The sequence below is a fragment of the Zoogloea sp. GDB6 genome, from assembly GCF_056724105.1.
The window spans coordinates 5,072,580-5,130,250 of record NZ_CM161497.1 but is presented as its reverse complement, the minus strand read 5'-3'; the positions used below and the strand labels follow the sequence as shown (position 1 = coordinate 5,130,250).

General features: G+C 67.0%; 45 protein-coding genes, 1 pseudogene and 1 CRISPR repeat array (2 of these 47 cut by a window edge). Of the genes and pseudogenes, 31 read left to right on the top strand and 15 right to left on the bottom strand.

Features of this window, described 5'->3' with window-relative positions:
* On the top strand, positions 1-1,384 hold the 3' portion of the coding sequence (locus AC1PQG_RS23345) for an AsmA family protein (protein ID WP_481120120.1). It extends 545 nt beyond the left edge of the window; 1,384 of the gene's 1,929 nt are visible here — the last part of the coding sequence; its start codon lies beyond the left edge, outside the window; its stop codon occupies positions 1,382-1,384.
* 144 nt (positions 1,385-1,528) lie between these two features.
* Here the strand turns inward: AC1PQG_RS23345 and ahbB (AC1PQG_RS23340) are convergent, their stop codons facing one another.
* Genes ahbB (AC1PQG_RS23340) through AC1PQG_RS23320 form a run of 5 tightly spaced genes read right to left on the bottom strand, consistent with a single transcriptional unit; the run spans position 1,529 to position 5,043 of the window.
* On the bottom strand, positions 1,529-2,026 hold the full coding sequence (gene ahbB, locus AC1PQG_RS23340; protein WP_481120119.1) for a siroheme decarboxylase subunit beta: 498 nt from the start codon (positions 2,024-2,026) through the stop codon (positions 1,529-1,531).
* A complete protein-coding gene (locus AC1PQG_RS23335) occupies positions 2,023-2,514 on the bottom strand; it encodes an Lrp/AsnC family transcriptional regulator (RefSeq protein ID WP_481120118.1) in 492 nt (163 codons plus the stop codon). The genes ahbB (AC1PQG_RS23340) and AC1PQG_RS23335 overlap by 4 nt, the downstream gene beginning before the upstream one ends.
* Positions 2,511-3,500, bottom strand: a complete 990-nt coding sequence (gene ahbB / locus AC1PQG_RS23330; RefSeq protein ID WP_481120117.1) for a siroheme decarboxylase subunit beta — start codon at positions 3,498-3,500, stop codon at positions 2,511-2,513. The genes AC1PQG_RS23335 and ahbB (AC1PQG_RS23330) overlap by 4 nt, the downstream gene beginning before the upstream one ends.
* 14 nt (positions 3,501-3,514) lie before the next feature.
* Entirely contained in the window at positions 3,515-4,693 is a 1,179-nt protein-coding gene (locus AC1PQG_RS23325) for a cytochrome D1 domain-containing protein (protein ID WP_481123055.1), read from the bottom strand.
* A 2-nt stretch (positions 4,694-4,695) separates the two neighbouring features.
* Complete coding sequence (locus AC1PQG_RS23320) at positions 4,696-5,043, bottom strand: c-type cytochrome (RefSeq protein WP_079435143.1); 348 nt, start codon at positions 5,041-5,043, stop codon at positions 4,696-4,698.
* A 145-nt stretch (positions 5,044-5,188) separates the two neighbouring features.
* Here AC1PQG_RS23320 and AC1PQG_RS23315 point away from each other — a divergent pair, with 145 nt between their 5' ends.
* A complete protein-coding gene (locus AC1PQG_RS23315) occupies positions 5,189-5,797 on the top strand; it encodes an IMPACT family protein (RefSeq protein WP_481123054.1) in 609 nt (202 codons plus the stop codon).
* A gap of 59 nt (positions 5,798-5,856) precedes the next feature.
* On the opposite strand, the gene AC1PQG_RS23310 is transcribed toward AC1PQG_RS23315, so the two are convergent.
* Together AC1PQG_RS23310 and AC1PQG_RS23305 are read right to left on the bottom strand one after the other, a co-directional pair.
* Positions 5,857-6,171, bottom strand: coding sequence for a c-type cytochrome (locus tag AC1PQG_RS23310; RefSeq protein ID WP_481120116.1), 315 nt, complete (start codon positions 6,169-6,171; stop codon positions 5,857-5,859).
* A gap of 62 nt (positions 6,172-6,233) precedes the next feature.
* Entirely contained in the window at positions 6,234-7,955 is a 1,722-nt protein-coding gene (locus AC1PQG_RS23305) for a cytochrome D1 domain-containing protein (protein WP_481120115.1), read from the bottom strand.
* 152 nt (positions 7,956-8,107) lie between these two features.
* On the opposite strand from AC1PQG_RS23305, the gene cobA reads away from it, so the two are divergent.
* The 6 genes from cobA (at position 8,108) to AC1PQG_RS23275 (ending at position 21,267) form a co-directional block, all read left to right on the top strand.
* Positions 8,108-9,013, top strand: coding sequence for a uroporphyrinogen-III C-methyltransferase (gene cobA, locus AC1PQG_RS23300; RefSeq protein WP_481120114.1), 906 nt, complete (start codon positions 8,108-8,110; stop codon positions 9,011-9,013).
* A 252-nt stretch (positions 9,014-9,265) separates the two neighbouring features.
* On the top strand, positions 9,266-12,646 hold the full coding sequence (locus tag AC1PQG_RS23295; protein ID WP_481120113.1) for a transglutaminase family protein: 3,381 nt from the start codon (positions 9,266-9,268) through the stop codon (positions 12,644-12,646).
* A gap of 149 nt (positions 12,647-12,795) precedes the next feature.
* Positions 12,796-15,324, top strand: coding sequence for a circularly permuted type 2 ATP-grasp protein (locus tag AC1PQG_RS23290; RefSeq protein WP_481120112.1), 2,529 nt, complete (start codon positions 12,796-12,798; stop codon positions 15,322-15,324).
* Positions 15,325-15,331: 7 nt separating this feature from the next.
* Complete coding sequence (locus AC1PQG_RS23285; protein WP_481120111.1) at positions 15,332-16,249, top strand: transglutaminase family protein; 918 nt, start codon at positions 15,332-15,334, stop codon at positions 16,247-16,249.
* Between the two features lie 86 nt (positions 16,250-16,335).
* Entirely contained in the window at positions 16,336-17,394 is a 1,059-nt protein-coding gene (locus tag AC1PQG_RS23280; protein ID WP_481120110.1) for a diguanylate cyclase domain-containing protein, read from the top strand.
* Positions 17,395-17,463: 69 nt separating this feature from the next.
* The gene (locus AC1PQG_RS23275; RefSeq protein ID WP_481120109.1) at positions 17,464-21,267 is read left to right on the top strand and encodes a PAS-domain containing protein; all 3,804 of its coding nucleotides are present in this window, start codon (positions 17,464-17,466) and stop codon (positions 21,265-21,267) included.
* Between the two features lie 21 nt (positions 21,268-21,288).
* Here the strand turns inward: AC1PQG_RS23275 and AC1PQG_RS23270 are convergent, their stop codons facing one another.
* Entirely contained in the window at positions 21,289-21,552 is a 264-nt protein-coding gene (locus AC1PQG_RS23270; RefSeq protein ID WP_481120108.1) for a hypothetical protein, read from the bottom strand.
* 644 nt (positions 21,553-22,196) lie between these two features.
* On the opposite strand from AC1PQG_RS23270, the gene AC1PQG_RS23265 reads away from it, so the two are divergent.
* The 10 genes from AC1PQG_RS23265 (at position 22,197) to AC1PQG_RS23220 (ending at position 35,223) form a co-directional block, all read left to right on the top strand.
* Positions 22,197-23,324 carry an NYN domain-containing protein gene (locus AC1PQG_RS23265; protein WP_481120107.1) on the top strand — a complete coding sequence of 376 codons (1,128 nt, stop codon included), beginning with the start codon at positions 22,197-22,199 and terminating at the stop codon, positions 23,322-23,324.
* The gene (cas3, locus tag AC1PQG_RS23260; RefSeq protein WP_481120106.1) at positions 23,314-25,956 is read left to right on the top strand and encodes a CRISPR-associated helicase Cas3'; all 2,643 of its coding nucleotides are present in this window, start codon (positions 23,314-23,316) and stop codon (positions 25,954-25,956) included. Before AC1PQG_RS23265 ends, cas3 begins: the two co-directional genes overlap by 11 nt.
* Before the next feature lie 3 nt (positions 25,957-25,959).
* Positions 25,960-27,543 carry a type I-E CRISPR-associated protein Cse1/CasA gene (locus tag AC1PQG_RS23255; protein ID WP_481120105.1) on the top strand — a complete coding sequence of 528 codons (1,584 nt, stop codon included), beginning with the start codon at positions 25,960-25,962 and terminating at the stop codon, positions 27,541-27,543.
* Positions 27,540-28,070 carry a type I-E CRISPR-associated protein Cse2/CasB gene (locus AC1PQG_RS23250; RefSeq protein WP_481120104.1) on the top strand — a complete coding sequence of 177 codons (531 nt, stop codon included), beginning with the start codon at positions 27,540-27,542 and terminating at the stop codon, positions 28,068-28,070. The genes AC1PQG_RS23255 and AC1PQG_RS23250 overlap by 4 nt, the downstream gene beginning before the upstream one ends.
* Before the next feature lie 37 nt (positions 28,071-28,107).
* Positions 28,108-29,298 carry a type I-E CRISPR-associated protein Cas7/Cse4/CasC gene (gene cas7e, locus AC1PQG_RS23245; protein ID WP_481120103.1) on the top strand — a complete coding sequence of 397 codons (1,191 nt, stop codon included), beginning with the start codon at positions 28,108-28,110 and terminating at the stop codon, positions 29,296-29,298.
* A gap of 2 nt (positions 29,299-29,300) precedes the next feature.
* Positions 29,301-30,011 carry a type I-E CRISPR-associated protein Cas5/CasD gene (cas5e, locus tag AC1PQG_RS23240; RefSeq protein WP_481120102.1) on the top strand — a complete coding sequence of 237 codons (711 nt, stop codon included), beginning with the start codon at positions 29,301-29,303 and terminating at the stop codon, positions 30,009-30,011.
* Complete coding sequence (gene cas6e / locus AC1PQG_RS23235) at positions 30,008-30,724, top strand: type I-E CRISPR-associated protein Cas6/Cse3/CasE (protein ID WP_481120101.1); 717 nt, start codon at positions 30,008-30,010, stop codon at positions 30,722-30,724. The genes cas5e and cas6e overlap by 4 nt, the downstream gene beginning before the upstream one ends.
* Entirely contained in the window at positions 30,718-31,611 is an 894-nt protein-coding gene (cas1e, locus tag AC1PQG_RS23230; RefSeq protein ID WP_481120100.1) for a type I-E CRISPR-associated endonuclease Cas1e, read from the top strand. Before cas6e ends, cas1e begins: the two co-directional genes overlap by 7 nt.
* On the top strand, positions 31,583-31,879 hold the full coding sequence (cas2e, locus tag AC1PQG_RS23225; RefSeq protein WP_481120099.1) for a type I-E CRISPR-associated endoribonuclease Cas2e: 297 nt from the start codon (positions 31,583-31,585) through the stop codon (positions 31,877-31,879). Before cas1e ends, cas2e begins: the two co-directional genes overlap by 29 nt.
* 74 nt (positions 31,880-31,953) lie before the next feature.
* Positions 31,954-34,300: direct repeats of the CRISPR family, unit length 29 nt; unit sequence GGCTCCCCCGCGTCCGCGGGGATAGACCC.
* A gap of 119 nt (positions 34,301-34,419) precedes the next feature.
* Positions 34,420-35,223: a hypothetical protein gene (locus AC1PQG_RS23220; RefSeq protein ID WP_481120098.1), complete on the top strand. Its 804-nt coding sequence runs from the start codon at positions 34,420-34,422 to the stop codon at positions 35,221-35,223.
* A gap of 80 nt (positions 35,224-35,303) precedes the next feature.
* Here the strand turns inward: AC1PQG_RS23220 and AC1PQG_RS23215 are convergent, their stop codons facing one another.
* The 4 genes from AC1PQG_RS23215 to AC1PQG_RS23200 all read right to left on the bottom strand — a co-directional run bounded on the left by AC1PQG_RS23215 (position 35,304) and on the right by AC1PQG_RS23200 (position 41,712).
* Entirely contained in the window at positions 35,304-35,834 is a 531-nt protein-coding gene (locus AC1PQG_RS23215; protein ID WP_481120097.1) for a YkgJ family cysteine cluster protein, read from the bottom strand.
* 112 nt (positions 35,835-35,946) lie between these two features.
* Positions 35,947-37,353 (bottom strand): efflux transporter outer membrane subunit, encoded by a 1,407-nt coding sequence (locus AC1PQG_RS23210; RefSeq protein ID WP_481120096.1) that lies wholly within the window; start codon positions 37,351-37,353, stop codon positions 35,947-35,949.
* Positions 37,350-40,481 carry an efflux RND transporter permease subunit gene (locus AC1PQG_RS23205; RefSeq protein WP_481120095.1) on the bottom strand — a complete coding sequence of 1,044 codons (3,132 nt, stop codon included), beginning with the start codon at positions 40,479-40,481 and terminating at the stop codon, positions 37,350-37,352. The genes AC1PQG_RS23210 and AC1PQG_RS23205 overlap by 4 nt, the downstream gene beginning before the upstream one ends.
* A 13-nt stretch (positions 40,482-40,494) precedes the next feature.
* A complete protein-coding gene (locus AC1PQG_RS23200; protein ID WP_481120094.1) occupies positions 40,495-41,712 on the bottom strand; it encodes an efflux RND transporter periplasmic adaptor subunit in 1,218 nt (405 codons plus the stop codon).
* Here AC1PQG_RS23200 and AC1PQG_RS23195 point away from each other — a divergent pair.
* The 4 genes and pseudogenes from AC1PQG_RS23195 to AC1PQG_RS23180 all read left to right on the top strand — a co-directional run.
* Positions 41,691-41,993 (top strand): annotated as a pseudogene (locus AC1PQG_RS23195) (TetR family transcriptional regulator); the annotation flags it as partial. The gene AC1PQG_RS23200 and the pseudogene AC1PQG_RS23195 overlap by 22 nt on opposite strands.
* Before the next feature lie 9 nt (positions 41,994-42,002).
* On the top strand, positions 42,003-42,425 hold the full coding sequence (locus tag AC1PQG_RS23190) for a TetR family transcriptional regulator C-terminal domain-containing protein (RefSeq protein ID WP_481123053.1): 423 nt from the start codon (positions 42,003-42,005) through the stop codon (positions 42,423-42,425).
* Between the two features lie 143 nt (positions 42,426-42,568).
* Entirely contained in the window at positions 42,569-43,663 is a 1,095-nt protein-coding gene (gene trmA, locus AC1PQG_RS23185) for a tRNA (uridine(54)-C5)-methyltransferase TrmA (RefSeq protein ID WP_481120093.1), read from the top strand.
* A 27-nt stretch (positions 43,664-43,690) separates the two neighbouring features.
* A complete protein-coding gene (locus tag AC1PQG_RS23180) occupies positions 43,691-44,023 on the top strand; it encodes a zinc ribbon domain-containing protein YjdM (RefSeq protein WP_481120092.1) in 333 nt (110 codons plus the stop codon).
* A gap of 40 nt (positions 44,024-44,063) precedes the next feature.
* Here AC1PQG_RS23180 and AC1PQG_RS23175 read toward each other — a convergent pair whose 3' ends face one another.
* Complete coding sequence (locus tag AC1PQG_RS23175; protein ID WP_481120091.1) at positions 44,064-44,930, bottom strand: hypothetical protein; 867 nt, start codon at positions 44,928-44,930, stop codon at positions 44,064-44,066.
* Positions 44,931-45,078: 148 nt separating this feature from the next.
* Positions 45,079-46,281, bottom strand: a complete 1,203-nt coding sequence (locus AC1PQG_RS23170) for a response regulator (RefSeq protein ID WP_481120090.1) — start codon at positions 46,279-46,281, stop codon at positions 45,079-45,081.
* Positions 46,282-46,413: 132 nt separating this feature from the next.
* On the opposite strand from AC1PQG_RS23170, the gene AC1PQG_RS23165 reads away from it, so the two are divergent.
* Together AC1PQG_RS23165 and AC1PQG_RS23160 are read left to right on the top strand one after the other, a co-directional pair.
* Entirely contained in the window at positions 46,414-47,874 is a 1,461-nt protein-coding gene (locus AC1PQG_RS23165) for a succinate-semialdehyde dehydrogenase (protein WP_481120089.1), read from the top strand.
* A gap of 110 nt (positions 47,875-47,984) precedes the next feature.
* Positions 47,985-48,431, top strand: a complete 447-nt coding sequence (locus AC1PQG_RS23160) for a bacteriohemerythrin (protein WP_481120088.1) — start codon at positions 47,985-47,987, stop codon at positions 48,429-48,431.
* 144 nt (positions 48,432-48,575) lie between these two features.
* Here the strand turns inward: AC1PQG_RS23160 and AC1PQG_RS23155 are convergent, their stop codons facing one another.
* A complete protein-coding gene (locus tag AC1PQG_RS23155; RefSeq protein ID WP_481120087.1) occupies positions 48,576-48,902 on the bottom strand; it encodes a hypothetical protein in 327 nt (108 codons plus the stop codon).
* Positions 48,903-49,167: 265 nt separating this feature from the next.
* Between AC1PQG_RS23155 and AC1PQG_RS23150 the strand changes: the two genes are divergently transcribed.
* The 7 genes from AC1PQG_RS23150 to AC1PQG_RS23120 all read left to right on the top strand — a co-directional run.
* A complete protein-coding gene (locus tag AC1PQG_RS23150) occupies positions 49,168-52,305 on the top strand; it encodes a PAS domain-containing protein (RefSeq protein WP_481123052.1) in 3,138 nt (1,045 codons plus the stop codon).
* A 75-nt stretch (positions 52,306-52,380) separates the two neighbouring features.
* Positions 52,381-53,778: an aminotransferase-like domain-containing protein gene (locus AC1PQG_RS23145; RefSeq protein WP_481120086.1), complete on the top strand. Its 1,398-nt coding sequence runs from the start codon at positions 52,381-52,383 to the stop codon at positions 53,776-53,778.
* 430 nt (positions 53,779-54,208) lie between these two features.
* Complete coding sequence (locus AC1PQG_RS23140) at positions 54,209-54,691, top strand: MSMEG_0572/Sll0783 family nitrogen starvation response protein (RefSeq protein ID WP_481120085.1); 483 nt, start codon at positions 54,209-54,211, stop codon at positions 54,689-54,691.
* Between the two features lie 22 nt (positions 54,692-54,713).
* Positions 54,714-55,727 (top strand): Nit6803 family nitrilase, encoded by a 1,014-nt coding sequence (locus AC1PQG_RS23135; RefSeq protein WP_481120084.1) that lies wholly within the window; start codon positions 54,714-54,716, stop codon positions 55,725-55,727.
* Complete coding sequence (locus AC1PQG_RS23130) at positions 55,687-56,796, top strand: MSMEG_0568 family radical SAM protein (RefSeq protein WP_481120083.1); 1,110 nt, start codon at positions 55,687-55,689, stop codon at positions 56,794-56,796. Before AC1PQG_RS23135 ends, AC1PQG_RS23130 begins: the two co-directional genes overlap by 41 nt.
* Positions 56,793-57,344, top strand: a complete 552-nt coding sequence (locus AC1PQG_RS23125; RefSeq protein ID WP_481120082.1) for an MSMEG_0567/Sll0786 family nitrogen starvation N-acetyltransferase — start codon at positions 56,793-56,795, stop codon at positions 57,342-57,344. Before AC1PQG_RS23130 ends, AC1PQG_RS23125 begins: the two co-directional genes overlap by 4 nt.
* Positions 57,344-57,671: the start of a sll0787 family AIR synthase-like protein gene (locus tag AC1PQG_RS23120; RefSeq protein WP_481120081.1), read on the top strand. The gene runs 665 nt beyond the window's last position; 328 of the gene's 993 nt are visible here — the first part of the coding sequence; it begins with the start codon at positions 57,344-57,346; its stop codon lies off the right edge, out of view. The genes AC1PQG_RS23125 and AC1PQG_RS23120 overlap by 1 nt, the downstream gene beginning before the upstream one ends.

Here is a 57,671-nt window from a genome sequence, read left to right as displayed (position 1 = left end):
CCGCCGCGTGCGTTTCGGCCTTGCCGGCCACTGGCACGGTCAGGCCGTGCAGGCCGAGGGTCAGGCCGGCAGCCTGCTGGACCTGGAGCGTGCCGACCAGCCCTACCCGGTCGAGGCCAAGGGCTCCCTGGGGGCGACCCGCTTCACGCTCAACGGCCGGGTTGCCAACCTGCTGGCCCTGGCCGGGCTGGACGTGGATTTCAGCCTGTCCGGGCGCAGCCTGGCGGAGCTGTATTCCCCGACCGGGGTGCCGCTGCCGGCCACGCCGCCGTTCCGGCTGGCGGCGCGCCTGTTCCATCAGGACCAGACCTGGACGTTCCGCGACATCGACGGGCGGGTCGGGCGTACCGACATGGCCGGTACGCTGAACATCGACCGCCGCGCGCCACGCCAGCGCATTGCCGGCACGCTGCGTTTCCGTCGCCTGGACCTGGCCGACCTGTCCGGCTTCATCGGCGCCCGCCGCGAATCCGGGCAGGTTGTCGCACCGCGGCCGGGCAAGGTCCTGCCGTCGCGGCCGCTGGGCCTGGAGAAGATCGCTGCGGCGAACGTGGACGTGGAATTCGTCGCCGACGAGATCCGCAGCAGCGGCCTCCCCCTCGATACGGCGGCGGGCCGGCTGCGCATCGACGACCGGCTGGTCAGCCTGTCGCCCCTCAAGCTGGGGCTGGCCCATGGCCGCGTGGAAGGTTCGCTTGAGCTCGACACGCGTCAGGCCGTGCCGGCGGCACGCCTCGACATGCAGGCCTCGCGCCTGCGCCTGCGCGACCTGATGCCCGCCGAGGACACCCGCAAGCTCACCACCGGCCTGCTCGGCGGGCGGGCCAAGTTGGCCATGCGCGGTGTGTCGGTGGCCGAGCTGCTGGGCAGCGCCGATGGGGAGGCGGCTTTCGTGATGAACGGCGGCAGCACCAGTCTGCTGCTGGTCCGCCTGGCCAACCTGGACGTGGCCAACGGGCTGATGGCCTGGCTGGCCGGCGGCCAGCGGGAGGACATCCGCTGCGTGATCGGCGATTTTCGCGCCCAGGCCGGCGTACTGAAGACCCAGAGCCTGCTGATGGACAGCCAGCGCATGCTGATCCGCGGCGAGGGCACAATCAGCCTGCGCGACGAGGCCCTCGACCTGCACCTGCGTGCCGCCGGCAAGGACGGCAGCCTGCTGGCCCTGCGCGGGCCGCTGAAGGTGGAGGGCAGCTTTGCCGCGCCGTCGGTGACGCCGGAGGTGCTGCCGCTGGGCGGCCGCATCGCGGCCAGCGTGGGCCTCGGCCTGGTGCTGCCGCCGCTGGCCCTGCTGCCCCTCGTGCAGATCGGCGACACCGGCAGCGGCGACAACCCCTGCGGGGCGATGCTCGCGCGGGTCGGCGCGAAAGTGCGCCAGCCCTGACGGTGGTCGGGCACGGCCTTGGGGGCGCAAGCGCCGGGGCTGGCTTCAGGAGATACCGGCCCGGCCGCCGGTTTGCGGGAAGGTTTGCCTGGATGGCGGGCCTGCCGGTGCGGGCTTGAAGCTACGCCTGCGCGGCCAGCCGGCTCAGCCGTCGCCGCCGATGCGCAGGCCGGTCTTCTTGAGGATGGCGCTGGAGAACAGCACGTCGCGGGCGCGGCAGGTGGTGCCGAGCAGCGTGGCGATTTCCTCCACGTGGGCCAGCACCGTGTCCCGGTCGCGCCCGTGCACCATCGCGAACAGGTTGTAGGGCCAGTCGGGCAGCGCCCGCGGGCGCTCGTAGCAGTGGGTCACGAAGTCGAGGCGGCCGACCGCTTCGCCGAGTTCGCCGATGCGGGCGTCGTCCACGTCCCACACCGACATGCCGTTGGCGGTGTAGCCGAGGGCGTAGTGGTTGGGTACCGCGCCGATGCGGCGGATGCGTCCGCCCTGCAGCATGGCGGCGAGGCGCGTCCTGACCAGCGCCGCGTCGACGCCGAGCTGTTCGGCCAGCGCGTCGTAGGGGCGGGGCACCAGCGGCAGGCCGGCCTGGGTGGCGATGATCAGGCGGCGCTCGAAATCGTCCGGCGGCAGGGTAGTGCTCATGCCTTCAGCCTCATGTCCACGAAGAACTCCCGCAGCTTGGGAAAGGCGAACACCGGCAGGCCGGTGGCGGCCTCGATGCGCGCCGTGGCGGCGGCGATGCCGTCCGGCGTCTCGGTGGCGAGCACGAACCACATGTTGAGGCGGTGCTCGCGCCGGTAGTTGTGGGCCACCTCGGGCAGCGCATTGACCGCCGCGGCGACCTCGTCGAAGCGTTCTTCCGGCACGGCCAGCGCGGCCAGCACGAAGCGCCCGCCGAGGCGCTCGATCTGGAACATCGGCCCGAAGCGGGTCAGCACGCGGGCGTCGAGCAGGCGCTGCAGGCGGGCGAGGAGGTCGGTCTCGGTGGTGCCGAGTTGTGTGGCGACTTCCCGGTAGGGCTCGTCGCTGATCGGAAAACCGCCCTGCAGCGCGTTGATGATGCGCCGGTCGAGCTCGTCGAGGACGGCCGGTGGCGGGCGGCGGGATGGGGCGCTCGAAGGGGCGTTCATGCGGCGGCGAGCCCTTGCGGCGCTTGGTAGCGGGCGCCGCACTGCTTGTAGCAGTCGGTGGAGAACAGCACCGCGTGCGGGAAGGCGGCCAGGCCGACGGCATCGGCCAGCTCGGCACGGCGCGCTTCGACAGCGGGGCGGGATTGACCGTGGATCATGCAGAACAGGTTGTAGGGCCAGTCGGAGGCGGTGTGCCGACGGTAGCACAGGCTGACCCCGTCCTGGCCGGCGAGGGCCTGGCCGAGGGCGCTGACCTGCGCCTCCGGCACCGCCCACACGCACATCGCGTTGGCTTGCCAGCCCAGTTCCCGGTGCCGCACGACGACGCCGAAGCGGCGCAGCGTACCGTCGGCGAGCCAGCGTTCAAGCGTGGCGAGCACGGCGTCTTCGCCGAGGCCGGCGGCGTGGCCAAGGGCGCGGAACGGCCGGGCGACCCACGGCAGGCCGTCGTGCAGGGCGTCCACCAGGCGCCAGTCGGCATCGCTCAGCGGCTGACGCGGGCCGGTCGATGCGGCATGGCGGGTGCGTCGGCCACTGGCCAGGTCGAAACCCAGGTCGATGTGGAATTCCTCGAGCAGCGGCAGGGCGATTGGCGGGCAGCCGGTGGCGGCGCCCATTTCGGCGAGCAGCGCGGCCAGCGCGGCCTCGTCGTGGGCGCTGGCGACGAACCACAGGTTGTAGCGGTGTTCGCGCCGGTAGTTGTGATTGACGCCGGCGAAGGCGCTGACGATGCGCGCCACGCGGGGCAGTTCGTCGACCGGCACGGCCATTGCGGCGAGGGTGCTGGCGCCGAGGCGGCGCGGCGCGAACACCGCGCCGACCCGGCTGATCTTGCCGGCGTTGCGCAGGCCGGCCAGGCGCGCCATGGCTTCGTCGGCGCAGCAGCCGACCTGCGCGCCGACCCGCGCCCAGGGCTCGGGTGTGAGCGGGAAGCCGCGCTGGAAGTCGTTGAGGAGCTGGAAGTCACGCGGGTCGGCGGTGATCATGGCCAGGCTCCGGGTCAAAAGCCGATGCGCTGGGCGCGGGACGTGAAGAAAATGCCCGACGGCGCGTCGGCCGGCAGTTCCTTGCGCACCGCGAAGCTGGCGGTGTCCACCACCGTGACCCGGTTGCTGTCCCGCGAGGACAGCCACACTTCCTCGCCGCGTGGCGTGAATTCCAGGTGCAGCACGGCCTTGCCGGGGCTGAAGGTGTGGATCACGCGCTTTTCGATGGTGTCGATGACCTGCACCCACTCGTTGTCGGGGAAGGCGAAGTTCACCCACACCTGGCGGCCATCCGGGCGCGCCATCACGAACACCGGCTGGCCCTTGACCGGGATGCGCGCCGTCTCCTGCCAGCTGCGGGCGTCGGCGACCAGCACCTCGTGGTGGCCGACGGCTGGCAGCCAGGCCTGCCCGGCGGCCAGCGACCAGCCGCGCAGGTGCGGCATCTTGAAGACCGGCAGCTTCTCCTCGCCGCGGCCGTAGCCGGACAGGATCTTGCGGCTGCCGGCTTCCGGGTGCCACAGGTCGAGCAGGGAGATGCCGTCCTCGCCGAACAGGCCGGCCAGGAAGTAGCGCCCGTCCGGCGTGACCAGGCCGTCGTAGGGCTGCTTGCCGGCCGGGTAGCGGGCGGTGACCGGCTTGCGCGGGTCGCTGAAGTCGCTGACCCAGATCTCGTTGGCATCGAACAGGGCGTAGGCGAAGCGCTGGCCCGGCACGTCGGCCAACCCGACGACGCGGGAGAACTTGCCCGGCGCGTATTCGGCGGGGACCTCGGCGAGCAGTTCCAGCGTGTCGGCGTCGAAGGCCTTGATGCCGCCCGGCTCGTAGTTCTGGGCGACGATCAGGCGGCCGTCCTGGGACACCGAGCCGCCGATGGAATTGCCGGCCTGGATGATGCGCTTGGCGATGCGGCGGGTCAGCAGGTCCACCTTGGTCAGTCCGCCGTCGCGGCCGAACACGTAGGCGTAGCGGCCGTCGCGGGAGAAGACGACGTGGGCGTGGGACAGGTCGCCGAGGCCGTCCACGCTGCCGAGGCTGCTGTCGTGGCTGTGTTCGACGATCTGTACGCGGCCGGCGGCGCGTTCGATGACCACGCCGAGATCGCCGGTGCCGCGCAGCTCGGTGGGCGCGCTGGCGCAGGCGCTCAGGGCAAGGGCGGCGGCGAGGGTGCTGAGGGAGGTGAGGAGGCGCATGGTCATTGCAGGCTCGGGAAGCCTTCCTTCAGGCGGGCGACGATCCAGCTGGCCTCTGCTTCGTCCATGAAGCGGTTCCAGCCGGGCATCGCGGTACCGGGGCGGCCGTTCAGGATGGTGGCAACGAGGGCTTCGTCGGGCAGTTCGGCGAGGCGTTCCGGCAACAGGGCCGGGCCGAGGCCGCCAGCCAGGCGCATGCCGTGGCAGGAGCCGCAGTCCTGGCGGACCATGTGCACCAGCGTCTGCTGGCGCTCCGGCGTCGGTGCCGGCTCGGCGGCGGGGGCGGCGCTCACCGCCAGGGCGGTCAGGCCGAGCAGCACGGCCACGTGGATCAACAACGAGCGGTCCATCGCAGAACTCCTTTTGACGACGCCCTCACAGTAGGTTGACGCGTCAGCAGGGTCATTGATGGGCATCAAGAAGGCCGGGCCGGTGGGCGCTCGCCGGCGCTTGGCCTTATCCTTGCACCCCGTCCCGCCGCTTGCCCGTCGTCCGATGCCCCAGACCCTCGCCGCTGCTGCTCACAGCGAACTGCTGATCAAGAAGAGCCGCTTCCTCGGCTGCGTGCAGCCGATGGCCGACCGCGCCGAGGCCCAGCGCGTGGTGGTGGCGCTGAAGGCGGCCCATCCGGGCGCCGCCCACGTGTGCTGGGCGTTGCTGGCGGGCGGACAGTCGGCGGCGGTGGACGACGGTGAGCCGAGCGGCACGGCCGGGCGGCCGATGCTCGACGTGCTGCGCCACCAGGACCTGGAAGGCGTGCTGGCGACGGTGGTGCGCTACTACGGTGGCGTCAAGCTCGGGGCTGGCGGCCTGGTGCGGGCCTATACGGACAGCGTGGCGCAGGCGTTGCTGGTGGCGGAGAAGGTGGCCATCGTGCGCAGCACATCGCTGCGTTGTGCGGTGCCCTATGCGCAGGAGGGCCTGGTGCGGCGGGCGCTGGACGGCGCCGGAGCGGTGCTGCTGGGGGTGAACCACGGGGAGCAGGTGGACTTCGCCTTCAGCCTGCCGGTGGATGCGGCGGCCGAACTGGTGGCCCGCCTCGACGAAGCCTGCCATGGGCGCCTGGTATGGTCGAGCGAGGATCAGGGGCAGGAAGGAAAATGATTGAGGGGGCGCATGAATGCGCCCCCTCAAGTCACCCCATCCCCTGGTTACGAGACTGCTCAGCCCTTCAGGACCCAGCCCAGCACGTCCTTCAGTTCGGCGTCGCTGATCTTTTCGGCCGGGTTGGGCGGCATCGGGATCTGGCCCCAGTTGCCGGAACCGCCCTTGCGGACCTTGTCGGTCAGCTTGGCGATGGCGTCGCCCTGGCCCTTGTATTTGGCGGCGACGTCCTTGAAGGCCGGGCCGACCAGTTTCTTGTCCATCGAATGGCAGGCCAGGCAGCCGGCCTTCTGAGCGACGGCGGCCGGGTCGGCGAAGGCGCTGCCGCTGGCGGCGGTGGCCAGCAGGGCGAGCAGCAGGAAGCGTTTGTTCATTTCTTGTCTCCTTGGCGAAGGTGCCGCCACCCGGAAGATCCGGGGGCGGCTGCTCACGATGCTCAGTAGATGTCGTGCTGCGTGTTGTAGAGGTTGAAGTGGCCGGTCGGCGTGATGATGCGCGGATCCTTGATGACGGTCTTCAGTTGCAGGGTCTTGTCATCCACGACGACGATCGCCGATTCCTTGTTCTTGGCGCTCCACACCGAGAACCACACTTCGTCGCCCGCCTTGTTGTACTCGGGCTGAACCACGCGCTTGGCGCCGTCGTCCTTCAGGCCGGCCCATTCGCCGATCGGCAGCGTCTTGTAGCCAGCGGCGAGGTTGTTGACGTCATACACCACGATGGACTGGGAGATCTTCGGATCCGGGTTCAGCGGTGCGTCGGAATACAGGTGCTTGGACTTCGGGTGGCTCTTGATGAACAGCGCGCCTCCGCCCGGGCCCTTCAGCGATTCGACCATCTTCCAGGCGTACTGCGGGTGCTTGGCCGGGTCGGTGCCGATCAGCGCGATGCTGTCGTCGCCCAGGTGGCCGGTGGACCACACCGGGCCGTACTTCGGATGGATGAAGTTGGCGCCGCGGCCCGGGTGCGGGATCTTGCCCACGTCGATGAGGCCGGCCAGCTTGCCGTCCTTCATGTCGATCGCGCCGATCTTGTTGGACTGGTTGGCGGCCACCATGAAGTAGCGCTTGCTGCTGTCCAGACCGCCGTCATGCAGGTACTTGGCGACCGGGATCTCCTTGGTGGAGACGGCGTTGAGGTCGGTGTAGTTGACCAGCAGGGTCTTGCCGGTTTCCTTCACGTTGACCAGGAACTCGGGCTTGAAGTGGGACGCCACGATGGAGGCGACGCGCGGCTCGGGGTGGTATTCCTGATCGCCGACGGTCATGCCGCGGGTGGCCATGATCTTCAGCGGCTCGAGGGTATCGCCGTTCATGATCACGTACTGGGGCGGCCAGTAGGAGCCGGCGATGGCCAGCTTGTCTTCGTAGCCCTTGAACTTGGAGGTCTCGACCGAACGAGCCTCGAGACCGGTGCGGATCTCGGCGACGTTGTCGGGCTTCTCCATCCACAGATCGATCATGTTGATCTTGGCGTCGCGACCGATCACGAACAGGTAGCGGCCGGAGGCGGACACGCGGGAGATATGCACCGCGTAGCCGGTCTTGATGACGTTGATGATCTTCTTGGTGTCACCATCGATGAGCGCAATCTCACCCGCGTCGCGCAGGGTGGTCGAGAAGATGTTCTCGATGTTGTAGTTGTTCATCTTCTTCTTCGGCCGCTGCTCAGGCGGAATGATGACCTTCCAGGTCGCCTTCATTTCCTTCAGGCCGTATTCCGGCGGCTGCGGAGGCGTCTGCTGGACGTAGCGGGCCATCAGGTCGACGGTGTCGTCGTCGAATTCACCGGAGGTGCCCCAGTTGGGCATGCCGGCGGGAGAGCCGTACTTGATGAAGACCTTCAGGTAGTCGGTGCCCGAGGCCAGCGTCTTGTCCGGTGTCAGCGGCTTGCCGGTGGCGCCCTTGCGCAGCACGCCGTGACAGCCGGCGCAGCGTTCGAAGTAGATCTGGCGCGCCTTGTCGAACTCCGCCTTGGTCATCGGCGGCGCTTTCGGGTTGATATCCTGGTACATCTCCACGTTGGCCAGCGGCGATCCAGCCGCCTGGTACTTGGCGGCGGGATCGTTCGTCGATGTCTTCGGCTCTTCCGCGAAGGCGTGCGACAGGGCCAGCGGCAGCAAGGCCACGGCAATCGCTCCGGTTTTCCACATACTCATCGTGCATCTCCCTTTATGAACCCAACGAGCGGCCTATCCCGCTTGCGGCGAAGAGTGCGCTTCCGGGCTATTCCCCTTCCTTGACTCGGGTCAAGTTCGAAAAAGGTGGCCGGCTGATAGATTGCGGCCGTCATGATTCCGGGAGTTCCGCCATGCCTCCGTCCGCCACCGCCAGCTTCGGCCTGCCTGCCGCCGGCACCCTGCGTGCCTTTCTCGATCAGCTCGTCGGTGGCCGCGGCAGCGCCCCGGCCGAGACCTTCAAGCCGCTTGCCAGCGGCATCCGCCCGGCGGGGCGGGTGGCGCTGGTCGGGGCCGGGCCGGGCGACCCCGAACTGCTGACGCTGCGCGCCGCGCGGTTGATCGGCGAGGCCGACGCGCTGGTGGTCGACCACTTGGTCGGCGACGGCGTGCTGGATTTCGCCCGGCCCGATGCGGAGCGCATCTACGTCGGCAAGGAGGCCGGCCATCACACCTTGCCGCAGGAGGACATCAACCGCCTGCTCGTCGAGCTGGCCCGCGACGGCCGCCGGGTGGTCCGCCTGAAGGGCGGCGACCCCTTCATCTTCGGGCGCGGCGGCGAGGAACTGGAAGAACTGCTGGCCGCCGGCATCCCCTTCGAGGTGGTGCCGGGCGTCACCGCCGCCTGCGGCGTGGCGGCCTACGCCGGCATTCCGCTGACCCACCGGGATTACGCCCAGTCGGTGGTGTTCGCCACCGGCCACCGCCGCGCCGGCGAGTCGGCGCTGGACTGGACGGCGTTGGCGCGACCGCATCAGACCGCGGTGATCTACATGGGGGTCGGCATGCTGTTGTCCCACTGCGCGGCGCTGATCGCCCATGGCCGTTCCCCGCAGACACCGGCGGCGCTGGTCGAGAACGGCACCACGCCGCGCCAGCGCATCGTCACGGCTACCCTCGAAACCCTGCCGGACAAGGCCACGTTGGTCGGCATCCGCCCGCCGGCGCTGCTGATCGTCGGCGAGGTGGTTAGCCTGGCCGGCAAGCTGGCCTGGTTCGACGCCGCCATGGCGGAGGCCGGCAGCGCCGTCGTGGCCTAGCGCCGTAAGCTTCCGCTACCTTCTAACCGGGATATGCACATTATTGGTGCATATCCCGGTGTCCATTCTGGTGCGTGCACGGCGGGCTATCGCCGGGTCGGCACGTCCCATCCCCGTTTCGATACTCCAAAAGCCTTGGTTTGATGCAGGATCGCAACATCCACGCAACAAGAGCGGCGTAAACCGCTTGGCGTGAAGCTTGCTAAGTCAGGCAACTAGTCTGCAAACCGCGCCCCAAGAACGGAGTATCCCGTGACCATCCATGTCGCTCTGAATCACCTGACCTCCTACAAGTACGACCGGCCGATCAATCTCGGCCCGCAAGTCGTCCGTCTGCGGCCCGCCCCCCACAGCCGTACGCGCATCCTGTCCTACTCCCTGCGTGTGCTGCCCAAGCCCCATTTCATCAACTGGCAGCAGGATCCGCAGTCCAACTACCTGGCGCGCCTGGTCTTCCCGGAGAAGGTCACCGAGTTCAGCGTGGAGGTGGACCTGGTTGCCGAGATGTCGGTGATCAACCCCTTCGACTTCTTCCTGGAGCCCGAGGCCGAGAACTTCCCGTTCGAATATGCCGGCGCCCTTAGCCACGAGCTGGCCCCGTACCGCCTGAAGGAAGAGCTCACGCCCGAATTCAAGACGTACCTGGACGGCATCTCCCGCGACAAGACCCGGGTGGTGGACTTCCTGGTCAAGCTCAACGCCGACCTGCAGCAACACATCGGCTACGTGATCCGCATGGAGCCGGGCGTGCAGACGCCGCAAGAAACGCTCGCCAAGCGCACCGGCTCGTGCCGCGACTCGGCCTGGCTGCTGGTCCAGCTGTTGCGCCACCTGGGCCTGGCGGCACGCTTCGTGTCGGGCTACCTGATCCAGCTGAAGGCCGACGTCAAATCCCTCGACGGCCCGTCCGGCACCGAGGTGGATTTCACCGACCTGCACGCGTGGACCGAGGTCTACCTGCCGGGCGCCGGCTGGGTCGGCCTCGACCCGACCTCCGGCCTGTTCGCCGGCGAAGGCCACATTCCGCTGGCCGCGTCCCCCGATCCGTCGTCGGCAGCGCCGATCTCCGGCCTCATCGACGAATGCGAGTGCGAGTTCGAGCACCGCATGGAGGTCACCCGCGTGTTCGAGGCGCCGCGGGTCACCAAGCCCTACACCGAGGAGCAATGGGCCGAGATCGAGGCCCTCGGCCACCGCATCGACGCCGACCTCGACGCCAACGACATGCGCCTGACGATGGGCGGCGAGCCGACCTTCGTGTCCATCGACGACCCGGACGGCGCCGAGTGGAACACCGAGGCGATGGGCCCGACCAAGCGTGTCCGCGCCGAAGACCTCTACCATCGCCTGCGCGAGAAATACGGCCCCAACGGCCTGGCCCACTTCGGCCAGGGCAAGTGGTATCCGGGCGAGCAGTTGCCGCGCTGGTCGCTGACCTGCTTCTGGCGCAAGGATGGCGAGCCGATCTGGACCAACCCGGACCTGATCGCCGACGCCTCCGCGCCGGGCGAGGTGGACGCCGCCCAGGCCAACGCCTTCCTGGCCGGCATCGCCGAGCGGCTGGCGCTGGACCCGCTGCGGGTCTTCCCGGCCTTCGAGGACGCCTTCTACTACCTGTGGCGGGAGCGCCGCCTGCCGGGCAACGTCGATCCCTTCGACGCTCGCCTCGACGATCCGCTGGAGCGCGACCGCATCCGCCGCGTCTATGAACATGGCCTGCCCAACCCGGTCGGCTACGTGCTGCCGGTCAGCCTCAACAGCTACACCGGCGACTGGCAGACCGGGCCGTGGTTCCTGCGCGACGAGCGCTGCTACCTGATCCCCGGCGACTCGCCGCTGGGTTACCGCCTGCCGCTGGATTCCCAGCCGTGGGTGGCCAAGGGCGACTACCCCTACGTCAATCCGCCCGACCACCACCAGGTCTTCCCGCCGCTGCCCGAGTACAGCGCGATCCGCCGCCAGCTGCCGGGCGGCCAGACCGCGGTGCTCAACGCGCTGAAGGACGGCGAGGCCGGCTTCGGCTCGTCCGCCGCGGCGCGCGCCGCCGCTGCCCTGAAGGCGGCCCGCGACGCCGAGAAGCTGAGCCCCACCGACCGCCAGCCGGAGCCGTTCAAGTCCGCCGACTGGATCGTCCGCACCGCCATGTGCGCCGAGCCGCGCAACGGCACGATGCACATCTTCATGCCGCCGCTGTCCAGCCTCGAGAAATACCTGGAGCTGGTCGCCGCCATCGAGGCGACCGCCGAGGCCCTCGGCACGCCGGTGGTCATCGAGGGCTACGAGCCGCCGTCCGACCCGCGCCTGACCCACTTCCGCATCACCCCCGATCCCGGCGTCATCGAGGTGAATATCCACCCGTCGCGCAACTGGGAAGAGCTGGTGGACCGCACCACTCACCTCTACGAGGCAGCCCACTATTCGCGCCTGACCACCGAGAAGTTCATGGTGGACGGCCGCCACACCGGCACCGGCGGCGGCAACCACTTCGTGCTCGGCGGCGCCACGCCGTCCGACTCGCCCTTCCTGCGCCGGCCGGACCTGCTGCGCAGCCTGATCTCCTACTGGCACAACCACCCGAGCCTGTCCTACCTGTTCTCCGGCCTGTTCATCGGCCCGACCAGCCAGGCGCCGCGCATCGACGAGGCGCGCAACGACTCGGTGTATGAAATCGAGACCGCCTTCCGCCAGTTCCCGAAGGCCGGCGAGGACGTGCCGCCGTGGCTGATCGACCGCCTGCTGCGCAACCTGCTGATCGACGTGACCGGCAACACCCACCGTTCCGAGTTCTGCATCGACAAGCTCTACTCGCCGGACGGCCCCACCGGCCGCCTCGGCCTGCTCGAACTGCGCGCCTTCGAAATGCCGCCCCATGCGCGCATGTCGCTGGCCCAGCAACTGCTGCTGCGCGGCCTGCTGGCCCGCTTCTGGGACAAGCCCTATGCGCCGGAGCGTCTGGTGCGCTGGGGCACCGAGCTGCATGACCGCTTCCTGCTGCCGCACTTCGTGCAGCAGGATTTCAACGATGTGATGGAAGACATGCAGGGCCATGGCCTGGACTTCAAGCCGGAATGGTTCGCGCCGCACATGGAGTTCCGTTTCCCGAAGATCGGCGATTTCGCGGTGCGCGGCATCCAGGTCGAACTGCACAGTGCCCTCGAGCCCTGGCATGTGATGGGTGAGGAAGGGGCCATCGGCGGCACCGTGCGCTTCGTCGATTCGTCCGTCGAGCGCCTGCAGGTCAAGGCGACCGGCATGTCCGACGACCGCTTCCTGCTGGCGGTCAATGGCCGCACGATCCCGCTGCAGCCCACCGGCACCGTCGGCGAGCACGTCGCCGGCGTGCGCTACCGGGCCTGGCAGCCGCCGTCCTGCCTGCATCCGACCATCCCGTCCCACGCGCCGCTGGTTTTCGACCTGGTGGATACCTGGACCGGCCGTTCCCTCGGCGGCTGCCAGTACCACGTGTCGCACCCGGGCGGGCGCAGCTTCGAGACCTTCCCGATCAACGCCTTCGAGGCGGAGAGCCGCCGCCTGGCGCGCTTCTTCCGCATGGGCCACACGCCGGGCGAGCCGGCGGTGCAGGTCTCGCCGGTCGAGCGGGAGTTCCCCTTCACGCTCGATCTGCGGCGCTGACGGAGGCTTCCCGGTCTCTTGCGGGGGGATTAAAACGTGGGGGCGAATTCGTTCGCCTCCACGCTGGCGCCTGCCCGCTTTACCAAAATCAACAACTTCCGTGCCGTCCGTGGCACGGAGGTCCGGTCGGTGTGTGCTAGTTTCGCGAGATGTCCAGCTCCATCCTTGCCCATTACCCCTATCGACCCGACAGCTACGACGAGCTGTTCGGTGAAGAAGGCGTGCGCCCGCACTGGCAGGAATTCCTCGATCACATCGACGAATCCAGCGCCGACACCCTGAAGCTGCGGGCCGCCCAGCTCTCTCGCGGCATCCAGCAGAACGGTGTCACCTACAACGTCTATGCCGACCCCCGCGGTACCGACCGCCCGTGGTCGGTGGATCTGCTGCCGCTGATCCTGCCCGCCGATGAGTGGCGCGGCATCTCGGCGGCGATCACGCAGCGGGCACGCCTGCTCAACGCGCTGCTCGGCGATCTTTACGGCGCCCAGACCACCCTCTCCGAAGGCCTGCTGCCGCCGGAACTGGTGTACGGCCACAAGGGCTTCCTGTGGCCGTGCTCCGGCCTCAAACCGCCCGGCGGCGCCTACCTGCACCTCTATGCCGCCGATCTGGCCCGTTCGCCGGACGGCCGCTGGTGGGTCATTGCCGACCGTACCCAGAGCCCGTCCGGCGCTGGCTACGCGCTGGAGAACCGCCAACTGGTGTCGCGGGCCTTCCCCGATCTGTTCCGCGACATGCAGGTGCGCAGCCTGTCGGGCTTCTTCCGTGGCCTGCAGCGCAGCCTGGCGAGCCAGGCGCCGACCGACGGCGAGCCGCCGCTGACGGTGCTGTTGACGCCGGGGCCCTTCAACGAAACCTATTTCGAGCACGTCTACCTGGCGCGCAACATGGGCTTCCCGCTGGTCGAGGGGCAGGACCTGACGGTGCGCAACGACACCGTCTTCCTGAAGACGGTGTCCGGCCTCAAGCGTGTGCACGCGATCCTGCGCCGCCTCGACGACGACTTCTGCGATCCGGTGGAATTACGTGCCGACTCGGCCCTCGGCGTGCCCGGTCTGCTCGGAGCGGTGCGCGCCGGCCGCGTGCTGGTGGCCAACGCGCTGGGCAGCGGCCTGCTCGAATCGGCGGCGCTGCCGGGCTTCCTGCCCGGCATCTGCCGCCACCTGCTCGGCGAGGAGCTGGCCATGCCGTCCGTGGCCACCTGGTGGTGCGGAGAGGAGCCGGCCCGCAAGGAGGTGCTGGAGAACCTGCGCAGCCTGGTCATCAAGCCGACCTTTCCGGGCGGCGGCAGCGAGGTCATCTTCGGCGACCAGCTCGCCGAAGACCAGTTCGACGAGGTGGCCCGGCGCATCGAGGCCGAACCGTCGGCCTTCGTCGCCCAGGAATTGGTCAAACTGTCCCGTGCGCCGGCCTGGGGCGGCGGCCAGCGCCGCAAGCTGCTGACGCGCTCGATGGGCCTGCGGGTCTACGCGGCGATCACGCCGGAAGGCTACAACGTGCTGCCCGGCGGGCTGGCGCGCGTCGCCGGGGTGGACAACACGCGCATCCTGACCATGCAGAAGGGGGGCAGCAGCAAGGACACCTGGGTGTTGTCCGACGGCCCGGTGGCCAGCTTCAGCCTGCTCAACAACAACATCCGCGTCGGCGACCTGATCGAGGAAACCGGCACCCTGTCGTCGCGCCTGGCCGAGAACCTGTTCTGGTGCGGCCGCTACGGTGAACGCTGCGATGCCGTCGCACGTCTGGCCCGCCTGGCCTTGTCACGGCTGTCGGAGGGGCGGCGCTCGGAGCGTGCCGGCGCCCTGACGATGATGCTCGAACTGGCGGAGGGAGCCGGTCTGGTCGAATCCCGGGTGGGCAGCCTGCCGATCGCCAAGGCTGAGCTGGATCTGTTCCGCGCAGTGCTCGATCGCCGCTCCGACAGCGGCCTGGCGGCCAATCTGCAACGTCTCATGTGGTGTGCCACGCAGGCTCGCGAGCACCTGTCCCTCGACCACTGGCACGCCCTCAAGCGCCTGTCCGCAGAGTTGGAGGACGCCCGTGCGACGGTCACCGACGTATCGGCGCTGCTCGAATTCCTCGATGGCGCGCTGACCACCTTCGTGTCCCTGTCCGGCTTCGCGATGGACAACATGACCCGCGACACTGGCTGGCGCCTGCACATCGTCGGCCGCCGCGTCGAGCGCCTGGACTACCTGGCCCGTACGCTGGCGCGCTTCCTGCGTGCCTATGGCGACATCAACGGCCCGCTGCAGCGGGAGCTGGCGGTGGAGGCCTTGCTGGAATTGTGCGATTCGATCATCACCTACCGCACCCGCTACCGCGCCCAGCCCGAACTGTTGCCGGCGCTGCACATGCTGACGACGGACGACGGCAACCCCCATGCGCTGGCCTTCCAGGTGCGCATGGCCAGCAATTACCTGGCCCGTTTCGAAGCCGACGAGAAGGTCAACCTCGGCGTGGCCGAGCTGGAGGCCAGCTTCGCGGCGATCCGCGCCTTTCCGTGGGGGCGCCTGGAGGCGGTCTGCCCGGCCCTCGAGCGGGTCGATGCCAGCCAGCAGCTGGCGGGGCTCTTCGACCGCCTCGGCAGTGCCGGCCGCACGCTGTCCGACCGCTTGGCGATGCGCTTCTTCAGCCACGTTGGCCAGACCGGCCAGGCCACCTTTGCAGCCTGAAGGCCCCATGACCCGTTCCGCCGCCTACACCATCCTCCACGAAACCGAGTACCCCCCTTGCGGCGTGCCGGTGTCGCTGGCGCAGCACCTGCTGCACCTGATTCCCCGCGCGCTGCCGTGGCAGAGCCGCGAATCCGGGCGCATCGTCATTGAACCGGACCTGGCCCACCTGACCGAGGGCGAGGATGCCTTTGGTAACCCGGTCGCCTGGCTGTCCCTCGACACGCCCCACGACGGCCTGCTGGTGCGCGCCGAAAGCCATGTCACGGTGATGAGCCGGGAGCTGCCGGAGCCCGAGGATTCACCGCCATGGGAGACCGTGCGCGACAGCCTGCGCTACCACCCGGAGCCGCGCGATGCGGACTCCCTTGCCGCGCTGCGCTACCTGTACGCCTCGCCGCGGGTGCCGTGCAGCGCCGCGCTGGCGGCATTTGCCGGCCAAGCTTTCAAGCCCGGGGTGCCCGTGCTCGCCGGAGCGCAGGCACTGATGGCGCTGATCTTCAAGACCTTTACCTTCGATGCCAAGGCCACCGAGGTGAATACCCCGGTACACGAGGTGCTGCAGCGCAAGCGCGGTGTCTGCCAGGACTTCGCCCACCTGATGATCGCCGCGCTACGCTCCATCGGCCTGCCGGCCCGCTACATGTCTGGCTACCTGCTCACCGATCCGCCGCCGGGCAAGCCGCGCCTGATCGGCGCCGACGCGTCGCATGCCTGGGTGGCGGTGTGGTGCCCGCAGAACGGCTGGGTCGAGTATGACCCGACCAATGGTATCCAGCCCGACTTGCGCCATGTGACCCTCGGCTGGGGGCGCGATTTCCAGGACGTGTCGCCGCTGCGCGGCGTGATCCTCGGCGGCCGCGCCCAGGCACCGGAGGTGCGCGTCACCGTGATGCCGGACGCCGAGCAGGGCGAACCCGCCTAGTGCCGGTGCCAGCCTGCTGCAGCGGACGACACATCGGATATTCCTGACTGTCGGCTGGCCGCGCTTCCGCTACGATATGTCTGACGATGAGCCAGACGAGAACCTTGGTCGTGGATGGACTGAACCCGGAACCCGCCGATCCCGTGCAACGCCTGCTGGTCGTCGATGATGACCCGAGCATGGTCCGCCTGTTGAGCCGCCTGCTGACCGGCATGGCGCGCATCCATTTCGCCACCAGCGGCGAGGATGCGCTGCTGCAGATGCGCCAGAACCCACCGGATCTGGTGCTGCTGGATGCCGAGATGCCCGGTCTGGGCGGCTACGAGACCTGCCGCCAGATCAAGGCAGACCCGGCGCTGGCCCATGTGCCGGTGATCTTCGTCACGGCCCACACAGACACCACGTCGGAGACCCATGCCCTCACGATCGGTGCGGTGGATTTCATCCCCAAGCCGCTCAACCCGCCGGTGGTCCAGGCACGGGTCCGCACCCATCTGGCCCTCAAGCGTCAGAGCGATGAATTGCGTCGCCTGACCGCCACCGACGCGCTGACCGGCATCGCCAACCGGCGCGCCTTCGACGACGGTCTGCAACTGGAATGGCGGCGTGCGCTGCGCAGCCATGCGCCGCTGTCGCTGCTGATGGTGGACGTGGATTACTTCAAGCGCTTCAACGACACCTACGGGCATCCGGCCGGCGACGCCTGCCTGCGGGCGGTGGCGCGCGTGCTGGCGGGCACCGCCCGGCGGGCCGGCGACCTGGTGGCGCGCTACGGCGGTGAGGAGTTTGCGCTGTTCCTGCCGGCCACCAACGCCTCCGATGCCTTTCGCCTTGGCGAGAGCCTCTGCCAGAGTGTCGCGGCGCTGGCGATCCCGCATGCCGCGTCGGCTGTCGCAGCGCACGTCACCGTCAGTGTCGGGGTCGCCACGCTGGTCCTGCCCTGCGACGGTGTGGAGCCGCCCCGCGCGGCCTGTCACGACTGCGATCAGTCTGCCCGCTGCCTGGCTGCGCCGCAGGCGCTGCTGGCCCTGGCCGACGAAGCCCTGTATGCAGCCAAGGCCGCGGGTCGGGCACGGGTCGTCAACCGGGTCGGGACCGTCGGGCAGGGCTACGATGCGGATTCCGTGATCGAATCGGGTGACTGATCCAGACTATGCTGAGATCATGGCGCGGTTGGTTGTCGGCCATGTCTCGCTTTTAATGTTCGGAGCTCCATGCCAGCCTGGCTCTATTCCTTCCGCGTCCGTCTGACGCTGCTGTTCGGTGGCCTGTCGTTGGCCGTCGCGCTGGGGCACAACCTCTATCTGGAGCAGATCACGACCGCGGCGCTGACCCGCGAACGGGGGGCTGCGCTGCGCGATCTGGCCCATGCGATCGCGGTCCAGCTGGATGGCAACATCCAGGAGCGGGCGCGGGAAATCACCCTGCTGGCCCAGTCGCCGGCGATGACCCGCGGCAGCCTGCAGGCGGGCGACCTGCGCGGCGTGCTGGAGCGCATGAAGCACTCCCATCCGCAGTACGCGTGGATCGGCGTCGCCAGCCCCGATGGCGTCGTGCTCAATTCCGCGGATGGGGTGCTGGCCGGTGCGGACGTGCAGCAGCGCCCATGGTTCATCGAGGGCCAGAAGCGGGCCTACATCGGCGACATCCACGAAGCCGTGCTGCTGGCCAAGCACCTGCCGCGGCAGCGCTCCGGCGAGCCCCTGCGCTTCATCGACTTCGCCGCGCCGATCTACGACGAGCGGGGCGAATGGCGCGGCATCCTGGCCAGCCATTCCCACTGGAGCTGGGTCGAGCACATCATTGCCACGGCCCTGCCGGCGGAGGCCGTGGCCGACCAGGTCGAGGTGTACGTCCTCAGCCGCAGCAACGCCGTGCTGTACCCTTACCAGGCGGTCGGCGCCGGCGAGGTGCCGCTGGAGCTGTCCAGGGACGTGGGCTATACCCAGGTGGCGTGGGGCAAGGAGGGGACTTTCTTTACCGCCACAGCCTTGCTGCCGAGCTCCGTGGCGTCATCCCTCGGCTGGAAGGTCGTGGTGCGCGAGCCGGTGGGCCAGGCTCTCGCGCCGGTTGCCGCCTTGCGCCAGACCCAGTGGCTGCTGGCCATCCTGACGACGCTGGGCCTAGGCGGCACCGTCTTCCTGTTCGCCCGCCGCCTGAGCCAGCCCCTGGAGCAGTTGGCCGACTCCGCCCGGCGTGTTCAGCAGGGCGAGGAGGAGTTGCTGCCCGAGGTGCGTTCGCGCACCACCGAGGTTCGCCATCTGGCCGATGCGGTACAGGCGATGACCCGCAGCCTGCTGGTTCGGCGGGAGGCGCTCCGCGAGGCCACGGCAGAGCTGGAGACGCGGGTCTCGGAGCGGACCCGGGAGCTGGAGGACGCGCGTAACCGTTTCCGCAACTTCATCCGGTGCGCTCCGATCGCCATCGGGGTGATCGAGGACCAGCGCATCACCATGCGCAACGAGCAGTTCATGCGCCTGTTCGGCTACACCGAGAGGCAGGTGCGCAACCTCGAGGACTGGTGGCGCCAGGCGGTGCCCGATCCCGATTACCAGGCCTGGGCGCGTGCGAAGTGGGCGGCGGCCGTGCACCAGGGCCTCGCCGAGCAGCGCGCCACCACGCCGCTCGAAATCCGCGTGCGCTGCCTGGATGGCAGCGAGCGCGATGTGGAAGTGTCGGGCGTGTCGTTGGACGGTGTCTTCCTGGCGACCTTCTCAGACGTGACCGACCTGAAGCGCATCCAGCAGGATCTCGAGGCGGCGAATGCCGAACTGCGCGTGCGCAGCCTGGAGAGCGAGGAGGCCAACCGCAGCCTGGAGCGGCAGACCGGCCTGCTGCGGGGCGTGATCGAGAGCCTGCCCTTCGGTCTGGTGGTGTACGACGAACAGCGCAATCTGGTCCTGCAGAACCGCTTGTTCGCGTCGCTGCTGGGCTATCCGCCGGCGCTGTGCGGGCGCACCGGCGTGCGCTTCGATGATTTCGTGCGTTTCAACCTGGCCCGCGGCGACCACGGGGACGCGGATGGGGAGCAGGTGCTGGCGGGCTTCGTGAAGGCCATGAAGGATGCGCGGCCGGTGGTCTTCGAGCGTACCCAGTTCAACGGTGTGTCGCTGAAGATCGAGGGGACACCGCTGCCCGATGGGTGGACGCTGCTGACCTATACCGACATCAGCAAGCACCGGGAAGCCGAGCGGGGCTTGCGGGAGGCGCGCTTGCAGGCCGAGAGCGCCAATCAGGCGAAGAGCGACTTCCTCGCCAACATGAGCCACGAGATCCGTACCCCTCTCAATGCCATCGTCGGCACGGTGCAGGTGTTGGCACGGGGGCGGCTTGACGCCGAGCAGCGCCACCTGGTGAGCACCGTCCAGACCGCCAGCCGTGGCTTGGTGGCCGTGATCAACGACATCCTCGATTTTTCCAAGATCGAGGCGGGCCACTTCGAGCTGGCGCCGGAGCCCTTCGTGTTGGCCAACGTAATGAGCCACCTGGTGGACGTGTTCACTGCCTCGGCCGCCGCCAAGCGTCTGACCCTGCGCCTCGAGCCGCTGCCGGCCGACGTGCACGCGCTGGTCGGCGATGCCCAGCGCCTGTCCCAGATCCTGCACAACCTCGCCGGCAACGCGATCAAGTTCACCGCCGTCGGCGAGGTCGTGCTGGCGGTCGGTGTCATCAGCCGGGACGCCGGACATGTCCGCCTGCGCTTCACCGTGCGCGATACCGGCATCGGCATTTCTGCCGACACGATTGCGCGCCTGTTCGACGCCTTTGTGCAGGCCGATGCGTCCACCAGCCGGCAGTTTGGCGGCACCGGCCTGGGCCTGGCGATCTGCCGGCAGCTGGTCGGGCTGATGGGCGGCGAGATCGGGGTGCACAGCCAGCCGGGGGAGGGCAGCGAGTTCTGGTTCGAGCTCCCTTTCGACATCGCCGAGATGGCCGAGGTGCTGGAAGAGCCCGGCCCGAGCGGCCCGGCGCATGCACGTCTGGGCGGCCTGCGCGTGCTGGTGGTGGACGACAGCGCGGTGAACCAGGACGTAGCGCGCCGTCTGCTGGAGTTCGAGGGGGCCGGTGTGGAGGTGATGGACAACGGCGAGGCCGCCGTTGCCTTGCTGCGTGTCGAGCCGGCCGCCTTCGATCTGGTCCTGATGGACGTGCAGATGCCCGTCATGGATGGGCTGGAAGCAACGCGGCGGATCCGTAGCGACCTCGGCTTGACCGACCTGCCGGTCATCGCGCTGACCGCCGGCGTGCTGCCCAGCCAGCGCGAGCGCGCCTTCGCGGCCGGGATGTCGGGCTTCCTGACCAAGCCCTTCGAGCTGGACGCAATGGTCGCGACGATCCTGCGCCACGTGGCTGACAAGGTCCGCCGGGTCCCACCGGCTGCGGTCCAGTCCCCCGTCGCTGCGCCGCCGGCTGCGCTGGAGCCCGGTGACGCATTCCCGGTCATTCCCGGTATCGACGAAGAGGAGGTCAGAGGCCGTTTCCTCGACGATCGAGCCCTGTTCCTGCAGGCCCTGCGCGGCCTACGCGACGAGTTTTCCGACGTGGGGGCACAACTATGCGCCGATCTGGCACGCAACGATGCGGCCAGCGCCGCGCAGCGCGCGCACAAGTTGAAAGGGCTGGCCGGCAACATCGCGGCCAAGGAGGTATTTGGCCTGGCCGGGCAGCTGGAACACCTCTTCCGCGACGCCTCCGCCTCCGCCACCGATCCGACGCTTCTGCTGGAGGCGCTGCAGCGCGCGATGACCCGCCTGCAGGCTGATCTGGCGCCGCTGCTGGATGGCCCAGCGCAGGCCACGGGCGAGGTGGAGACGTGCCCCGTCGAGCTGGATCGCGATGCGCTGCAGGCCTTGCTCACCGCACTGGCCGAGCAGGACATGGATGCCCTGCGGATCTTCGATGGCCTCCGTGCCGGCCTCGCCGCGCGCCTCGGCGCCGACGAAGTCGATGCGCTTGCACAGCTCATCGACAGCCTGCGCTTTGCCGAGGCCGAGGCGCGGCTACGTACCTACGCCTGACGGGGCGGTGGTGGCCGCGTCTTATCCAGAGTTCCGTACCCGCAGTGCCTCGGACAGCCCCCGCATCTCCTCGGCGATCATGAAGCAGGCCCACAGGTAATTGTCCTGCAGGGTGGGGTTCAGGCGGCGGAAGGCGTCGCCCGAGTCGCCGAAGGTGCGGGCAAGCAATGCCTGGAGCTGCATCTGCCGGGCGGAGAGCTGGTCGATGAGGGCCATGGCGTCGACATCGTCATTGAGCAAATAGAGCGGATCGGTTGTTGCGGGGAAACTCATCGGCGTGCTCATGTCGCACTCCTTCCGGTGGTGGCCGCCTGTTGTACCGGCAGGACAGCAATGGCAGGTTGGCAGGCGCAATGAGACGTGGCTCGGACAACTCGGTCCGGTGTGAAGTGGTGCATGAGGGTGGCTCCTATGTCGGCGGTCTGAATCTCCGCCACCCACTTCTCACGGTGGGCGGCGGAACCGTGCGGGGGTGAGAAACCGGGACATAGGAACCGGCCAGCCTCGCGGCTGCCCCGCACGGACCGCCATTGAATGGGCGTAGCCATGCGCCGAAATGAGAAGACCGCGTACAACGCGGCCTGATCGTATCGGCCTATGTCATTCCGGGTTCTCACACCCGGTCACCATTGTTTGAGTGACGAGCGGAGTATCGGCTCGGGCGGCGGCGGGGGTCAAGGTCTTCGATTGGTCTTTTAGAAGCAAATTAGCAATGTCCGATTCCCGCGCATCAAAAATGTCCGCAGTGACGGAAGGCGAAGATCTAGCAGTGAGAACGGATAAAGACGGACGGGAATGGAATTAGGCGGTCAATAGACCTTCGCCCCGGAATTCTGTCACGCATTTGCTGCGCTTTGTGTCACTGGGCTATGCCCGATGTGGGGTGGCATCATCTGTTATGGATATAACGAATGGTTTTTTAATCTCGGATGAAGCACGAACTTCCTGCCTTTGCGGTACTCATTGATGCCGACAATGTCCGCTTAGACAGTATCTCGCCGATTCTTGAAGAAATTACGCGCCATGGTCGTGTGACTGTACGGCGCATTTATGGTGACTTCACCACGTCAAATCTGGCTGGTTGGCGTAACAAACTTGCAGATCACGCGATTCAGCCCATTCAGCAGTACCGTAATACGGTCGGCAAGAATGCCAGCGATAGTGCGTTGATCATCGATGCTATGGATCTGTTGCACTCCCGGCGCTTCGAGGGCTTTTGTCTTGTCAGCAGTGACAGCGACTTTACCCGGCTGGCGACGCGTATTCGTGAGGATGGTTTAACCGTTTTTGGCTTTGGCGAAAAGAAGGCGCCAAAAGCTTTCGTCAGTGCCTGCGATCGTTATATCTATGTGGAGAACCTGACGGCCTCCCCACCGAATGGCTGTGATGAGGAGGCTGCAACTCCTGTTGTCCTGGAGGTGCGTACGCCGGATCTCGTGGAGAACTCGCCGGCTGACGCGGAAGTACTCCCCATCGAGGCGACTATCTCCGGCGCAGAAAAGGTTCCTTCTGAGCCCGCGATCAACGCAGAGTCTCCAAAAGTCAATTTCAGGCCGGCCTCTCTGGCGATGCATGCCCTGCTGCGAGCCTATACAAATGTGGCGGATGAGCAGGGGTGGGCGATGCTTGGCCAATTATCGTCCTATATCCACGCCAATCATCCGGACTTCGACCCCCGGAGTTATGGCTGTACGAAATTCATCGAGCTGCTCCAGAAGACTGAGGCCTTCGATGTCGAATTGCGTTCGCATAAGAACGGACAAGTTTATTTCTGTCAACCGAAGAATTTTATTCCGCCAAAGATGCAATCAATGGCTGGGAAGCCGGTCAAGGCATCTGCCTACAGTGAGGCGCTGCTCAAGGCTGTTACTGAGGCAACCAGTGCCAATGGTTGGGCTCCGGTCAGTATTATCGGACAAAAGCTGAAAACACTGGGTCGAACAGTCAAGGAGTCGGGGCGCTCGACCCTGACCGATGCCTTGAAGGCGACGGGACTGTTCGAAATGCAGGGAGCGGGCGCCGCCCGATATTTCCGGGTCAAGCGAAATGGCAAATGAGCTGAACGGCACCGTACCGCTGACGCTGGCGGATGCATTCGGCAAGCTCGATCGCCAGGCCCGCGGACACTGGCATTCGCTGGTCGATCACATGGCCGATGTTGCGGCGACCTTCGAAGCGCTCTGTCGCTGTCGGTCGATCAGAAGAGCGCTTGAAGCGGCTGCTGGGCGTGTTCTAACCGATCTGGACATCGCACGATTGACGGTGCTTGCCTTTCTGCATGACTACGGCAAAGCCAACGCCGGGTTTCAAGGGAAGCGCTGGGAGAGAGCAGAACGTCCCCGTCATTGGTTCACCGCTGGCCATGGTGCCGAAGCCATAGCGTTGCTCGATGCGGCATCGACAAGCGACGAAGCATGGGAGTTGCTCAAGCTCCTGCCCATCGAGATCATGGCCACGACCTGGGGGGACGAAGCGGTTGAGGCGCTGCTGCACGCCAGTGTCGCCCATCACGGCCGCCCGCTTGCACGTGTCCCGGATTGGTCGAGTGTTCGCATCCACTGGCGTGCGCACGATGGCTATGACCCCGGCGTGCAGTTGAAACGCATCGGGGCTGCCGTGCAGGCTTTTGTACCCGATGCGTTTCATGCCAGTGCTGTGCCTCTGCCCGATTCGGCGCGTTTTGCACATTACTTTGCCGGTCTGGTGCAATTGGCCGATTGGTTGGGGTCAGACACGCGCTATTTCCCGTTCTCCGGGCCTGGCGAGGATCGCCTCGTCACGAGCCGTGAGCGAGCCGGCAAAGCGGTGCGTGCATTGGGACTCGACGTCGAGGATTTCCGGTTCAGCCTGCAATCGTCAGCTCCGGATTTCGCGACGGTCTTTGGTGGGGCGACACCCTACCCAACGCAAGGTGCGATGAGCGATGACGCCCTGGGGCCGGTTGTCGTGCTGGAAGCAGAAACCGGGAGTGGCAAGACCGAAGCCGCGCTGTGGCGCTTTCTGCACCTGTTTGCGCATGGCAAGGTCGATGGCCTCTACTTTGCGTTGCCGACCCGCGTTGCAGCCAGCCAGGCTTATGCGCGCGTCCGCTCGGCGGTGGCGCGCGCATGGCCGGCGGGCGGGCCGCTGGTGCTGCGCGCACTGGCCGGTTACGCCGCCGCAGATGGTCAGACGTCACAGGCCTTGCCTGACTTCAAGGTACTGTGGAGCGACGAGCCTTCCGATGCCGAAGCAGGGCGGCGCTGGGCTGGCGAAAGTGCCAAACGTTTCCTGGCTGCCCCCATCGCTGTAGGCACAGTTGACCAGGCTTTGCTCGGTACCTTGCAGGTCAAACATGCTCACCTCCGGCACGCGCTGGCGGCGCGTTCCTTGCTGGTAATCGACGAGGTTCATGCATCCGATGCTTACATGGGGGTGCTGATCGAACATCTGATCGGCGCCCAATTGGCGCTGGGTGGTCACGTCCTGCTGCTTTCCGCAACCCTGGGTGTGGCGGCACGTACCCGCTATCTCGCTGCCGGTCGGCGTCAGACGGCGCAACTCATTCCGTTCTCCCGCGCCTGCCGCCTGCCTTACCCGGCCATCTCGGATGCTGCCGGTCTTCGTGCGACCAGTGGGGCTCTCCGGGAGAAGGTCGTTCAGTGGCGTAGCCAGGACATCATCGATGAGCCTGAGCACGTGGCCGCCATTGCCGTGGATGCGGCGGCCCAGGGCGCTCGCGTGCTGATCATCCGCAACACCGTTCCAGCAGCCGTTGCCACGCTGACGGCACTCGAAGCCATCGTGCCGGATCCTGCCTGGCTATTCCGAGTGGAAGGCACGGTTACGCTGCACCACAGCCGTTTTTCACGGGAAGACCGCCCGCTACTGGATGCGGCTGTTGAAGCGCAGTTGGGCAAGCAACGGCCTGCAGGACCGCTGATCGTCGTTGGTACGCAAACGCTGGAGCAGAGTCTCGACCTCGATGCCGATTTCCTGATTGCCGATCTATGTCCGATGGATGTGCTTCTGCAGCGTATCGGCCGCCTGCATCGCCACGTGCGGGCAGCCGAGGCGCGGCCGGAGGCTTACCGAACTGCGCAGGCGCTGGTGCTGACGCCGCCGGCCGGGGATCTCTTGCCGAGCCTGACACGCCCCAAGCACGGCCTGGGGCGATTCCGCGATGGTGGGGGCGTTTATGCGGATGTCCGCATCCTCCAGGCAACACTCGATGTGATCGACGCCGAGCCGCAGGTCTGCATTCCGTCTGACAACCGCCGCTTGGTCGAGTCGGCGACACATCCCGAAGCGCTGCAGGCTATAGAGAATCGCGATGCCGTTTGGGCGGCCCACGGCCAGCAGATCGATGGTGATACGGGCGCGCGGCGGACGAATGCAAAACTGGGGCTGCTGCCTCTGGATACGCCTTTCGCGGAGCTCAACTTTCCCGATGAGGTCAAGTTGGCGACCCGCCTTGGCGCTGCAGACCGGGTGGCGAATTTCGAGCCTCCCCGGGTTGGCCCGTTCGGCAAGCCGGTACGTGAATTGCCGATCCGCCACCACCTCCTGCCGCCAGATCTGCCGCTGGATGCCGAGCCGGCGGAGATTGTCGGCGAGCCCGGTAGTTTCACGTTCCGTTTTGGAAGTGCCTGTTACCGCTACAGCCGCCTCGGCCTCGAACGCCTCCCGAATCCCGCGACCTCGGAGTGACATATGGATGCCCCCAGCCTGAATCTCCTCACGGACCCCTTGATTCGCATCCGTGATCCCGACGGGCAACCACAACGCCTCTGCCTGCCCGAACTCTTCGTCGCCCTTGGCCGCGATTCGGTCAGGGACTATCCGGCTTTGCGTCCGCACCAGCGCCACCCCTGGCATGCGCTACTGGTGCAACTGGCGGCAATCGCAATGCACCAGGCCGGCGAGTCCCAGCCTTGGGATGACCCTGCCGACTGGCGCAAGGCCCTGCTTGCGCTCACCCCGAAGCACCCCGATGGCTCAGCCTTTTGCCTGGTCGCGCCGCTTGATAAACCGGCCTTCCTGCAGGCACCAGTTCCGGAAGGCAAGCTCGATGGGTGGAAGGACATTTCCACTCCGGATGCGCTCGACATGCTGGTGACGTCCAAGAACCACGACCTGAAAGGGGAGCGCATGAGGACGGCGGAAGCGGATGACTGGTTGTTTGCTTTGACCAGTTTGCAGACGCAGGAGGGGTTTCTTGGTGCAGGCAATTACGGCATATCACGCATGAACGGTGGTTTTTCCAGTCGGCCGGCAATTGGAGTCACACCTGATGGCGGTATTGGCAGGCGCTGGAGGCGGGATGTTGCGGCATTACGCGATGCGCGAAGTGACATCATCGATCGGTATGAGGTGTGCGAAGACGATGGTATTGCGTTGATATGGTTACCCTTGTGGGATGGGACGAAGAGCTTGGCTTTTTCAGCACTGGATCCGTTCTACGTTGAAATTTGCAGGCGCGTCAGATTCGCTTGCAGCAAGGCCGGCAGTCTCATCGCGCATGGTACGGGCACGAAGGCGGCGCGTATTGACGCCGCAGCTCGGAAGGGTGTGACCGGGGATGCATGGATGCCTGTCGAAGAAGACAAGGCGCTGACACTTGGTGCGGATGGGTTCAGTTACGGTTTGGCCGTAGAGCTCGCTTGGGGCTCCAAGTACCGGAAGACGATTGCCCAAGCACTGCGTGATGAGGATGGAGTAAGTGGCATATCCCTTCTTGCCCAGGGAGTGGTTCGAGGGCAGGGCAAAACCGAGGGATACCACGAACGCCGTGTGCCCTTATCCAAGAAAGCCGTAGGTTTATTGCGCCGTGGGCAGACCGATCTGCCTGCATTACTGGCATCCCGGCGTGTCGAGGCCATCGCAAAAATGCGGGGCTCCGTATTGCGCACGGCTCTGTTCGCCCTGCTCGAAGCCGGTACGGACAAGCTCGACTTCGATCGTCGTACGGCCAAACAACAGGTCGAGCCCTTTGTGAAGGCCTTTGAGCGTGCCGAAGATGCCCGTTTCTTCGACGACCTGAATACCGAACTTGATTTTGAGTCCGAAGAGGAGCGCCACGCCGAGCGTCTGAACTGGCTTATCGGCCTCGCCGAGCGCGCTGAAGCAATCCTGCGGGGTGCCTTTGCCATTGGTCCGCAGTGTGGCGAACGGCGCTATCGAGCACGCTCCCGGGCTTTGTCCTTCTTTCACGGCGCATTGCGCAACGAGAAGAACCTTCCGCAACTGGCGCAACACCTGCGTTCCCATCCTGCTGCAGAGGAGACTGCTTCATGACCGAATCCGGACACTCCCTTCCTGTTCCGCCTCTTGCGCGTCTTGCTGCTGTCATTGGCAGGCGTGAACGATTCCGCGGCGATAGCGCGGCGCTGGATGCTGGGGAGCGCGCGGCACTGGCCCGCCTGGATCCCGAGTCTCCGCGCCCCCACCAGGTCGGTGCACTGGCGCGTGCGTTGGTGCTCTCCGACATCGCGATCGATGAATGGCAACCCGAAACATGGCAACGCTGGGCCTTGATCGCAAATGGAATTGCCCTCGCTGGTCATGACCCGAATCAACGCTTGGGGGCGCAATTGGCGCGGGCCGATGTTTCCGAAAGTCGTGTCACCCGCTTGCTGACCGCCCGTGGAGATGCGTTCCGCCAACAGATTCCGCGCGTGCTGCGCCTGATGGCGAGTCGGAGCGTGGCGCCGAATTGGCAGGAGCTCGGCGCACTGATCCTGGCGACCGATCACGACGAAGAGCGTGCCGAGACGCAGCGCCTGCGAATTGCCGGGCATTACTACACCGCTGTTGCACGCTGAACTGAATTCAATTGCAGTCTCAACTCAGGATATCGCCATGAATCTTCCCCGTTTCATCCAGATCCATACCCTGCACACGTATCCGGCTGCACTGCTTAATCGCGACGATGCGGGCCTCGCCAAGCGCCTGCCTTATGGCAGTGCAGTGCGGACGCGTATTTCGTCGCAATGCCTCAAGCGCCACTGGCGGGTGGCTGAGGATGCTTTTGCTCTGGCTAATTTGGGGGTGCCGATGGCGACCCGGACCCGCTATATGGCCGAATTGGTACGTCAGCGTTTGGTGGAGCAAGGTCTTGATGAGGCCCTGGCGTTTTCAGCTGCCGAAGCGCTGCTCGAAGCGCTTTTTGGCGATAAGGCGGACAAGAAGAAGGAGGGTGCAAAGGCCCTCCAGACTGGTCAGGCGGTGTTGTTCGGCAACGAGGAAATTGCGTATCTGACCCGTCGTTGTCATGAGATCGCAAGCGCATCGGTCGAGTCGGCAGCGTTGAAAGCCGAGATCGCCAAATTCCTGAAAGAGGAAAAGAAGAACATCGAGGCCATGAAACTCGGCAGTGGCCTGGAGTCGGCCCTGTTCGGACGCATGGTCACCTCGGATGTCCTCGCCAACCGCGATGCATCGGTGTCCGTTGCCCATGCCTTCACCGTGCATGAAGCTCAGGTCGAGAACGACTACTTCACGGTGGTGGACGACTTTGCCCAGGCCGAGGACGGTGCCGGCTCTGCGGGCATCTTCGATACGGAACTGGCTTCGGGTCTGTACTACGGCTACGTAGTCGTCGATGTGCCGCAACTGGTTGCCAACCTTGAGGGTATCCAGCCGAAGGAGGCATTTGGCACCGCGACCGGTGCGGATAAGCGGGAGCTTGCCGGCAAGGTCACGCAATACCTGCTGCACCTTATCGCCACGGTCAGTCCCGGTGCCAAGCGCGGCTCCACTGCGCCCTATGACTGGGCGAAGTTCGTGCTGGTCGAGGCGGGTGACTGGCAGCCGCGTAGTCTCGCCGCCGCCTTTCATGACCCTTTGCCCCTCAAGGGGCAGGAGCCTGTCCGCGTTCGTGCTGCCACCAAATTGGCTGCGGAAATTGCGGCGCTGGATGCGGCATATGGCATGCTGACTGCCCGTCGCTACCTGGCGGTGGATGACGTTACCGTACCGGGTGCCGAGCGCGCCACGCTGACAATTCTGGGTGAATGGATCGCCCAGGTCGTCCGTGCCGGTGAGTGCTGAAGATGGCCTCCCACCTGTTGCTCCGGCTAGAGAGCCCCTTGATGGCCTTTGGCGGCGAGACCATCGACAACCTTGGGGTCATCCGTGACTTTCCGGCTCAATCCATGCTCACAGGACTCATCGCAAACGCTTTGGGTTGGCGTCGGGAGGATGGGGGAGCTCACAACAGGCTCCAGGCGCGTCTTGTCTTCGGCGTCCGGCTTGATCGGCCTGGTACTCGTTTCACCGAGTTTCAAACCGCGGAACTGCGCAAAGGTGATGCCGGCTGGACCACCATGGGCAGCCCCGAGGGCCGTGGTGGCGGTGAGGGAACCTATAAGGGGCAGCATCTGCGTTATCGGGACCATCTTGCCGATGCTGCGGTACTCGTTGCACTCCGCCTGGAGCCTGTCGCCGAAGCGCCGACCCTGGACGATGTCGCTTACGCCCTGCAACGTCCGCAGCGCCCGCTTTTTCTGGGGCGAAAGCCTTGCGTGCCGTCGGCTCCACTCTTCGCAGGCTACGTCGACGCACCTGACGTGCTGACGGCGTTGACATGTGCCGGCAGGCTCGCGGACAACGCGCATGTGCGTGTGCAATGGCCTGTGGGTGAAGGTGAACTCCCTGGTAGTCGACGTGTCGATCTCTGCGACGAGCGCAACTGGACCAGTGGGGTTCATGGCGGTTGGCGCCCCGTCTATCAAGGCAGCCTGCAGGTGGGGGATCAGACATGAATCTCTCCTTGCTGCAGTGTCATCCCGACCCACGTCGCCTGGCTGCCTGGGCAACGCGCTTCGGGCTCACCGCCGGAGGGGATGATCTCGGCTATGCCTTGCATACCCTGCTGGCTGCAGCCTTTGGTGAGGCGGCACCCAAGCCTTTCCGCTACTTTGGTGACGTCCGGGGTTTGTTGGCATACACCACGCATGACCCGGATGCACTCCAATTGGCCGCCCAAATGGCGGCGCCGGATGTACATGCGGCACTCGGGCTCGACAGGTTTGCCGTGCGCAGCTTTCCGCATCAATGGTCCGCTGGTCGGCGGCTCGGGTTCGAGTTGCGCATACGGCCGGTTCTGCGCACTCCGCAAGGCAAGGAGCGGGATGTGTTCCTCGCTGCGATCGATAAGCGTGCGGAGACTGACGATGAATTGTCGCGCGACGCCGTCTATGCCGATTGGCTCCGTAACGAGTTGGCGCGCGGCGATGCGGCGACGGCCGAGCGTCTGCAACTCGACGGTTTTCATCTCTCCGCGAGCCTGCGCAAAGGGGCTGCAACCTCTGGAAAGCGTCCCGCCCGGCGAGTTGCGGGCCCTGACGCCGTGTTCAGCGGCGAACTGAGCGTACGTGACTCCGCGGGATTCTCGGCGTTACTGACACGCGGTATAGGACGGCATCGGGCATTTGGGTTTGGCATGTTGCTGCTGAGGCCGCCTGCGTCATGCTGAAGGGGCGCCTGGGGCTGGAAACCGCGCGGATTCCCCATGCCGACCGGCATGGTTTGCTATGGCTGGAACGGGGAGAACTGTGCGTGATCGATGGGTGCCTGCATTTTCTGGCGGGCAAGGACAGTCTCACACCCTATGTCGATCAGATCCCTCATCAGGCTGTGTCCATGATCCTGCTTGGTCCGGGCAGCAGCGTGACCCATGACGCCCTGCGTCTGCTGGCCCGTCATGGCACGTTGTTGGCGGCGGTCGGTGTGGATGGTGTGCGTAGTTACACGGCACCGCCGTTGCTGCCTGATCGTTCCGACATTGCCCGACGCCAGGCCGAGTTGTGGGGTAACCCGCGGCGGCGCATTGCAGTAGCTCGCCGCATGTATGCACTGCGTTTGGGCGAAGTGTTGCCTCATCGGGATCTGGACACTCTGCGGGGTATCGAAGGCTCCCGTGTCAAAACCTTGTATCGGCTGACTGCCGAACGCTATCGCATCAAATGGAATGGGCGTCATTACGATCGTGCGGATCCTGAGTCCGCGGATCTGCCCAATCAAGCCATCAACCATGCGGCGACGGCAGTGCAGGCGGCTGCGGCCATTGCTGTTCAGTCGGTTGCTGCGATTCCGCAGCTTGGTTTTATCCACGAAGACTCGGGACAGTCCTTTGTGCTGGATATCGCTGACCTGTTCCGGGATGCCTATACGTTGCCGATTGCCTTTACCGCCGCGCGCCAGGCTCTGGATGGATCACCGGAGTCTGTCGATCGCTTGGTGCGACGTGAGGCCGCCAGTGTCTTCCGCAAGCAGTCCGTGATCCCGGCCATGATTGACAGCATCAAGACCGTTCTGCGCATGGAGGAAGTCGATGCCGCTGGCAGTGGTAGTAACCCGTGACGTTGCCGACCGTTTCAGGGGTTTTCTTGCCTCGGTCATGCTTGAAGTGGCTCCTGCGGTCTACATATCTCCTCGCATGACCAAAGGTGTGCGTGAGCGGGTGTGGAAGGTCCTTGCAGATTGGCACGATGATGAGCCTCGGGGCAGTGTCGTCATGGTCTGGCGTGACAACAATGAAACGGGAGGCGTGGGATTGGCCCATCTGGGGTCACCGCCGCGGGAGCTTGTCGAAGCGGATGGAATGTGGCTCACACGCACTCGACGATAACGTTCGGATCCTTAACAATACGCAAACATCACTTTTGATGATTTCCTTTAGGAGTCATGGGCTTGGCTCCTAGAGGCTCCCCCGCGTCCGCGGGGATAGACCCACTTATTACAGCGGCATGATGGAGTCAGATTTGGCTCCCCCGCGTCCGCGGGGATAGACCCCGTTTAGCCCTCTAAAAACGACTTTTTGTTTAGGCTCCCCCGCGTCCGCGGGGATAGACCGCCGGGGTCGATGACCTGCGCTGGGTGAAGGACGGCTCCCCCGCGTCCGCGGGGATAGACCCATGCGTCGGAGCGTAGAGGCGTGCCTTGAGGTGGCTCCCCCGCGTCCGCGGGGATAGACCCGTATTAGGTGCCCCTTGCAATAAAGCTTAGTTGGCTCCCCCGCGTCCGCGGGGATAGACCGCTGCCTGTCGTCCAGCAGCTCGATGCGTGGAGGGCTCCCCCGCGTCCGCGGGGATAGACCCAGAATCGTCCCCGTGCCATAGATCACGCGACCGGCTCCCCCGCGTCCGCGGGGATAGACCCGGAGGGCCGTAGGCCATGTACGACTCGAGGCGGGCTCCCCCGCGTCCGCGGGGATAGACCCCTTTGCCGCCACTGGTGAAGCCGATGGAAACAGGCTCCCCCGCGTCCGCGGGGATAGACCCACTCGGAGCTTGCCGGGTAATGCTCGGAGCTTGGCTCCCCCGCGTCCGCGGGGATAGACCCCGGCCGTCATCTTGCGGCCAAGTTTCATTGTCGGCTCCCCCGCGTCCGCGGGGATAGACCCTAGCAAGACTTTCCGCAAGTTCGGCCAAAACCGGCTCCCCCGCGTCCGCGGGGATAGACCCGTGCTGGCGACAACCATCTGCGGGAATGATTTGGCTCCCCCGCGTCCGCGGGGATAGACCCTGGATGCGCGTCCGGTAGACGAACTCGCATTCGGCTCCCCCGCGTCCGCGGGGATAGACCCACGTCCTCCATGACCTGAAGCGGAATGCCTGCGGCTCCCCCGCGTCCGCGGGGATAGACCCAAGGTCTGATCAGCCGCGTTCGTGACACGCAGGGCTCCCCCGCGTCCGCGGGGATAGACCCTTCCGAGCTACAACGTGAAGTCAGCCGACGGCGGCTCCCCCGCGTCCGCGGGGATAGACCCCGATGGCGTTTGACGACCCGGCCCGCAAGCCGGGCTCCCCCGCGTCCGCGGGGATAGACCCCCAATGGACGAGGCCGAAGGCTTCGGCCAGCTGGCTCCCCCGCGTCCGCGGGGATAGACCCATGGTCCTCTCCGATGCGCTGACGACCAGTACGGCTCCCCCGCGTCCGCGGGGATAGACCCAAACCGTGCCTTGTCTAATAGATTAGCCGGTTGGCTCCCCCGCGTCCGCGGGGATAGACCCCCGGCCGACACACTGTATGGCGCAGTGTTGCTGGCTCCCCCGCGTCCGCGGGGATAGACCCAATGGGTGGAGCTCGACAATCCCGGCTGCATCGGCTCCCCCGCGTCCGCGGGGATAGACCCATCACCAGGCGCTCGTACAGGTCAGCGCTGGCGGCTCCCCCGCGTCCGCGGGGATAGACCCCGCTGCAGGTCTCGGCGCTGTCGGCCGGGGTCGGCTCCCCCGCGTCCGCGGGGATAGACCCTCGTGCTTGACCGGGGCCTTCGGCGCCACTGCGGCTCCCCCGCGTCCGCGGGGATAGACCCCCGTTCCGCCGGCGCTGATCGATTTCGCTTGGGGCTCCCCCGCGTCCGCGGGGATAGACCCCGCACATCATGAAGAAGCGACTTTTTGGGGCGGGCTCCCCCGCGTCCGCGGGGATAGACCCCGTCGAGGCTGGCCCGCGTTCACGCGCTCCTGGGCTCCCCCGCGTCCGCGGGGATAGACCCGCCCTCAATCCCAGCTACGACCAGGCCACCCCGGCTCCCCCGCGTCCGCGGGGATAGACCCACGCTGTCAGTGCATACCCGGCTCCCGTCGATGGCTCCCCCGCGTCCGCGGGGATAGACCCCCACTGGTGGTATTCGTCCGGTGCTACAAAGGGGCTCCCCCGCGTCCGCGGGGATAGACCCTTGATGAGGCCGCCGTCGAACTTCTTTCGGGTGGCTCCCCCGCGTCCGCGGGGATAGACCGTCGTCGCCAGTGAACCCGCCGCCGCCTTGGTCGGCTCCCCCGCGTCCGCGGGGATAGACCCGCCGGATCTGCAGTCTGCGGAACAATCGATCCGGCTCCCCCGCGTCCGCGGGGATAGACCCTGGCCCATCGCCCACGGCTTCATCATGCGGAAGGCTCCCCCGCGTCCGCGGGGATAGACCCGCATACTCGAATCCATTGCGGACACGGCGCAGGGCTCCCCCGCGTCCGCGGGGATAGACCCTGGGACTGCGACGACGGACTTGCTCCTGGCCTGGCTCCCCCGCGTCCGCGGGGATAGACCATGGGCGCCCCGACGCGTGATCGACAACCGTTAAACCTTCGGCGGAGAGGGGGCAGCTGTGGCGGAAATGCGGTTCAGGTACTACCGTTCGAAGACAACCAACCGCATCGAGGAGGGAGCATGAACAACAGCTATGTACTGTTCATCCCGATGGCCATTGCCATCGCTGGATGTACGTCGCCCGCGCCTGTCGCGCAGAATTTCCCGATGACGTACCAGAGGGTGGCGCGCACCGCGCACCATTGGGACGTGGTGGCAGACGACGTCGTCGCGCAGACCTTGCAGGCGATGGCGGACAAGCCGCAGCTGCAGTCACGGGGCGTGTATATCGCGCCGGCTCGCAGCACGGCGTTCAATACAGCCTTCCGTGAATTCATGATCACGCGCATGGTGGTCCGCGGCGCAGATGTCGCGGTGTGTCGTGTCCCGGAGGGCGGAAAGGCAGGCTCGGCACGCGATGTGGAAGTCCGCTACGACACGCAGTTGGTTGTGCATTCGTCGCGGGGCGTCCCGGCCTATCAGCCGCCGGCACTGACGCTCCTGGCGTCAGGTGTCGCTGTCTTGCGCAACGTGGCGCTTCGCGGGGCCGAGCCAACGGTCGCTGCGCTTGGAGGTGTTGCACTGGCGGAGTGGTGGGCCGGCTATGAGGCCAGCCCAACGCGAAGCGAGATCATTGTGACAACGACGATCGCCGAGAACAACCGCTATGTCTCCCGGCAGAGCGACGTGTATTACATCCCGGACGGCGACACGAAACTATTTGAGCAGGCCGTCTTGCAACGACCCATGTGCCCCAGCGAGAAGACGCCTGAAATGGTGCGAGAAGAGCGCGAGGCCGGCAATGCGGTAGCGCAGCAAGAGACGCTCGACAAGGCTGGGCGCGTCTCGCCGTGGCGGAAGCTTGTCTTGAACCTGCAGCCCTGAGAGGTTCTTTCTGCGAAGCTGGCTCCCCCGCGTCCGCGGGGATAGCCCCCCAGTCAGGACTCGGCACAGCGCCTCATCGCTCAGCACGGGCCCTCGCTGTCCGAGTCGCCCTTCCACTCCCTGAACCACTCCGTCAGCCCCCGGCTGTCGCCGAGCCCGGCGAGTTGCCGGTCCACTGCGTCGTGGTTACCCCACACCACGTCGTCGAGCGCGCCGTCTGCGGCGCGGGTTTCGATGTCCTTGCAATACAGCCCCTTGTCCCGCTGCGCGTAGAAGCCGTAGGTTCGGCAGGCTACAGGGCGGTGGGCGTAGATGAGGCAGGCGTCGGTGGCCGGGTCGAGCAGCGGGCAGGTGACGGGGCGTGGCGGGTGGTCGCCGAGGGCGGCAATCGCGGTGGCGATGCGCTGCAGGTGTTCGGCCGGCAGGGCGGCGAGGCCTTCCTGCAGCAGCGTCCATTCCGTGGCGGTGAGTTGCGGTACGTCGGCGAGGCGCCGGCAGCAGGTGGCGCAGCCCTTGGCGCACAGCCAGTCGGGGTGGTCGGTCCGGATGGTCGCGACGCGGGTGTCGATGTCGGTGTGGAGCTGGACCAGGGCGGTGCGGTCGGCGGGCATGGGCTGGGCATTGGTGTCGGTGGGGGCGTCATTCTGGCATGTGCCCCCTTGGTCAACGAAAAGGCCAGGGCGTTGGCCCTGGCCTTTTCGTCGTGCGTTGCGGCCTGCCGGCTCAGCCGGCCTTCCAGCCGCCGCCGAGGGCCTTGAACAGGTCCACCGTCGAGCTGAGGCGGGCCTGGCGGTTCTGCACCCAGGCCAGCGTGGCGTCATTGGCGGTGCGCTGGGCGACCAGTACGTCGAGGTAGGCCGAGTAGCCGTGCTCGTAGCGGGTCTGGGCCAGCTGCAGCGCGCGTTTGGCGGCGTCCATCGCCTTGGTGTAGGCGTCTTCGGCTTCGCCGTTCTGGCGCACGCTGACCAGCGCGTCGTTCACTTCGCGGAAGGCGGTCTGCACGGCCTTGCGATAGCTTTCGAGGCTCTGCTTCTGCTGGGCGGTGACCTGGTCCACCTGGGCGCGCAGGCGCCCGCCTTCGAAGATCGGCTGGGTCAGGCCGGCGCCGAAGGACCATACCATGGCCGGTGCGCTGAACAGCTGGGACAGGTCCTGGCTCTCGCGGCCGAAGCTGCCGGTGAGGGTGATCCCCGGGAACAGGGCGGCCTTGGCGACGCCGATCTTGGCATTGGCGGCGATCAGCGTGGCTTCGGCCTGCTGCACGTCGGGTCGGGCTTCGAGCAGACTCGACGGCAGGCCGGCCGGCGGCACCGGCGGCAGCGGCAGGCTGCGCAGATCGCCCGATGCGACCTTCAGGCCGGGCTGGCCGACCAGCAGGCCGAGCAGGTTCTCGGCGAGGCTGCGGCTCTTGTCGAGCTGCACCAGCGTGGCCGTATAGCTGGCCAGCGCGCCTTCGGCCTGTTCCACGTCGAGGCGGGAGGCGATGCCGCCGTTGAAGCGGTTGCGGGTCAGCTCGGTGCTGCGCTGCTGGGCGGCGAGGGAGTCGCGGGTGACCAGCAGCTGGGCGTCGATGGCGCGCAGGTTGAGGTAGGCCTGTACCACCGAGGCGGCCAGGCTAAGGGACACGGTGTCGCTCGCGTAGCGGGTGCCCAGCGCCTGGGCGCGGGCAGCCTCGGAGGCGCGGCGCAGCTTGCCCCACACGTCCAGCTCAAAGGAGGTGGACAAGCCGAGCTTGTTGACCGTGCGGGTCAGGTTCTGGGCCGGGTGGGTGTTGGGCAGCACGGTCCGGCTGCGGGTGCTCGATGCGTTGCCGTCGATCTGCGGCAGCAGGGCGGCGTCCACCTGGGCCAGTACCGCGTCGGCCTCCTCGATGCGGGCGGCAGCGAGGCGGGCGTCCGGGCTGCTGGCCAGGGCCTGCTTGACCAGCTCGTCGAGCTGGCTGTCGCCGAACAGGGACCACCAGTTGCTGGCCACGCTGGGGCTCTGGGCCAGCGGCGCGGCGGCGGTGTAGGCCTCGGGCAGCGCGACGGCGGCGTCGGGGCGCACGTAGTCGGGGCCGAGGGCGCAGCCGCCGAGGGCGAGGGCCAGCGCCAGCAGGGGCGGCAGGCCGGTCAGTCGGGGGCGGTTCATGGCTTCACCTCGTCATCGTGGCTGGAGTGGTTCTTGGGCACGTCACCGGCCGGGTGGCGGACCTTGCCGCGGCTGAGCCACTTGAAGAACAGGGGAATGAAGATCGTTGCGATGAAGGTCGCGGCGAGCATGCCGCCGACCACACCGGTGCCCATCGAGCGGCGCGCTGCGGCGCCGGCGCCGGAGGAGATAGCCAGCGGCAGCACGCCGAGCACGAAGGCCAGCGAGGTCATCACGATCGGGCGGAAGCGCAGGCGCGCCGCCTCGATCGCTGCATCGACGATCTTCATGCCCTCGGCCTGCTTCTGGGCGGCGAACTCGACAATCAGGATCGCGTTCTTGGCCGCCAGGCCGACCAGTACCACCAGACCGATCTGGAAGTAGATGTCGTTGGGCATGTTGCGGACCATTACTGCGATCAGAGCACCGAACATGGCGAAGGGTACCGCCATGATCACCGCCAGCGGCAGCGACCACTTCTCGTACTGGGCGGCGAGGATCAGGAACACCATGATGATGCCGAACACGAAGGCGATGATCGACGCCGAGCCGGTGCGCTTCTCCTGGAAGGCCTGGCCGACCCATTCGGCGCGGTAGCCTTCCGGCAGCACTTCCCGGGACACTTCTTCCACCGCCTTGATGGCATCGCCGGAGCTGTAGCCGGGGGCCGAGTTGCCGAGCACCTTGGCGGCGACGAAGCCGTTGAAGCGTTCCACCATCTCGGGGCCGGTGATGGTCTTGACGGTGGCCACCGCCGACAGGGGCACCATCGCGCCGGCCGCCGTGCGCACGTAGGGCTTGAGCAGGTCTTCCGGCTTCATGCGGTAGGCTGCGTCGGCCGATACTTCGACCTTGAAGGTCTTGCCGCTGCGGTTGAAGTCATTGACGTACAGCGTGCCGGTGTTGGCCTGCAGGGTGGCGTAGATGGAATCCAGCGGAATGCCCATCGCCAGCGCCTTAGGTTCGTCCACCTCCACGTACAGCTGTGGCGCGGTGACCCGGAAGAAGGTGTTGATGCCGGTCAGCTCGGGACGCTTCTTGAGGGCTTCCACGAACTGGGCGCTGACTGCCGCCAGCGTGCGTGCGTCGCCGTCGGCGCGGTTCTGCACGTACACCTCGAAGCCACCGGCGGTGCCGAGGCCCTGGATTGGAGGCGGGTTGAAGACCAGGCCCAGGCCGTCGGAGAGGCTCATGCCGATGCCCATGAACTTGCCGACCATGTCGGTAGTGGTCACCTGGCGCTGATCCCATGGCTTGAAGACGATGAAGGTGCTCGCCACGCTGGCGCGGTTGTTGCCGGTGATGAAGTCCGAGCCGTTGATGAAGAAGATGTTCTCGATGTCGTCGGACATGACGCGCTGGCGCATCTGCTCGGCGGCCACGCCGGTGCGCTGCGCTGAGGCACCGTCGGGGAGGGTCACGAAGCCGAACAGGTAGCCCTGGTCCTCGGCCGGCACGAAGCTGCCCGGCACGCTGCGCAGCAGGCCGAAGGCAGCGGCGATGGTCAGCACGAAGACAACGGTGCCGACGATGCCGTGGCGCAGGGTCAGGCCGACGGTGTTGGTGTAGAAGCGCGTGAAGCCTTCGAACGCCCGGTTGAAGGGGCGGAACAGGGGCTTTTCCTCGTGGGTCGGCTTGAGCAGCAGCGCACACAGGGCCGGCGTCAGGGTCAGCGCGACGATGCCCGAGATCACCACTGCCACCGCGACGGTGACGGCGAACTGCTGGTACAGCTTGCCGGCGATGCCGCCGAGGAAGGCCACCGGCACGAACACCGCGCACAGCACCAGCACGATGGCCACCACCGCGCCGGACACTTCGCGCATCGCCTCGATGGCGGCGTCCTTCGGCGACAGCTTCTGCTCGCTCATCAGGCGCTCGACGTTCTCCAGCACGACGATCGCGTCATCCACGACGATGCCGATCGCCAGCACCATCGCGAAGAGGGTCAGGGTGTTGATCGAGAAGCCGAACAGCCACATGCCGGCGAAGGTGCCGATCAGCGACACCGGCACCGCCACGATGGGGATCAACGTGGCGCGCCAGTTCTGCAGGAACAGGTAGACCACCGCGATCACCAGGATGGCCGCTTCGACGAGGGTGTGGATCACCTCCTTGGCGGATTCCTGGATGAAGCGTGTGGTGTCGTAGGGGATGAAATATTCGACGCCCTTCGGGAAGCGCTTCTGCATCTCGTCCAGGCGTGCCCGTACGGCTTTGGCGGTCTCCAGCGCATTGGCGCCCGACTGCAGGTAGATGCCCATGCCGGACACCGGTGCGCCGTTCACCCTGGCGTTGCGGTCGTAGTTGTCGGCGCCGAGTTCGAGGCGTGCGACATCCTTCAAGCGTACCGTGCCATTGGGGCCACTGGCGCTGAGCACGATGTTGCCGAACTCCTCGGGGGTCAGCAGACGCCCCTTGGCAGACACCGTGTAGGTCAGCTGCTGGCCGTTGACCACCGGCTCGGCGCCGATCTTGCCGGCTGCGTTCTGGGTGTTCTGTACCTTGATCGCGTTGGCCACGTCGGTGGTGGTGACGCCCAGCTTGGCCATCACGTCGGGCTTCAGCCACACCCGCATCGCGTACAGCGGGTCGAACTGCTGTGCGTCGCCGACGCCGGGGATCCGGCGGATTTCCTCGATGACGTTGATGGCCACGTAGTTGGCCAAGTAGAGGGCATCGTAGTTGTTGTCGGGGGAGCGCAGGGCCGCGAACATCAGGATGTTGTTGGAGCGCTTCTGCACCAGCACGCCGGTCCGCCGTACGTCGTCCGGCAGGCGCGGCTCGGCCACCTTGACGCGGTTATTGACGGCGATCAGCGCGGTGTCCGGGTTGGTGCCGACCTCGAAGGTGGCGGTGATGCTGACCGTGCCGTTCGAGGTGCTCTGGGAGTTGTAGTACAGCAGGCCTTCGACGCCCGAAAGTTGCTCCTCGATCGGGGCGGCGACGGTGCGCGACAGGGTCTCGGCGTTGGCGCCGGGGAAGGTGGCGGAGATGATCACCGTCGGCGGCGTGATCTCCGGGTACTGGGCGACCGGCAGCGTGAGCGAGGCCATGAGGCCGGCGATCACGATGATGATCGAGATGACCGATGCGAAGATCGGACGGCTGATGAAGAAACGCGACATGGACCGTGCTCCCTCAACCCTTGGCCGGCGCAGCTGCCGGTGCCGCGGCAGGGGCGGCGCCCGGCTTGCCTGCGGCGCCGGGCCCTTCGCCCGGCGCGTGGGGGGCGACGGGGGCACCCGGACGGACCTTGATCAGGTTGTCGATGATGACTTTGTCGCCGGCCTTCAGGCCGCCCAGGATGACCCAATCACTGCCAGACCACGCGCCGGTCTGCACGGGCCGCGGTTCGACCTTGTTGTCGGCGCCGGCGAGCATTACCACCGCACCCTTGTCGGTCTGCACCACCGCGTTCTGCGGCACCTTGAAGACACCGTCGCGCTCGCCGGTGAGGAGGCGCGCTCGTACGAACTGGCCGGGCAGCAGCGCGCCGTCCGGGTTGGGGAACTCGCCGCGCAATTGCAGCGTGCCAAGGCCGGGGTTGATCTGGCTGGCGGCGAAGTTGAGCTTGCCGCGCATCGGGTAGGTGCTGCCGTCGGGCAGGATCAGCTCGACGCCGCGCACCGCCTGGGGCTTGAACTTCCCACCGGGCATCGCCGCGTTGAGTTCGTTCTCCGACACGGAGAAGCGCACCCACATCGGGTTCACCTGGACCACCGTGGTGAGCAGTCCGCCGGTGGTGATCAGGTTGCCTTCCGATACTGCGGCGCGGCCGGTGATGCCGGATACCGGCGCGCTGACCGACGACCAGGTGAGGTTCAGGTCGGCCTGGCGCAGGGCGGCGTCGGAGGCCTGCACGGCGGCGCGGGCTGCTGCGTCGTCGGAGGCGGCGGTGTCGTACTCGCGCTGGCTGATTGCCTGCTGGGCGAGCAGGGCCTTCAGGCGGGCCGCCTCACGGGTGGTTTGTTCGAGGCGGGCCTTGTTCTGGGCGAGCTGGGCCTTGGCCTGGGCGACGGCTACGTCGAGGGGTTCCCGGTCGATCTGGAACAGCGGCTGGCCGGCCTTCACGGCGGTGCCTTCTTCATAGATGCGCTTGGTGAGGATGCCGCCGACGCGGGCGCGCACTTCCACTTCCTTAGAGCCCTCGGTCTGGGCCACCGCTTCGACGCTGGTCTCGACGCGGGTCGGCTGCACCGCCAGCACCGTCACCGGCAGGGCCTGGCCAGCGCCTGGTGGAGGGCCGGCCTGCTGGTCCTTGCTCGTACAGGCGCCCAGCAGCAGGGCCGTGGCAACGAGGGTGGGCAGGGTCGCGCGGCGCGCGAACGTACAGGATGCGGTCGGGGTGGCGTTCATGGGTGAATTCCGGGGGCTGGATTTTTGGTTTTGATTGTGAAAATTTTATACAATCATGGATGTATGTAAATAGTGCGCTGCCTCATTTCCGATATCGGATAACCCGAATGGTTCGTAAGACAAAAGAAGAAGCGGAACTCACCCGACGCCATATCCTCGATGCCGCCCGGCGGGTCTTTTTGGAATGCGGGGTGGCGCGGACCACCCTCGAAAAGGTTGCGGCAGCGGCCGGGGTGACGCGCGGTGCAGTCTATTGGCATTTTAGAAACAAAACGGATCTTTTCTTTGCAATGCGCGAGCAGGCCACCTTGCCCTTCGTGGACCGGGTGGTCTTCGACGAGGCGGAAGCCGACCCGCTGCAGGGCATTGAGCGTGCGCTGCGCGAGATCATCCATATCATGGAAGATCAGCCCGAGACACGGGAGACCATCGAGATCCTGAGTTTCAAGTGTGAATACGTGGAGGAGTTCAGTGGCCTGCGCCTGCGTACGCCGGGCCAGTTGGAGTTCCTGGCCGGCCTGACGGCCGCCTACCAGCGCGCCGCGGCGAAGGGCCTGCTGCGGGCTGGCCTCGATCCGACGATCGTCGCCCAGGACACCTTCGTGTTCGTTGGCGGGCTCATCAAGCACTGGCTGTCCAGCGAGCCGGACGAGTGCTTCCGGGCCGGTGCGTTGGCACTGATCCGCACCCATATCGCGCTACGCCGCGCTTGAAGCTTATCTACTCTGCATTCCTTGTGGCGCGAGGTCAGCGGGCCGTTGGCCGTGACCCTACCTTGGGCAGGGGTACAGGCGTATAGTCCGTCCTCCGCCGCCGGCTGGCCCGTGCCGGGGCGTCTTGGATGTGCCCGAATACCATGTCTTTACCCAGCTTCAACCCCGCCGACTACGAATCCCAGCTGGCCGCCAAGGTCGCGCGCTTCAAGCAGGATTTCGCGCCCTTCGGCCTGCCCGAGCCGGACGTGTTCCGCTCTGCGCCGCTGCACTACCGGCTGCGCGCCGAGTTCCGCATGTGGCACATGGGGCCGCGGGTGGATTACGCGATGTTCGACCCGGATGAGCCCAAGGTGCCGGTGGTCATCGACGACTTCCCGCCGGCCTGCGAGCCCATCGCCCGCGCGATGCCGGTGCTGCGCGAGCGCCTGATGGCCAGCGAGGCCCTCAAGCGCAAGATCTTCCAGGTGGACTTCCTCGCCACGCTGAGCGGCGAGCTGATGATCTGCCTGGTCTACCATCGCCCCCTCGACGCCGCCTGGGAGGCCGCCGCCGCCGAGCTGGCCGCCGACATGGGCGTGCAGGTGATCGGCCGCAGCCGCAAGCAGAAGATCGTCATCGGCCGCGACTGGCTGCTGGAATCCTTCGAGCTGGACGGCCGCACGCTGCGCTACAAGCAGATCGAGGGCAGCTTCACTCAGCCGAACGGCGGCGTTAACCGCCAGATGCTCGGCTGGGCCTGTGCCCAGGCACGCGGGCTGGGTGGCGACCTGCTGGAGCTGTACTGCGGCAACGGCAACTTCACGATCGCGCTGGCGCCCCATTTCGGCCGTGTGCTGGCCACCGAGGTCAGCAAGTCGTCGGTGCAGGCCGCCCATTACAACCTCGAAGCCAATGCCATCGACAGCGTGGCGATGGTGCGCATGTCCAGCGACGAGATCAGCGATGCGCTGGCCGGCGGCCGCGAATACCGCCGCATGAAAGACGTGGACCTGGCCAGCTACGACTTCACGACGCTGTTCCTCGACCCGCCGCGCAGCGGCCTCGATGCGCCGACCGTCGAGCTGGCCCGCGGCTTCGACAACATCCTGTACATCTCCTGCAACCCGGAGACCCTGCGCGACAACGTCGCCGCACTGCAGGACAGCCACACCATCGCCGCCGCCGCGGCCTTCGACCAGTTTCCCTACACGCACCACCTGGAGTGCGGCGTGCTGCTGAAGAAGCGCAGCGCCTGAACTCCGTAACCGATACAGGAAATCTCCATGAGCAGTCTGCCCAAGTGCCCCCAGTGCGGCTCCGAATACACCTACGAGGACGGCGCCAACTTCGTGTGCCCCGAATGCGCCCATGAATGGCCGCAGGCGGCGCCCGTCGAGGAACAGAAGGTTGTCCGTGATGCCAACGGCAACGTGCTGCAGGACGGCGACAGCGTCACCGTGATCAAGGACCTGAAGGTCAAGGGCTCGTCCTCGGTGGTGAAGGTCGGCACCAAGGTCAAGAACATCCGCCTGGTGGACGGCGATCACGACATCGACTGCAAGATCGACGGTTTCGGCGCGATGCAGCTGAAGTCGGAGTTCGTGAAGAAGGCCTGAAGAGGCTTTGACGCGGTCCTGACGGCGGCCTGTGCGGCCGTCAGGAGTACAGCGCCCGGTCCACCGGCCGCCGGCTCGCCGCCAGGCGCAGCAGCGCGCGCGCCGGGGCTGGCGTCGGGGCGTGGATCAGCGCGATGCTGAGCCACACCGCGACGCTGAAGTAGAGGGACATCCACACCATCTCCCCGTGCCAGTCGGCCCAGCGGTGGGACACCACCCAGCGGCTGGAGGCGTCCAGCACGCCCTGGGCGAGGCTCAGGTAGGGGCGGCCGTGGGCCTCGTCGGTCAGCCAGCGGGCCCAGTACATCGGCACATCCACGCCGAACATGTACAACACGTAGCCCACGCCGGCCACGCACCACAGGGCCAGCAGCGGCCGCTGGGCCGCCGCCGAACGCGGCCACACCGCCAGCAGGCCGGCCACCAGCAGCGCCGCGCTGACGCCCCACAAGGATTCCTCGATGACGTGGCCGAGGTTGGCGGTGGTCAGCACCGAATACCAGGAGCAAGTTTCCGCCACCACGATCAGCGGCACGATGACGTTCGACGCCAGCCGGCCGGTCGTGCTGCGGGTGGCCTGAGCGGCTTCGCGCAGCATCAGCGCCCACTGGGTGACGAAGCACAGCTCGGCGATGGTCGCCACCGAACGGCCGACGATCACGCTCGACAGCCAGGAGTCGAACAGGCACAGGCGCGGCACGTCGAAGACCGGCAGGAAGGAGCGATAGGCGCAGCCGAACACATAGCCTGCCGACAGCAGCAGCTGCCAGCGCCGCCAGCCGTAGGCCTCGGCTGACAGCAGGCCCTGGCGCCGGTTGAGGGCCGCAGCCGACCACAGCCAGGCCAGGATGTTGAGCCCGGCCACCGCGCACAGCAGCGACCACCACGAAAATACGCTGAATGTCATGATGGGGTAACGCTAGGATGCTAGGGCGACCCCGTCAAGGAAGAGCTGATGCGGGTTTGATCCAGGTAAAAGAAAACGGCCGTGCGGAGCGCTCCGCGGGCTGGAGGCGTATCTCCCGGGCTCTGTCCGATGGTACGGCGTCGCCCGCCTAGAACAACTCCACCGCATTGTGGCTGCGCCCGGCGTTGAGGGCCTGCATCACCTGGGCGAATTGGGCGTCGAAGTCTCCGCCGCTGGCCAGGCGTGCGAGGATGCGCTGGATCGCCTGCTCCATGGTTGCGGTGATCGTCGTTTCCTGGGTCTGGCTGGTGTTGAGCCAGCCGTAGGTTCTTTCGATGCTGTCCACCATCTCCTGCAGCAGCAGGCGGGTGTCGCGCATGGCGGCCTTGTTCTGTTCGCCGAGGTCCGTCAGCGCCACTTCAGCCTCGCTGAGGGCGATCTGCAGCTGTTCCGCGCGTTTCTGGCCTTCCTGGCGGATGTCCACATTGATCGACAGGGCCTCGGTCGTTTCTGCCAGGATCACCAGGCTGTCGCGCAGGATGCCGGCCCGCTCGGGCTCCTCCGCCTCGTCCGGCATGTTGGAGACGATGAGCGACACGCGGTCGTAGTTCACGACCAGCCGTTTCCTGAACTGGAACAGGCGGCCCATCTCCGAGACGTGGTCGAGGATGGATTGCTCGAGGGCCGTGGGTTCGCCATGGTCCGTGACGGCGGTGGCTGCGCCGTCCGGATGGCGGATTTGTACGCAGGACTTGAGGCCGAGTTCCTGGATCGCGGACAGCAGGCTGTTGGCCAGTGCGCGGTAATCGTGGCTGGCGATGCTCTTGCGCATGAAGTCGAGCAGGATGCCGGTCTGGCTGACGCTCGACAGGAAGCCCATCGCCATCTGTTCAAGGGCTTTCTTCTCGTCGGCCAGCGCGGCGGCGGCGCGGTATTGGCGGATCGCCACGGACACCTTGCGCTGGAAGATCTCGGCGTTGACCGGCTTGGTGATCAGGTCGGTGCCGCCGGCATCGAAGGCCTTCAGGTGCTCTTCGAGGGACTGGTGAGCAGTCACGAAGACGATCGGCACGCTGGTGAAGGCGCGCAGGCGGCGGCAGGTCTCGTAGCCGTCGATGCCGGGCATTTCCACGTCCAGCACGATCACGTCCGGCATCTGGCCGACGCACAGTTCCAGCGCCTCGCTGCCGGAGGCTGCGGTCAGTACGTCGAAGTGCTGGGCAAGGATGGCGCGGTGAAAGGCGCGGGTGACCCTTTCGTCGTCCACGACCAGCACGCGGCCGCCAACTTCCTCGGTGTTATCGACCGCCTGGCCTTGTTCTCCGGTTCTGCCGGGCGCATATCGGTGCATGACCTTGTTTCCTTGCTTTTCTTCTCGTTGGACAATCGACACCTATTTTAACGGGGTGACGTGCCCGGAAAGAGTGCGTGTATCACATTTGCTGCATGTGCTAATGCGCTTGCATCTCGCGAAAGGAAAATAATGAAACTCAAGGACATGTCCCTGCTGCGCCAGCAGGCTTTCATCGACGGAGCCTGGGCCGATGCGCTCGATGGGGCGACCCATGCGGTGGTGAATCCGGCCACCGGCGCCGAGATCGCCCGCGTCCCCGACATGGGGGCCGACGAGACCGAACAGGCCATCGATGCCGCGGCGCGGGCGCTGCCGGCCTGGCGTGCCCGCTCGGCCAAGGACCGGGCCGGACTGCTGCGCCGCTGGTACGAGCTGATCCTGGCCAACCAGGAAGACCTGGCCGTGTTGATGACCTGCGAACAGGGCAAACCGCTGGCCGAGGCGCGTGGCGAGGTAGCCTACGGCGCGTCCTTCGTCGAGTGGTTCGCCGAGGAGGGCAAGCGTGTGTATGGCGAGACGATCCCCGCGCCGACCCCGGACAAGCGCCTCATCGCCATCCGCCAGCCGGTTGGCGTCACTGCGGCAATCACGCCGTGGAATTTCCCGATCGCGATGATCACCCGTAAGGTCGCGCCGGCGCTGGCAGCGGGCTGCACCTCGGTGGTCAAGCCGGCCGAGGCGACGCCCCTGTGCGCGCTGGCGCTGGCCGAGCTGGCCCAGCGGGCCGGCATTCCGGCCGGGGTGCTGAACATTGTCACCACCGCGCGCCCGGCGGTGGTTGGCGGGGTGCTCACCGCCAGCCCGGTGGTGCGCAAGCTGTCCTTCACCGGCTCCACGCCGGTCGGCAAGCGCTTGATTGCCCAGTGCGCCGACACGGTCAAGCGGCTGTCGCTGGAACTCGGTGGCAACGCGCCTTTCATCGTCTTCGACGACGCCGACCTGGATGCCGCGGTGGCCGGCGCGATGGCCTCCAAGTACCGCAACGCCGGGCAGACCTGCGTGTGCGCCAACCGCATCCTGGTGCAGGACGGCATCTACGACGCCTTCGCGGCGCGCCTGGCCGAGGCGGCCGCCGCACTGCAGGTGGACGACGGCCTGGCCGCCGGTGCCCAGGTCGGCCCGCTGATCAACGCCGCAGCCCTCGCCAAGGTCGAAGGCCTGGTCGGCGACGCGCTGGCCAAGGGCGCGCAACTCGTCACCGGCGGCACGCGTCACCCACGCGGCGGCTGGTTCTACACGCCGACGGTGCTGGCCGGCATCACCGCCGACATGCGCATTGCCCGCGAGGAAATCTTCGGCCCGGTGGCGCCGCTGTTCCGCTTCAAGACCGACGAAGAGGCCATCGCGCTGGCCAACGATACGCCCTACGGCCTCGCGGCCTATTTCTACTCCCGCGACATCCACCGCGTGTGGCGCGTCGCCGAAGCGCTGGAATACGGCATGGTCGGTATCAACGAAGGGATGATCTCCAACGAGATGGCCCCTTTCGGCGGCGTCAAGGAGTCCGGTGTCGGCCGCGAGGGCTCCCGCCACGGCATCGACGAGTACCTGGAGATCAAGTACCTGTGCATGGGCGGCCAGCGGCCGTGAGCGGCGCCGGCCGCGGTGCCCGGTCGAGGCTTGCCCTGACTGGTCAAGGAACTGGCCGCTCTGGGATACTCAGGCCGTAAAGCACAACACAAGATCAAATGGAGACAGCAATGAGCGACCAAACGACGGGCCTGCCCTGGACGGACAATTACCTGCTCGGCTACACGCCGATGGATGACACCCACCGGGAGTTCGTGGACGTGGTGAACGCAATGCTCACCTGTACCGACGCCGAGCTGGCCAGCCGTGTGCGGGCCTTCATCGAGCATGCCGAGAAACATTTCGCCGACGAGAAGGCGTGGATGGAGGCGAGCGACTTTCCGGCTACCGACTGCCACGTGGATGACCACAACGCGGTGCTGGCCTCGGCACGCGAGGTCGAGCCGCTGGTCGCAGCCGGTAACCTGGAGATCGGCCGCGAGTTTGCGGCCGAGTTGGCGCGCTGGTTCCCCGGCCACGCCGATTACCTGGATTCCGCGCTGGCCCACTGGCTGGTCAAGAAGAGCGCCGGCGGCAAGCCGGTGGTGCTGCGGCGGAAGGTGACGCTGGGCGAGTGAGGCAGGTTCGGCGGGCGAACTGCCCGACCTGCGAATGTGGTGTCCATCACGTCCGTCGCCCCTGGCGTCGTGCTGGACATCACGTCGGACTGGCCTCGTATCGACGGGCCCTGTCGCCCTGAGTGCTGGACGATCTCCCCGGGGTCAGTCGTTGCTGTCGATCAGCGCGTTGCGGCGTTGGCGCAGACCTTCCGGCATGACCAGGGTTTCCCGGTCCCAGCCTTCCAGTTCCAGTACGCGTGCAAGGCAGTCTTCCATCAACTGGTGCGCCTGCAGCGCTGCGTCGGCGATCGTGTGATGGACCACCGGCGCCGTGTCGCTGTTCTCGAGGCATTTGCGCTGGTAGCGGATCAGGTCGCGCAGGCTGAAGAGTTCCGAGGCTACCTGTCCAGGGCAGGCACACATGTACAGCGTGGCCTCGTCGACGATCTTTTCGAGTTCGTCATCGCGAAATTGCTTTTGCAGGTCCATGGGCCGCGTGTCGATCTAAATTGATTGGAGGGACCGGCGTGTGGTGACACGGCGGTGCGTCGGATTTTCATCCTGGCGCAGGACACTGGCAAAAAAATGTCGCAGCCCGGTGGTTTGTGAAGTGTCGCATAGCGTTGGCCGAGCGTCTGGGAGAGTCTTCCTGCACATGAAAGTGCGGGCGTGGTTGCTTCCGCATTGTATTGGCTAAGCCCGTCCGTGGCGCAGGCGTGCGGAGGCGAAGGTGGGGGAGTGACGCAACGTGTCGATGCATCTGCGAGCCGGCGTCTGGACAGATGCGTTCTCGGCCCTGCCCTTGAAGATCAAGGCAGCGCTACTGTCGATGCTCGTCTTCACCGTCGGGATCGGGGCGCTGGCCTGGCATGTGGCCCGCGGCCTGCACGAGGACTTCGAAACCCTGACCGGCCATGAGCAGGCTACTGCCGCCAGTTTCCTGGCGCGCACGCTGGACGCCGAGTTGCGCTTCCGCCTCGATACGCTCAACGTGATGGCGGAGCACATCGCCGCGCTGCCGGAGCCGTCTCCCCGTGCCGTGCAGGATTATCTGCTGACCCAGCCGATGGCCAACCGCCTGTTCACCCGCGATGTGTATGTGATCCGGAGCGACGGGGAGCGCATCGCGGAGAGCCCGATGCGTGGCCATGTCGGAAGCCAGTATCGGGATACCGCGTATTTCGCCCACCTGATGGCGAGCCGCAAGCCGGTGATCCGCGTGTGGTTCGGGCGTTTCGCGCGCCAGCCGGTACTGCTGGTGGCGGTCCCGATCATCGATCGCCACGGGAATCTGCTGGGTGCGATGTGCGGGGCGGAACTGATCGAGAAGGGCAGCCATTTCCACCTTACCGAGGAGGTTCGCAACGGGCAGACCGGCGGCTTCCACGTGTATGCCCTGGAGCAACGCATCTTCGCCGCCAGTACGGACGCGAGCCGGGTTCTGCGCCCCTTGCCGGCCCCAGGCGTCAACCCGCTGCTCGATCGTCGCCTGCGGGGCTATATGGGGCCTGGGCGGACTGTGGACTCGAAGGGCGTGGACCTGATCAGCGCCGCGGCGCCGGTGATAGACGGGCAGTGGCTGGTGGTGTCCTACCTGCCGACCGCCGAAGCCTTTGCACCACTGCGGGCAGCGACCAGCCGCATCTATGGCGGTGCGGCACTGGCCGCGTTGCTGTCGGGCGCATTGATCTGGTTTGGCTTGCGCAGAGCCCTGCTTCCCCTTGAACGGGCGACGCAGCGGATCGGCGAGTCTGTTGCCGGTGACCTGCCGGCCGTGCGTCTGGACGAGGCAGGCAGCCGGGAGATCCGCCTGTTGCTGCACAACTTCAACGTGCTGCAGGCGCGGGTTGCCGAGCAACAGGACTTCATCGGCAAGGAGCGGGACCGTCTGGAGCGCGAGGTGTCGGTGCGCACTGCCGAACTGCGGGCCGTCAATGCGGCCTTGAATCAGCGCTCGGTGGAGGTGGAGGACCTCTACAACCGGGCGCCCTGCGGCTACCACTCGGTGGACCGCAACGGGGTCTTCCTGCGCATCAACGATACGGAACTGGAGTGGCTGGGTTACCAGCGCGAGGAGGTGGTCGGCAAGCTGCACCTGACCGACGTTCTTCCTCCCGAGCTGGCGCAACGTTTCGAGGCGTACTTCGCCCAGTTCCAGCGGGAGGGCTTCATACAGGATCTGGAATGGGAGCTGCGTGGCAAGGATGGCGGCACGATGGCGGTGCTCATCAATTCCACGGCGATCCGCGACGCGGCGGGGCATTTCGTGGCGTCGCGCACCACCGTTTTCGACAACCGCCAGCGCAAGGCGCTGGAACTGGCGCTGCGCAAGAGCGAGGCGCTGCTGCACGGCGTGCTCGACAACGTGCCGGCGCTGATCGCCTACTGGAACCGGGACTTGCACAACGAGTTCGCCAACAACGCCTTCGAGGCGATGTTTGGGCTGACGCCGCCGGAAGTGAAGGGGCTGCACCTGCGGCAGGTGATCGGCGCCGAAGCCTTCGAGATGACCCGCCCCCACTTGGCGGCGGTGTTGCGCGGCGAAGGGCGCGCCTTCGAGCGTCCGCTGGTCGATGTCCGCGGCGTGCGGCGATGGACGCAGGTGCAGTACATCCCCGACTACGACGAGGGCGTCGTACGTGGCTTCTTCGCGCTGGCCTCGGACATCACCGCGGCCAAGGAGAAGGAGAGCGAGATCGAGGCGCTGAACCAGGAACTGGCCCGCCGCGCCGACGAGGCGGAGAGTGCCACCCGCGCCAAGAGCGTATTTCTCGCCAACATGAGCCACGAGATCCGCACGCCGATGAACGCCATCATCGGACTCACCTACGCGCTGCGCCGCACCGGCATCGACGCGGCGCAGGCCGTCATGCTGGACAAGGTCCTCGGGGCCGCCGACCACCTGCTGGGGGTCATCAACGACATCCTGGACATCTCGAAGATCGAGGCCGACAAGCTGGTCCTCGAACGCGCCGACTTCGAGTTCGAGGCGATCCTGGCGCGCATCCGCTCGATGCTCGGTGAGCGCCTGCGGGAAAGGAACCTGGACCTGGTCTTCGACACCCCGGCCGGGCTGGGTTGGCTCAATGGCGACGCGGTGCGCCTGAGCCAGGCGCTGCTCAACTACCTGGGCAACGCGGTGAAGTTCACCGAGCGCGGCGGCATCACGCTGCGCGTGCGGGTCATGGAGGAGGGCAGCGAAGGGCTGCTGCTGCGCTTCGACGTGGTGGATACCGGCATCGGCATTCCCGCCGAGGCCCTGCCGCGCCTGTTCATGGCCTTTGAACAGGCCGACGATTCGACGACGCGCAAATACGGCGGCACCGGCCTGGGGCTGGCGATCACCCGCCGCCTGGCCCGCCTGATGGGGGGCGAGGCCGGTGCCAGCAGTACGCCGGGGGCTGGCAGCACCTTCTGGCTCACGGCCCGCTTCCGCCGCGCGAACGCGCCAGCAGCTTCCTCCATCGATACCGCGGCGGGGGAAAACCTGCCGGCGGAAGCCATCCTGCGCCGCGATCACCCCGGCGCCCGCATCCTGCTGGTGGAGGACGAGCCGCTGAACCAGGAGGTCGCCCGCTTCTTCCTCGACGAATGCGGCCTGCAGACGACCACAGTCGGCGATGGCGCGGAAGCGGTGGCGCGGGTTGCCGTCGAGGACTTCGCGCTGGTGCTGATGGACATGCAGATGCCGGTGATGGACGGCCTCGAAGCGACCCGCCGTATCCGCCTGCTGCCCGGCAAGGCTCGACTGCCGGTGCTGGCGATGACCGCCAATGCCTTCGCCGACGACCGCGCGGACTGCATCGCCGCCGGCATGAACGATTTTGTCGCCAAGCCGGTCGAGCCGGCGGTGTTCTACGCGGTATTGCTGCGCTGGCTGGCGGCGCGCTGAGCCCGCTCCGGCTGCGTCGTGACGGCGGTGGATTGAATGCATACAATCCACGCTCCGACGACCTGGATTGATCCCATGCCTTCCAACACGCCCGCGTGGCGGCCGATCGACCTCGATCCGCACAAACCCGCCTACATCGCCATCGCCGACGCCATTGCTGCGGACATCCGCGACGGCCGCCTGGCCCCGGACACCCGGCTGCCGCCCCAGCGCCAGCTGGCCCACGTGCTGGGCCTCAATTTCACGACCATCAGCCGTGCCTACGCCGAGGCCCAGCGCCGCGGCCTGCTCGATGCGCGGGTCGGGCAGGGCACCCGGGTGCGTCCGGAGGCCTGCCCGCGGGTCCGCCACGCCGCCGCCCGCGCGCAGCTGATCGACATGTCGATGAACCTGCCGCCGGAGCCCGACCAGCCCGCGCTGCTGGCCCGCATGGAGACCAGCCTGCGCGGGTTGTGCGGCGACATCAACTCCCTGCTGCGCTACCAGCCCTTCGGCGGCAGCCCCGAGGACCGGGAGGCCGCCGTGCATTGGCTGGCGCGGCGCGGCATCGCGACCAGCGTCGACAAGGTGCTGGTCTGCCCGGGCACCCACAGCGTGCTCAACGCGCTGCTGAGCACCCTGGTCGGCACCGGCGGCGGCCGCGTGTGCTGCGACAACATCACCTATCCGGGCATCCGCGCGCTGGCGGCGATCCACGGCGTCAGCCTGCTCGGCCTGCCGTCCGACGCGGACGGCATCCTGCCCGACGCCTTCGAGCGCTGCTGCCGCGACAACCAGCCGGCGGCCCTGTACATCAACCCGACGATCCACAACCCGACCACCACCACGATGTCCGCCGGGCGCCGCGAGGCGATTGCCGAAATCGCCGCGCGCCACCAGGTGCCGGTGATCGAGGACGACCCTTACGGCCTGCTGCCGGAAGCGCCGCCGCCGAGCTTCAAGACCCTGCTGCCGGAGCTCACCTACCACGTCTGTGGCCTGTCCAAGACTGTCGGCGCCGGCTTGCGGGTGGCCTACCTGGCGCTGCCGGACGCCCGCCAGCTGCCGCGGATCAGCGGCATCCTGCGCGCGGTGTCGGTGATGACGCCGCCGATCTCGACGGCCATCGCCACCGAATGGGTGCTCGACGGCACTGCCGAGCAACTGGTCCGCTTCATCCGCGAGGAATCGCGGGTGCGCCAGCAGCTGGCCGCGGCGGCCCTTGGCCCGGCCACCTTCCAGGCCTCGCCCGACGGTTTCCACCTGTGGCTGCCGCTGCCGGAAGGCTGGAGCCGGGTCAGCTTCGCGACCCACCTGCGCAACAGCGGCATCGGCGTGGTGACCAGCGACGCCTTCCTGGTCGGCGGCGCGGCGGTGGAGGCGGTCCGCATCTGCCTCGGCGGCGCCGCCAGCCGCGGCGACGTGCAGCACGCCATGGAGCTGGTCGGCGCGGCCCTGTCCCACCCGCCCGCGATCTACTCCTCCATCGTCTGAATCCCCTTGCCTGCCGCGGACGCGCCTGCGTCCCGGCGGGGCGGAGCATCCGCCGTCCGTCCCGACCCCTCTTCTCCACGCCGTCTCCGCCGACGCGCCCTGCAGGCCGCTGGACGCGGACAAAATCCACGCGATTGAAGATTGTATGCATTCAATGCATGCACGGCGTGGGTGCGCGTGGTGTCGCCAATGCACTGGTCAAGTGCGTTGATCTGCCAGCCTTTTCAGGCGTCCAGGCAGAACCCCGGAACCCCCTTCGAACCCAAGAAAATGATTCTTCGTACTTTTATTGTATGCATACAATAAAAGTAAATTGATGGCACGTCTGTTGCTGAATTGATGCTGCGCACCACCGGCGGCTGACATCGGCCCAGGCCTCCATGACACCCCGGCGGTGCGCATCTCAAATCCCAACCATGAGGAATCCGACATGCCCGCTGTGACCCTGCCCTCCCATACCGCCGGTGATTTCTTCGTCGACTACGAAGAGAAGGTCTTCGAGGACGTGAAGGCCGAACCCGGCCAGAAAGCCCTCGTCACCTTCCACACCGTCGCCTTCGAAGGCTCCATCGGTCTGGTGAACCTGCTGCAGGCCACCCGCCTGCTGCGCAAGGGCTTCGACACCACCATCCTGCTCTACGGCCCGGGCGTCACCCTCGGCCTGCAGCGCGGCTTCCCGCGCCTTGGCGACGAAGCCTTCCCGGGCCACCTGGCGATCAACAAGCAACTCGCCAAGTTCATCGAGGAGGGCGGCAAGGTCTATGCGTGCCGATTCGCGCTGCAGGCCCTGTACGGCCACGGCGAGCCCTCGCTGATCCCCGGCATCCGCCCGATCAGCCCGCTCGACGTGATGGACATCCAGCTCCTGCACAAGCGCGACGACGCCTTCGTCATCAACAGCTGGACGCTCTGAGCGCCACGCCGAGGAGACGAGCATGACGACCGAACGAATCGTCCGCGTGGCCGCGGTGCAGATGAGCCCGGACCTCACGTCCGCCACCGGCACGGTGGACAAGGTCTGCCGCGCCATCCTGGAAGCGGGGGAGAAGGGCGCCCGGATGGTGGTCTTTCCGGAAACCTTCGTGCCCTACTACCCGTACTTCTCCTTCGTCCAGCCGGCGGTGGCGATGGGGGCCGAGCACCTCAGGCTGTACGAGCGGGCCGTCACGGTGCCGGGTCCGGTGACCCGCGCCGTCGGCGAGGCAGCCCGGCGGGCGGGGGCGGTCGTCGTGCTCGGCGTCAATGAGCGGGACCACGGTTCCCTCTACAACACGCAGCTGGTCTTCGACGAAACCGGCAGCCTGATCCTCAAGCGCCGCAAGATCACCCCGACCTACCACGAGCGCATGGTGTGGGGGCAGGGCGACGGCAGCGGCCTCAAGGTGGTGGACACCGGCATCGGGCGCATCGGCGCGCTGGCCTGCTGGGAGCACTACAACCCGCTGGCCCGCTACACGCTGATGGCCCAGCACGAGGAGATCCACGCCAGCCAGTTCCCCGGCTCGATGGTCGGCAACGTCTTCGCCGAGCAGATCGCCGTGACGATCCGCCACCACGCGCTGGAGTCCGGCTGCTTCGTCGTCAATGCCACCGGCTGGCTGAGCGACGAGCAGGTCGCCGCGATCACCCCCGACCCGGCCATGCAGCGGGCCCTGCGCGGCGGCTGCCACACCGCCATCGTGACGCCCGAGGGCAACTACCTGGGCGAACCCCTGCGGGAAGGCGAAGGCATGCTGATCGCCGACCTGGACATGGCCCTCATCACCAAGCGCAAGCGAATGATGGACTCGGTCGGCCACTACGCCCGCCCCGAGCTGCTGTCCCTGCAGGCCGATCTGGCGCCCAAGGCGCCGCTGCAAGGCTTGCGTGACGCGCTTTCCCCCTTCCCCGAAACCGCAGGAGTCGATCATGTCCATGACAGCGCTGCGCCCGCAACAGCTGATCTCTGAGTTGCAGAGCCACGGCTTCCGGCTCGACGCCGCGGCCGGCGGCCTGCACAGCCGGCGCGGCGGCGCCGGCCCGTCGGACCACGCGGCCATCCTCATCGACGGCCAGCCGGTGATGGTGCCGCTCCACACCGGCCGGGCGCTGCACTCGCCCTTCGTGGCGTCCCGCCCGGACGCCGCCGGCGAAGCCACCCTCAGCCGCGACGGGCAGCGCGTGGCGCGCATCGCCTTCGCCCGCCCGCCACGCTTCTACCGTCTGCAGACGCTGGACGGCGTGCCTTACAGCCACATTGCCACGCTGCACAGCACCGACGTGCTGGCCACCACCGTGCTGCAGACCTGCACGCGCTACCAGAGCCGCGCCAAGGCCTGCCAGTTCTGCAGCATCGGGCAGTCCCTGGCGGCCGGCCGCACCATCGCACACAAGACGCCCGGGCAGCTGGCCGAGGTGGCCCGCGCGGCGGTGCTGCTCGACGGCGTGCGCCACATGGTGCTGACCACCGGCACGCCGCCGACCCCCGACCGCGGCGCCCGCGTGATGTGCGACAGCGCCACGGCGATCCGCGCCGCGGTGGATCTGCCGCTGCAGGCCCAGTTCGAGCCGCCCGACGACTTCGCGTGGTTCCGCCGCGTCCGCGAGGCCGGCGTGGACAGCCTCGGCATGCACCTCGAAGTGCTCACCCCGGCCCTGCGCCAGCGCCTGATGCCCGGCAAGGCGGCGATCCCGCCGGAGCGCTACGACGAGGCCTTCGCCGCGGCGGTCGAGGTCTTCGGCCGCGGCCAGGTGTCCACCTACATCCTGGCCGGCCTCGGCGACAGCCGCGAGACCATCCTGGCGGCCTGCGCGCGGTTGATCGATATCGGCGTGTATCCCTTCGTGGTGCCCTTCGTGCCGATCTCCGGCACGCCGCTGGAAGACCACCCGGCGCCCGACGCCGCATTCATGGACGCCGTGCTGGCCCCGCTGGCCGGGCTGCTGCAGGCCGGTGGCCTCAGCGGCACGGCGATGAAGGCGGGCTGCGGCAAATGCGGCGCCTGCTCGGCCCAGTCCCGCTACGAGGCCCGGCCATGAACGCCCCGCTGCCCGCCATCGCGGTGCGGCTGCGTCTGCCGCGCCACTACTGCGTCGAACATGCTGATGCGGCCGCCCGCGCCGAGGCGCTGGCCCTGCGCCGGGCGGTGTTCTGCGCGGAGCAGGGCCTGTTCGACGGCAGAGACGAGGACGCCATCGACACCGACGCATTGCTGCTGGTGGCCCGCCCGTGCGTGGATGGCGGCGGGCCGGCGCCGGTGGTCGGCACGGTGCGCATCCACCGCCTCGCGCCGGACGTCTGGCAGGGCTCCCGGCTGGCCGTCGCCGCCGAGTACCGGCGCGTCGGTGCCCTTGGCGGCGCGCTGATCCAGCTCGCCGTGCGCAGCGCCGCCACGCTCGGCTGCACGCGCTTCGTGGCCCAGGTGCAGGCCGCCAACGTGCCGCTGTTCCGCCGCCTGCACTGGCGCAGCACCGGCGAGATCGCGCTGCACGGCCGTCCCCACCACCTGATGGAAGCCGACCTGGCCCACTACCCGCCGTTTGCGGCCGGTGCGGCCATGCGGGTCGACGTGAAGCGGGGGGCGTGATGGAACTCCAGGCCCTCATCGACACCCTGCGCAGCCACGCGGGCATCGCCCACAAGCGCGACATCGACGGCGTGCTGGCGGCACTGGCCAGCCGCCATCTGCCGGAGGCCGGCGCCTGGCTCGGCGACGACTGTGCCGCGCTGCCCCGCGGCGACGGCCACCTGCTGTTCGCCATCGAAGGCTTCATCAACGCGTTCGTCGCCCACGATCCGTGGTTTGCCGGCTGGTGCGGGGTGATGGTCAACCTCAGCGACATCGCCGCGATGGGCGGCCGCCCGCTGGCGGTGGTGGACGCGCTGTGGAGCGACGGCCACCAGCAGGCCCAGG

Coding starts and splice junctions, on each gene's coding strand:
- cas1e (WP_481120100.1), top strand. CDS start 30,718: ATGCTGAAGGGGCGCCTGGGGCTGGAAACCGCGCGGATTCCCCATGCC.
- AC1PQG_RS23165 (WP_481120089.1), top strand. CDS start 46,414: ATGAAACTCAAGGACATGTCCCTGCTGCGCCAGCAGGCTTTCATCGAC.
- AC1PQG_RS23220 (WP_481120098.1), top strand. CDS start 34,420: ATGAACAACAGCTATGTACTGTTCATCCCGATGGCCATTGCCATCGCT.
- cas7e (WP_481120103.1), top strand. CDS start 28,108: ATGAATCTTCCCCGTTTCATCCAGATCCATACCCTGCACACGTATCCG.
- trmA (WP_481120093.1), top strand. CDS start 42,569: ATGTCTTTACCCAGCTTCAACCCCGCCGACTACGAATCCCAGCTGGCC.
- AC1PQG_RS23285 (WP_481120111.1), top strand. CDS start 15,332: ATGACCCGTTCCGCCGCCTACACCATCCTCCACGAAACCGAGTACCCC.
- cas5e (WP_481120102.1), top strand. CDS start 29,301: ATGGCCTCCCACCTGTTGCTCCGGCTAGAGAGCCCCTTGATGGCCTTT.
- AC1PQG_RS23320 (WP_079435143.1), bottom strand. CDS start 5,043: ATGGACCGCTCGTTGTTGATCCACGTGGCCGTGCTGCTCGGCCTGACC.
- AC1PQG_RS23215 (WP_481120097.1), bottom strand. CDS start 35,834: ATGCCCGCCGACCGCACCGCCCTGGTCCAGCTCCACACCGACATCGAC.
- AC1PQG_RS23310 (WP_481120116.1), bottom strand. CDS start 6,171: ATGAACAAACGCTTCCTGCTGCTCGCCCTGCTGGCCACCGCCGCCAGC.
- AC1PQG_RS23180 (WP_481120092.1), top strand. CDS start 43,691: ATGAGCAGTCTGCCCAAGTGCCCCCAGTGCGGCTCCGAATACACCTAC.
- AC1PQG_RS23135 (WP_481120084.1), top strand. CDS start 54,714: ATGACGACCGAACGAATCGTCCGCGTGGCCGCGGTGCAGATGAGCCCG.
- AC1PQG_RS23275 (WP_481120109.1), top strand. CDS start 17,464: ATGCCAGCCTGGCTCTATTCCTTCCGCGTCCGTCTGACGCTGCTGTTC.
- AC1PQG_RS23150 (WP_481123052.1), top strand. CDS start 49,168: ATGCATCTGCGAGCCGGCGTCTGGACAGATGCGTTCTCGGCCCTGCCC.
- AC1PQG_RS23290 (WP_481120112.1), top strand. CDS start 12,796: ATGTCCAGCTCCATCCTTGCCCATTACCCCTATCGACCCGACAGCTAC.
- ahbB (WP_481120119.1), bottom strand. CDS start 2,026: ATGAGCACTACCCTGCCGCCGGACGATTTCGAGCGCCGCCTGATCATC.
- AC1PQG_RS23325 (WP_481123055.1), bottom strand. CDS start 4,693: ATGCGCCTCCTCACCTCCCTCAGCACCCTCGCCGCCGCCCTTGCCCTG.
- cas2e (WP_481120099.1), top strand. CDS start 31,583: ATGCCGCTGGCAGTGGTAGTAACCCGTGACGTTGCCGACCGTTTCAGG.
- ahbB (WP_481120117.1), bottom strand. CDS start 3,500: ATGATCACCGCCGACCCGCGTGACTTCCAGCTCCTCAACGACTTCCAG.
- AC1PQG_RS23210 (WP_481120096.1), bottom strand. CDS start 37,353: ATGAACCGCCCCCGACTGACCGGCCTGCCGCCCCTGCTGGCGCTGGCC.
- AC1PQG_RS23140 (WP_481120085.1), top strand. CDS start 54,209: ATGCCCGCTGTGACCCTGCCCTCCCATACCGCCGGTGATTTCTTCGTC.
- AC1PQG_RS23305 (WP_481120115.1), bottom strand. CDS start 7,955: ATGAGTATGTGGAAAACCGGAGCGATTGCCGTGGCCTTGCTGCCGCTG.
- AC1PQG_RS23205 (WP_481120095.1), bottom strand. CDS start 40,481: ATGTCGCGTTTCTTCATCAGCCGTCCGATCTTCGCATCGGTCATCTCG.
- AC1PQG_RS23315 (WP_481123054.1), top strand. CDS start 5,189: ATGCCCCAGACCCTCGCCGCTGCTGCTCACAGCGAACTGCTGATCAAG.
- AC1PQG_RS23265 (WP_481120107.1), top strand. CDS start 22,197: ATGAAGCACGAACTTCCTGCCTTTGCGGTACTCATTGATGCCGACAAT.
- AC1PQG_RS23190 (WP_481123053.1), top strand. CDS start 42,003: ATGCGCGAGCAGGCCACCTTGCCCTTCGTGGACCGGGTGGTCTTCGAC.
- AC1PQG_RS23125 (WP_481120082.1), top strand. CDS start 56,793: ATGAACGCCCCGCTGCCCGCCATCGCGGTGCGGCTGCGTCTGCCGCGC.
- cas6e (WP_481120101.1), top strand. CDS start 30,008: ATGAATCTCTCCTTGCTGCAGTGTCATCCCGACCCACGTCGCCTGGCT.
- AC1PQG_RS23255 (WP_481120105.1), top strand. CDS start 25,960: ATGGATGCCCCCAGCCTGAATCTCCTCACGGACCCCTTGATTCGCATC.
- AC1PQG_RS23160 (WP_481120088.1), top strand. CDS start 47,985: ATGAGCGACCAAACGACGGGCCTGCCCTGGACGGACAATTACCTGCTC.
- AC1PQG_RS23200 (WP_481120094.1), bottom strand. CDS start 41,712: ATGAACGCCACCCCGACCGCATCCTGTACGTTCGCGCGCCGCGCGACC.
- AC1PQG_RS23335 (WP_481120118.1), bottom strand. CDS start 2,514: ATGAACGCCCCTTCGAGCGCCCCATCCCGCCGCCCGCCACCGGCCGTC.
- AC1PQG_RS23250 (WP_481120104.1), top strand. CDS start 27,540: ATGACCGAATCCGGACACTCCCTTCCTGTTCCGCCTCTTGCGCGTCTT.
- AC1PQG_RS23155 (WP_481120087.1), bottom strand. CDS start 48,902: ATGGACCTGCAAAAGCAATTTCGCGATGACGAACTCGAAAAGATCGTC.
- AC1PQG_RS23175 (WP_481120091.1), bottom strand. CDS start 44,930: ATGACATTCAGCGTATTTTCGTGGTGGTCGCTGCTGTGCGCGGTGGCC.
- cobA (WP_481120114.1), top strand. CDS start 8,108: ATGCCTCCGTCCGCCACCGCCAGCTTCGGCCTGCCTGCCGCCGGCACC.
- AC1PQG_RS23280 (WP_481120110.1), top strand. CDS start 16,336: ATGAGCCAGACGAGAACCTTGGTCGTGGATGGACTGAACCCGGAACCC.
- cas3 (WP_481120106.1), top strand. CDS start 23,314: ATGGCAAATGAGCTGAACGGCACCGTACCGCTGACGCTGGCGGATGCA.
- AC1PQG_RS23130 (WP_481120083.1), top strand. CDS start 55,687: ATGTCCATGACAGCGCTGCGCCCGCAACAGCTGATCTCTGAGTTGCAG.
- AC1PQG_RS23145 (WP_481120086.1), top strand. CDS start 52,381: ATGCCTTCCAACACGCCCGCGTGGCGGCCGATCGACCTCGATCCGCAC.
- AC1PQG_RS23270 (WP_481120108.1), bottom strand. CDS start 21,552: ATGAGCACGCCGATGAGTTTCCCCGCAACAACCGATCCGCTCTATTTG.
- AC1PQG_RS23170 (WP_481120090.1), bottom strand. CDS start 46,281: ATGCACCGATATGCGCCCGGCAGAACCGGAGAACAAGGCCAGGCGGTC.